Source organism: Sphingosinicellaceae bacterium (assembly GCA_019285715.1).
Lineage (GTDB): Bacteria > Pseudomonadota > Alphaproteobacteria > Sphingomonadales > Sphingomonadaceae > Glacieibacterium.
The window spans coordinates 2,433,575-2,490,635 of the sequence record CP079108.1; the positions used below are offsets into that span (position 1 = coordinate 2,433,575).

53 protein-coding genes (1 of these 53 only partly in view) are annotated in these 57,061 nt (G+C 68.8%); 32 read left to right on the plus strand and 21 right to left on the minus strand.

The window, feature by feature from the left end:
• Positions 1-196 precede the first annotated feature (196 nt).
• Positions 197-1,009, plus strand: coding sequence for a hypothetical protein (locus KX816_11395; protein ID QXQ04903.1), 813 nt, complete (start codon positions 197-199; stop codon positions 1,007-1,009).
• A gap of 142 nt (positions 1,010-1,151) precedes the next feature.
• Here KX816_11395 and KX816_11400 read toward each other — a convergent pair whose 3' ends face one another.
• Together KX816_11400 and KX816_11405 are read right to left on the minus strand one after the other, a co-directional pair.
• Entirely contained in the window at positions 1,152-1,568 is a 417-nt protein-coding gene (locus KX816_11400; protein ID QXQ04904.1) for a dihydroneopterin aldolase, read from the minus strand.
• Positions 1,565-2,335 carry an SDR family oxidoreductase gene (locus KX816_11405; protein QXQ04905.1) on the minus strand — a complete coding sequence of 257 codons (771 nt, stop codon included), beginning with the start codon at positions 2,333-2,335 and terminating at the stop codon, positions 1,565-1,567. Before KX816_11405 ends, KX816_11400 begins: the two co-directional genes overlap by 4 nt.
• Before the next feature lie 208 nt (positions 2,336-2,543).
• On the opposite strand from KX816_11405, the gene uvrC reads away from it, so the two are divergent.
• Genes uvrC through era form a run of 7 tightly spaced genes read left to right on the plus strand, consistent with a single transcriptional unit; the run spans position 2,544 to position 8,439 of the window.
• Complete coding sequence (gene uvrC, locus KX816_11410) at positions 2,544-4,469, plus strand: excinuclease ABC subunit UvrC (protein ID QXQ04906.1); 1,926 nt, start codon at positions 2,544-2,546, stop codon at positions 4,467-4,469.
• A gap of 17 nt (positions 4,470-4,486) precedes the next feature.
• Entirely contained in the window at positions 4,487-4,960 is a 474-nt protein-coding gene (locus tag KX816_11415; GenBank protein QXQ04907.1) for a DUF29 domain-containing protein, read from the plus strand.
• Complete coding sequence (locus tag KX816_11420; GenBank protein ID QXQ04908.1) at positions 4,957-5,649, plus strand: glutathione S-transferase N-terminal domain-containing protein; 693 nt, start codon at positions 4,957-4,959, stop codon at positions 5,647-5,649. The genes KX816_11415 and KX816_11420 overlap by 4 nt, the downstream gene beginning before the upstream one ends.
• Complete coding sequence (locus KX816_11425; protein ID QXQ04909.1) at positions 5,649-6,068, plus strand: hypothetical protein; 420 nt, start codon at positions 5,649-5,651, stop codon at positions 6,066-6,068. Before KX816_11420 ends, KX816_11425 begins: the two co-directional genes overlap by 1 nt.
• 55 nt (positions 6,069-6,123) lie before the next feature.
• The gene (gene lepB / locus KX816_11430; GenBank protein ID QXQ04910.1) at positions 6,124-6,861 is read left to right on the plus strand and encodes a signal peptidase I; all 738 of its coding nucleotides are present in this window, start codon (positions 6,124-6,126) and stop codon (positions 6,859-6,861) included.
• Positions 6,862-6,865: 4 nt separating this feature from the next.
• The gene (gene rnc, locus KX816_11435; protein ID QXQ04911.1) at positions 6,866-7,531 is read left to right on the plus strand and encodes a ribonuclease III; all 666 of its coding nucleotides are present in this window, start codon (positions 6,866-6,868) and stop codon (positions 7,529-7,531) included.
• Complete coding sequence (gene era, locus KX816_11440; GenBank protein QXQ04912.1) at positions 7,528-8,439, plus strand: GTPase Era; 912 nt, start codon at positions 7,528-7,530, stop codon at positions 8,437-8,439. The genes rnc and era overlap by 4 nt, the downstream gene beginning before the upstream one ends.
• Positions 8,440-8,552: 113 nt before the next feature.
• On the opposite strand, the gene KX816_11445 is transcribed toward era, so the two are convergent.
• Positions 8,553-9,620, minus strand: coding sequence for a hypothetical protein (locus tag KX816_11445; protein QXQ04913.1), 1,068 nt, complete (start codon positions 9,618-9,620; stop codon positions 8,553-8,555).
• Positions 9,621-9,823: 203 nt separating this feature from the next.
• On the opposite strand from KX816_11445, the gene recO reads away from it, so the two are divergent.
• From recO to parC, 3 genes are all read left to right on the plus strand, one after another.
• Positions 9,824-10,600, plus strand: a complete 777-nt coding sequence (recO, locus tag KX816_11450; protein QXQ04914.1) for a DNA repair protein RecO — start codon at positions 9,824-9,826, stop codon at positions 10,598-10,600.
• A 40-nt stretch (positions 10,601-10,640) separates the two neighbouring features.
• The gene (locus KX816_11455) at positions 10,641-11,951 is read left to right on the plus strand and encodes an OmpP1/FadL family transporter (protein QXQ04915.1); all 1,311 of its coding nucleotides are present in this window, start codon (positions 10,641-10,643) and stop codon (positions 11,949-11,951) included.
• A 213-nt stretch (positions 11,952-12,164) separates the two neighbouring features.
• Positions 12,165-14,414 carry a DNA topoisomerase IV subunit A gene (gene parC, locus KX816_11460; protein QXQ04916.1) on the plus strand — a complete coding sequence of 750 codons (2,250 nt, stop codon included), beginning with the start codon at positions 12,165-12,167 and terminating at the stop codon, positions 14,412-14,414.
• Between the two features lie 146 nt (positions 14,415-14,560).
• Here parC and KX816_11465 read toward each other — a convergent pair whose 3' ends face one another.
• Positions 14,561-16,024, minus strand: a complete 1,464-nt coding sequence (locus tag KX816_11465; GenBank protein QXQ04917.1) for a Do family serine endopeptidase — start codon at positions 16,022-16,024, stop codon at positions 14,561-14,563.
• A gap of 76 nt (positions 16,025-16,100) precedes the next feature.
• On the opposite strand from KX816_11465, the gene KX816_11470 reads away from it, so the two are divergent.
• Positions 16,101-16,751, plus strand: coding sequence for a glutathione S-transferase family protein (locus tag KX816_11470; protein ID QXQ04918.1), 651 nt, complete (start codon positions 16,101-16,103; stop codon positions 16,749-16,751).
• Here KX816_11470 and KX816_11475 read toward each other — a convergent pair.
• Positions 16,735-17,028, minus strand: a complete 294-nt coding sequence (locus tag KX816_11475) for a DUF952 domain-containing protein (protein ID QXQ04919.1) — start codon at positions 17,026-17,028, stop codon at positions 16,735-16,737. The two genes, KX816_11470 and KX816_11475, sit on opposite strands and share 17 nt — an antisense overlap.
• Positions 17,029-17,108: 80 nt before the next feature.
• Here KX816_11475 and KX816_11480 point away from each other — a divergent pair, with 80 nt between their 5' ends.
• The 5 genes from KX816_11480 to KX816_11500 all read left to right on the plus strand — a co-directional run bounded on the left by KX816_11480 (position 17,109) and on the right by KX816_11500 (position 21,672).
• The gene (locus KX816_11480; protein QXQ04920.1) at positions 17,109-18,617 is read left to right on the plus strand and encodes an acyl-CoA synthetase; all 1,509 of its coding nucleotides are present in this window, start codon (positions 17,109-17,111) and stop codon (positions 18,615-18,617) included.
• Positions 18,617-18,904 carry a hypothetical protein gene (locus tag KX816_11485; GenBank protein ID QXQ04921.1) on the plus strand — a complete coding sequence of 96 codons (288 nt, stop codon included), beginning with the start codon at positions 18,617-18,619 and terminating at the stop codon, positions 18,902-18,904. Before KX816_11480 ends, KX816_11485 begins: the two co-directional genes overlap by 1 nt.
• A gap of 70 nt (positions 18,905-18,974) precedes the next feature.
• Positions 18,975-19,685 (plus strand): dienelactone hydrolase family protein, encoded by a 711-nt coding sequence (locus tag KX816_11490; protein QXQ04922.1) that lies wholly within the window; start codon positions 18,975-18,977, stop codon positions 19,683-19,685.
• A 30-nt stretch (positions 19,686-19,715) separates the two neighbouring features.
• Positions 19,716-20,669, plus strand: a complete 954-nt coding sequence (locus KX816_11495) for a S1/P1 nuclease (GenBank protein ID QXQ04923.1) — start codon at positions 19,716-19,718, stop codon at positions 20,667-20,669.
• Between the two features lie 64 nt (positions 20,670-20,733).
• Positions 20,734-21,672, plus strand: a complete 939-nt coding sequence (locus KX816_11500) for a zinc metallopeptidase (GenBank protein QXQ04924.1) — start codon at positions 20,734-20,736, stop codon at positions 21,670-21,672.
• 3 nt (positions 21,673-21,675) lie between these two features.
• Here the strand turns inward: KX816_11500 and KX816_11505 are convergent, their stop codons facing one another.
• The gene (locus KX816_11505; GenBank protein QXQ08526.1) at positions 21,676-22,008 is read right to left on the minus strand and encodes a ribose-phosphate pyrophosphokinase; all 333 of its coding nucleotides are present in this window, start codon (positions 22,006-22,008) and stop codon (positions 21,676-21,678) included.
• A gap of 62 nt (positions 22,009-22,070) precedes the next feature.
• Here KX816_11505 and pabB point away from each other — a divergent pair, with 62 nt between their 5' ends.
• Positions 22,071-23,831: an aminodeoxychorismate synthase component I gene (gene pabB, locus KX816_11510; GenBank protein ID QXQ04925.1), complete on the plus strand. Its 1,761-nt coding sequence runs from the start codon at positions 22,071-22,073 to the stop codon at positions 23,829-23,831.
• Positions 23,832-23,885: 54 nt separating this feature from the next.
• On the plus strand, positions 23,886-25,082 hold the full coding sequence (locus tag KX816_11515; GenBank protein ID QXQ04926.1) for a pyridoxal phosphate-dependent aminotransferase: 1,197 nt from the start codon (positions 23,886-23,888) through the stop codon (positions 25,080-25,082).
• Here KX816_11515 and KX816_11520 read toward each other — a convergent pair.
• From KX816_11520 to KX816_11535, 4 genes are read right to left on the minus strand one after another with little or no spacing between them, the layout of a single operon-like run.
• Positions 25,079-26,191: a lipase family protein gene (locus KX816_11520; GenBank protein QXQ04927.1), complete on the minus strand. Its 1,113-nt coding sequence runs from the start codon at positions 26,189-26,191 to the stop codon at positions 25,079-25,081. The genes KX816_11515 and KX816_11520 overlap by 4 nt on opposite strands.
• Before the next feature lie 12 nt (positions 26,192-26,203).
• Complete coding sequence (locus KX816_11525) at positions 26,204-27,619, minus strand: DUF445 domain-containing protein (protein QXQ04928.1); 1,416 nt, start codon at positions 27,617-27,619, stop codon at positions 26,204-26,206.
• Positions 27,620-27,633: 14 nt separating this feature from the next.
• Positions 27,634-30,726 carry an efflux RND transporter permease subunit gene (locus KX816_11530; protein ID QXQ04929.1) on the minus strand — a complete coding sequence of 1,031 codons (3,093 nt, stop codon included), beginning with the start codon at positions 30,724-30,726 and terminating at the stop codon, positions 27,634-27,636.
• A 3-nt stretch (positions 30,727-30,729) separates the two neighbouring features.
• Positions 30,730-31,938, minus strand: coding sequence for an efflux RND transporter periplasmic adaptor subunit (locus tag KX816_11535; GenBank protein QXQ04930.1), 1,209 nt, complete (start codon positions 31,936-31,938; stop codon positions 30,730-30,732).
• 201 nt (positions 31,939-32,139) lie between these two features.
• On the opposite strand from KX816_11535, the gene KX816_11540 reads away from it, so the two are divergent.
• Together KX816_11540 and KX816_11545 are read left to right on the plus strand one after the other, a co-directional pair.
• Positions 32,140-32,409 carry a GlsB/YeaQ/YmgE family stress response membrane protein gene (locus tag KX816_11540; GenBank protein ID QXQ08527.1) on the plus strand — a complete coding sequence of 90 codons (270 nt, stop codon included), beginning with the start codon at positions 32,140-32,142 and terminating at the stop codon, positions 32,407-32,409.
• Between the two features lie 83 nt (positions 32,410-32,492).
• The gene (locus KX816_11545) at positions 32,493-33,194 is read left to right on the plus strand and encodes an SIMPL domain-containing protein (GenBank protein ID QXQ04931.1); all 702 of its coding nucleotides are present in this window, start codon (positions 32,493-32,495) and stop codon (positions 33,192-33,194) included.
• Positions 33,195-33,218: 24 nt separating this feature from the next.
• On the opposite strand, the gene KX816_11550 is transcribed toward KX816_11545, so the two are convergent.
• Positions 33,219-33,995: an SDR family oxidoreductase gene (locus KX816_11550; GenBank protein ID QXQ04932.1), complete on the minus strand. Its 777-nt coding sequence runs from the start codon at positions 33,993-33,995 to the stop codon at positions 33,219-33,221.
• A 165-nt stretch (positions 33,996-34,160) separates the two neighbouring features.
• Here KX816_11550 and KX816_11555 point away from each other — a divergent pair, with 165 nt between their 5' ends.
• On the plus strand, positions 34,161-35,354 hold the full coding sequence (locus tag KX816_11555) for an MFS transporter (GenBank protein ID QXQ04933.1): 1,194 nt from the start codon (positions 34,161-34,163) through the stop codon (positions 35,352-35,354).
• Between the two features lie 146 nt (positions 35,355-35,500).
• Here KX816_11555 and KX816_11560 read toward each other — a convergent pair whose 3' ends face one another.
• The 6 genes from KX816_11560 to KX816_11585 form a co-directional block, all read right to left on the minus strand.
• Entirely contained in the window at positions 35,501-36,271 is a 771-nt protein-coding gene (locus tag KX816_11560) for a peptidase (protein QXQ04934.1), read from the minus strand.
• A 47-nt stretch (positions 36,272-36,318) separates the two neighbouring features.
• Entirely contained in the window at positions 36,319-37,245 is a 927-nt protein-coding gene (locus tag KX816_11565) for a transglutaminase family protein (GenBank protein ID QXQ04935.1), read from the minus strand.
• A 17-nt stretch (positions 37,246-37,262) separates the two neighbouring features.
• Complete coding sequence (locus KX816_11570; protein QXQ04936.1) at positions 37,263-38,207, minus strand: alpha-E domain-containing protein; 945 nt, start codon at positions 38,205-38,207, stop codon at positions 37,263-37,265.
• 9 nt (positions 38,208-38,216) lie between these two features.
• Positions 38,217-39,626: a circularly permuted type 2 ATP-grasp protein gene (locus KX816_11575; protein ID QXQ08528.1), complete on the minus strand. Its 1,410-nt coding sequence runs from the start codon at positions 39,624-39,626 to the stop codon at positions 38,217-38,219.
• Between the two features lie 114 nt (positions 39,627-39,740).
• Positions 39,741-40,967, minus strand: coding sequence for a hypothetical protein (locus KX816_11580; protein QXQ04937.1), 1,227 nt, complete (start codon positions 40,965-40,967; stop codon positions 39,741-39,743).
• A gap of 86 nt (positions 40,968-41,053) precedes the next feature.
• Positions 41,054-41,365, minus strand: a complete 312-nt coding sequence (locus KX816_11585; GenBank protein ID QXQ04938.1) for a hypothetical protein — start codon at positions 41,363-41,365, stop codon at positions 41,054-41,056.
• Between the two features lie 187 nt (positions 41,366-41,552).
• On the opposite strand from KX816_11585, the gene KX816_11590 reads away from it, so the two are divergent.
• From KX816_11590 to KX816_11615, 6 genes are all read left to right on the plus strand, one after another.
• Entirely contained in the window at positions 41,553-42,680 is a 1,128-nt protein-coding gene (locus KX816_11590; protein QXQ04939.1) for an efflux RND transporter periplasmic adaptor subunit, read from the plus strand.
• A complete protein-coding gene (locus tag KX816_11595; protein QXQ04940.1) occupies positions 42,677-45,787 on the plus strand; it encodes an efflux RND transporter permease subunit in 3,111 nt (1,036 codons plus the stop codon). The genes KX816_11590 and KX816_11595 overlap by 4 nt, the downstream gene beginning before the upstream one ends.
• Before the next feature lie 82 nt (positions 45,788-45,869).
• Entirely contained in the window at positions 45,870-46,076 is a 207-nt protein-coding gene (locus tag KX816_11600) for a hypothetical protein (protein QXQ04941.1), read from the plus strand.
• Positions 46,077-46,114: 38 nt separating this feature from the next.
• Positions 46,115-47,299, plus strand: a complete 1,185-nt coding sequence (locus tag KX816_11605; GenBank protein ID QXQ08529.1) for a CoA transferase — start codon at positions 46,115-46,117, stop codon at positions 47,297-47,299.
• 77 nt (positions 47,300-47,376) lie between these two features.
• Positions 47,377-48,159: a hypothetical protein gene (locus tag KX816_11610; protein ID QXQ04942.1), complete on the plus strand. Its 783-nt coding sequence runs from the start codon at positions 47,377-47,379 to the stop codon at positions 48,157-48,159.
• Positions 48,160-48,262: 103 nt separating this feature from the next.
• The gene (locus KX816_11615) at positions 48,263-49,141 is read left to right on the plus strand and encodes a C13 family peptidase (protein QXQ04943.1); all 879 of its coding nucleotides are present in this window, start codon (positions 48,263-48,265) and stop codon (positions 49,139-49,141) included.
• Positions 49,142-49,148: 7 nt separating this feature from the next.
• On the opposite strand, the gene KX816_11620 is transcribed toward KX816_11615, so the two are convergent.
• A complete protein-coding gene (locus KX816_11620; GenBank protein ID QXQ08530.1) occupies positions 49,149-49,472 on the minus strand; it encodes a nuclear transport factor 2 family protein in 324 nt (107 codons plus the stop codon).
• Between the two features lie 128 nt (positions 49,473-49,600).
• Here KX816_11620 and purL point away from each other — a divergent pair, with 128 nt between their 5' ends.
• From purL to KX816_11640, 4 genes are all read left to right on the plus strand, one after another.
• Entirely contained in the window at positions 49,601-51,754 is a 2,154-nt protein-coding gene (purL, locus tag KX816_11625; protein ID QXQ04944.1) for a phosphoribosylformylglycinamidine synthase subunit PurL, read from the plus strand.
• A 757-nt stretch (positions 51,755-52,511) separates the two neighbouring features.
• The gene (locus tag KX816_11630) at positions 52,512-52,838 is read left to right on the plus strand and encodes a DUF4112 domain-containing protein (protein ID QXQ08531.1); all 327 of its coding nucleotides are present in this window, start codon (positions 52,512-52,514) and stop codon (positions 52,836-52,838) included.
• Between the two features lie 39 nt (positions 52,839-52,877).
• Entirely contained in the window at positions 52,878-53,582 is a 705-nt protein-coding gene (locus KX816_11635; GenBank protein QXQ04945.1) for an SDR family oxidoreductase, read from the plus strand.
• Positions 53,572-54,474 (plus strand): 50S ribosomal protein L11 methyltransferase, encoded by a 903-nt coding sequence (locus KX816_11640; protein ID QXQ04946.1) that lies wholly within the window; start codon positions 53,572-53,574, stop codon positions 54,472-54,474. Before KX816_11635 ends, KX816_11640 begins: the two co-directional genes overlap by 11 nt.
• A gap of 33 nt (positions 54,475-54,507) precedes the next feature.
• Here KX816_11640 and KX816_11645 read toward each other — a convergent pair whose 3' ends face one another.
• The 3 genes from KX816_11645 to recN form a co-directional block, all read right to left on the minus strand.
• Complete coding sequence (locus tag KX816_11645; protein ID QXQ04947.1) at positions 54,508-54,654, minus strand: hypothetical protein; 147 nt, start codon at positions 54,652-54,654, stop codon at positions 54,508-54,510.
• 119 nt (positions 54,655-54,773) lie between these two features.
• Positions 54,774-56,894, minus strand: coding sequence for an NAD-dependent DNA ligase LigA (gene ligA, locus KX816_11650; GenBank protein ID QXQ04948.1), 2,121 nt, complete (start codon positions 56,892-56,894; stop codon positions 54,774-54,776).
• Positions 56,891-57,061, minus strand: the end of a protein-coding gene (gene recN / locus KX816_11655; GenBank protein QXQ08532.1) for a DNA repair protein RecN. It continues 1,497 nt past the right edge of the window; only the last 171 of its 1,668 coding nucleotides appear in the window; the start codon falls outside the window, past its right edge; its stop codon occupies positions 56,891-56,893. Before recN ends, ligA begins: the two co-directional genes overlap by 4 nt.

The window sequence follows — 57,061 nt, forward strand, 5'->3', positions numbered from 1 at the left end:
CACCGCTCGAACATTCGAGCGCCCTGAAACTACCAACGTCGGCGAGCCGCTTTCGTTGCGCCCATCGACGACGTAACCCAACTGTTAGCGGCGCGGTCGCCACCCTGCAACCCGGTTTGTCGATGGTTGCATAACGATGCACGCAAGCGGTATCGCCTGATACCGCCTCCGGGCAATCTCGAAGGGAGCTGGAAAGATGATGCTTCGCGCCTTGGCCGCTGCGGTCGCGCTGATCGCTGCCAGCCCAAGCGTTGCGGCAAACGCAACGATTCCGGTCATCGTCGGCCCGATCCTCACCTATGCCGATCTCGCCGAACTGACGCTTGCCAGTCCGGTGATCGTGCGTGCCAACGTGATGAAGACGGAGCGCCTGAGCGGGGAGAACGCCCCGGGGCTTGCGGCTGACCGGGCCCGGCTGCTGGTTCATGCGCGCGTCGCGGCGGCGATCCTCGCGCCTGATGCGGTTCCGGCCGAGCTCGACTATCTGCTCGAGACGCCCCTCGACGCCAAGGGCAAGCCGCCCAAGCTCAAGGATGCAGCGGTGCTGTTGTTCCTGCGCCCTGGCGAGCGGCCCGGGCAATTTGCCCTCACCAGCGCCCGCGCGCAGCTTGCCGATGCGCCCGACACCGTCGCCACGGTCCGCAGCGTGCTGGCGGAAGCGCGCACGGACCTGCCGCGCGTCACCGGTATCACATCCGCCTTCCGGGTTCCGGGCTCGGTCCCGGGCGAGGCAGAGAGCCAGTTCTTCGTGTCGACCGCCGATGCCCGCCCGATCTCGCTGGTCGTGCTCAGCCGGCAAGGCCAGGAGCGCACGCTGCAGCTCGCGCTCGGGGATGTCATCGACGAGGCGGCGGCGGGCGTGAAGCCGCGGACCCTGCTTTGGTACCGGCTGGCGTGTTTCCTGCCGCAGACGCTGCCGGCGAAGGTCGGCGCCGATGACCGAGCCGGACTGGACGACGACTACGCGTTCGCGCTGGCGAAAATCGGGCGGTGTGAGCGAACGAAGTGACGCCAGGTAGGCGGCTCGTCCCAAAGCGGCTGTCATCCCCGCGTAGGCGGGGACCCAAGAACACGATCTTCGGAACCAATCTCGACGGCCAGTGTCGATGGGTTCCGGCCTTCGCGGGAATGACAACTTGCGTGAATTCAGCTCAGAAAGACGCCAACTCGACCCCGACCGCAGCGCAGTCCGGGTAAATGTCCGGCTTGCGGGTCGACACCCTCAACCCCGTAACCCCCCGCCGGGCCGCGACGAGGTCGTAGATGCCGTGCGCCACCGTCTCCTGCAGGTTGAAACGCCGGCCCGAGACCAATGCGATGATCGCGGTGCGCAGGCGGTCGTAGTCCCACGCCTTGTCGATGCTGTCGCAGGTCGGGAAGCGCGCCTCGTCGAGCCAGACCTCGACGTTGATGCGTAGACGCTGGGGGGTGCCGATCTCGAAATCGTGGAAGCCGATGTCGACGGGCACATCGAGGTTCTCGAGCACGATCTTGCGGCTGCGCGGACGCAGGGTGGTGGGCACGAGGCCGTCGAGGGGCGCCTGCTCGAAAATACCGGGGGTCTTCATTCTTTCACCATGTAGGCGACGTCGCGGGGTAGCCCAAGCAGACGCTGCCCGCCGTCGATCGCGATCGTCTGCGCGTTCAAGGTCGGCGTCGCAACGATGAAGCGCAAGGCGGCGACGATCTCGGCAACCTCGACGCCCCGATGGAGCGGGTTCATCGTGTGCACCGCCTCGAAGTTCTCGCGGCTCTGGGGGCCGCTGACGAGGGTCACCGCAGGCGCGATGGCGTTGACGCGGAGCTTGGGCGCGAAAGCGCGGGCTGCGAGCTCGGTGACGCCGGCCAGCCCGATCTTCGACACGGTGTAGGTGAAATAATCCGGATTCAGCGAAGCCAGCTTGGCATCGAGCAGGTTGACCACGCACGCCGTCTCGCCCTCGGGGACCGCGGCGGCAAAGGCGCGGATCAGCAGGGTCGGGGCGCGCAGGTTGACGTCGATGTGCGTCGCCCATGCCTTGAGGGTGAAGTCGTCGAAGCGGTCGTAGTCGAAGCGCGAGGCGCAGTTGACCAGCAGTCCGAGCGGCGGCGCTCCGGCGGTCGCGGCGAGGATGACGTCAGCCGCTTCAGGATCGGCGAGATCGGCGGCGACGACCCGCGCGTTTCCGAGTTCGGCCGCCAGCGCGTCGGCATCGGCGCGCGAACGATTGCAGTGGATCACGACGAACCAACCGTCGGCGGAGAGTGCGCGGACCAGTGCGGCGCCGATGCGCTTGGCACCGCCGGTGACGATCGCGGTGCGTTGGCCAACTGGGGATCGGGGGGCGGCGGTCATAGGCGGCGGGTAGCGGGGGCGCGAGCAGTGGGCAAGCGATGCGTCGGCGCACTGCCCCTATTTTGGGCAGACCAAGTGTCACAGGACTGTAACCCCGGGCCATCCCAGGCCGTCCTACATCCGCCCACGCGCTTATCCACAATCGAGGTGGATAAGCTCGGCCGCACCGCTTGAGACGGCGACGTGCCGGGCCTAACTTGGCAAGGCAATGGCGCAACCCCCCATCAGTGACCGATTTTCAGAAGAAAGCGCGACGTTCACCGTCCGCGGGACCGATAAGCCCGACCTCGAAACGGGCGTCGCTGCCATTCGCAACGTGCTGAAAACATTGCCGCAGCGTCCGGGCGTCTATCGCATGGTCGATGCCGAGGGTGCGGTACTGTACGTGGGCAAGGCGCGCAGCCTGCGGGCGCGGGTGACCAACTACACCCAGGTCACCCGCCTGCCCCGCCGCCTGCAGCGCATGGTCTCGCAGACGCGGGACATGACGATCGTCACCACCAACAGCGAATCCGAGGCGCTGCTGCTCGAGGCGCAGCTGATCAAGCGCTTCCGCCCGGCCTACAACGTGCTGCTTCGCGACGACAAAAGCTTCCCCTTCATCTTCCTGCGCGAGGACCACGGCTTCCCGCGCATCGCCAAGCATCGCGGCGCGCGGGTCGGCAAGGGCGTGTTCTACGGGCCGTTCGCCAGCGCCGGGGCAGTCAACGTGACGCTCAACGCGCTGCAGAAGGTGTTCCTGCTGCGCTCGTGCTCCGACAGCTTCTTCGCCAATCGCTCGCGGCCGTGCCTGCTGCACCAGATCCGGCGCTGCTCGGCGCCGTGCGTCGGGCGCATCGGCGAGCCCGAGTATGCAGAGCTGGTCGAGGACGCAAAGGACTTCCTGTCGGGCCGCAGCCAGGAGACCCAGCGCAAGCTCGGGACGGCGATGGAGACCGCGGCGAAGGCGATGGACTTCGAGCTGGCGGCGGTGTTCCGCGACCGGCTGAAGGCGCTGACCTTCATCCAGGGCAGCCAGGCGATCAACGCCGGCGACGACGCGCGCGACGCCGACATCGTCGCCCTCGCCTGCCATGCGGGCGTGATGTGCATCCAGATGTTCTTCATCCGCGGCGGCCAGAACTGGGGCCACCGCAGCTTCTTTCCGGCGCACACCAGCGAGGTCCCGGAGGACGAGGTGCTCACCAGTTTCCTCGCGCAGTTCTACGAGGACGTGCCGGCGCCGCGCGAGATCCTCATCGACCGCACCCTCGACGAGATGGCGCTGGTAGCCGACGCTCTGTCGGAGCGCGCCGGCAAGCGCATCGCGCTCCGCCACGCCCAGCGCGGCCCGGCGCGGCAGCTGGTGGCGCAGGCCAAGCGCAATGCGGAGGAGGCGCTCGAGCGGCGGCTTGCAGAGGCGACGACGCAGGGCACCCTGCTCCGCGAACTGGCCGGGCTGTTCGACCTCGCCGAGACCCCAACGCGCATCGAGGTCTACGACAACAGCCACATCATGGGGACGAATGCGCTCGGGGCGATGATCGTCGCGGGACCCGAGGGGTTCCGCAAGAACCAGTACCGCAAGTTCAACATGAACGACGCCAGCATCACGCCGGGCGACGACTTCGCGATGATGAAGGCGATGCTGGCTCGGCGCTTCGCCCGGCTGGAGCGCGAGGACCCCGACAAGACCGGCGGCGAGTGGCCCGACCTGCTGCTCATCGACGGCGGCAAAGGACAATTGTCGGCGGTGATGGAGGTCATGGGCGAGCTTGGCGCGCACGGCATCTGCGTCGTCGGCGTGTCGAAGGGCCCCGACCGCAACGCCGGGCGGGAGACATTCCACCTGCCGTCGGGGCGCGAGCTCAACCTGCCGCCAAACTCGCCAGTGCTGTTCTTCCTGCAGCGCCTGCGCGACGAGGCGCACCGCTTCGCCATCGGCGCACACCGGGCCAAGCGCTCGAAGGCGATCGTCGCCAACCCGCTCGACGATGTCCCCGGCATCGGCCCGGCCCGCAAGCGCGCACTGCTGATGCACTTCGGCACGAGCCGGGCGGTCAGGGGCGCGACACTCGAGGACCTGGAGCGCGCGCCGGGCATCTCCAAGCTGATGGCGGCCAGCATCCACGGCCACTTTCATCCCCGCGGGTAGGGGCGTAGAGTTCGGGCATGGCGACCCAGTTCAGCAACGATCCGAAGCGTGGTCCTGCTTACGAGGACGATTTCGCCGCGTGGGCTTTCTACCAGGCAATGCTCGTCCGCTCGGGACAACTGCATCTCCTCGACCGTCATGGAATCGCCGAGGAGCTGGATACGTTGGGGCGCAAGGAATTCAGGACGCTCGACAGCCTGCTCGCCCAGGTCATCGAGCACATGCTCAAATGGGATCGCCAGCCAGAGCGCCGCGGCGTCAGCTGGGTCAACTCGATCGCCAAGCAGCGTTCGAAGATCGGGAAGCTGCTTGCCGACAACCCGAGCTTGAAGTCGCGTCAGATGGAGGCGGTCGGTGAGGCCTACCCGGACGCCGTGCGCGAGGCCTCGACCGCCCTGACGATCGCGCCCAGCAAGTTTCCTACCCGTTGCCCCTACAGCTGGGACGAGATCATGACCCGGTCGTTCGACTGGCCCGAGGACGCTGAATGACCCTGACGCTCTACACCGCCGCGACTCCCAACGGCTACAAGGTCTCGGTCGCGCTCGAGGAGATGGAGCTGGCGTACGATGTCCGCCGCGTCGACCTGATGAAGGGCGAGCAGAAGGAGCAGTGGTTCCTCGACATCTGTCCGAACGGCCGCATCCCGGCGCTGACCGACGACGACTTCGCCATTTTTGAGAGCGGCGCGATCCTGGTCTATCTCGCCGAGAAGACCGGGCAGTTGATGCCGACCAACGCGCACGGACGCTCGAAGGTCATGCAGTGGCTGATGTTCCAGATGGGCGGCGTCGGCCCGATGATGGGCCAGGCCAACGTCTTCTTCCGTTATTTCCCCGAGAAGATCCCCGCTGCCATTGCGCGCTACCAGGGCGAATGCCGGCGGTTGTTCACAGTTCTGGACACCCAGCTCGGCAAGACCGAGTTCCTGGCAGGTGACTATTCGATCGCCGATATCGCCAACTGGTGCTGGACCCGCACCGCGAGCTGGTCGGGCGTCGACGTCGACGGCCTGCCCAACCTGACCCGCTGGCACGCCGCGATCGCCGCGCGCCCCGGTGCGCAGCGCGGCATCGTCGTCCCGGAGGATGCCTCGCTCCGCATGAAGGAAGGCGACGCCGCGAAGAAATTCGCCGAGAACGCCCGCAATATCGTCGAGATGGGCAAGCCGGCGGCCTGATGGTCTGGGTCGCCGTCGCTGCGACCATTGTCGCCTTCCTGCTCGGAAGATTGGCGCGCAGGACGCGTCGTCGCATCGGCAACACCGCACTCCAATCGCCGGTGCACCGGCTGCGCCCGGGGATCGACGTACCACGGCAGTGGCATCCGGTGAGGCCGCAAGCAGCGGGCGACATGTGGGTTCTGGGCGCCAGTGCTGCTCTACTCGCGGAGCGGGAGCATCGGCGGAACGCTGTAGAGGATAGCGGCGCTGCTTTCAGCGACAGCGAGGAAAGCGATACCAGGGACCACGACCACAGTTGGATGCGCGACGATTTCAGCGGCGGCGGCGGCAGCTCCGGTGGCGGCGGCGCGAGCGGGGACTGGTCTTCCGACAGCAGCGGTTCCGGCTCCGACTCCTCGGATGGTGGCGGTGACTGACCTTGACTTGCAGCGCCCCCGCGCGCCAAGCCCCCCGCCACGCATGAATCCCGCAATGATCGACTCCGCCCGTGCCGCGCACGAGGCGCATGCCGCCGCCCAGTTCGCGCGGCTGCGCAGCCTGATCGGCATCGTCGTGACCGCGGTGGTTATGGCGCTGACGCTGCGCAGCTTGGTCTACGAGCCGTTCAACATCCCGTCTGAATCGATGCTGCCGACGCTGCGGGTCGGCGACTATCTGTTCGTCGCGAAATGGCCTTACGGCTACAGCCGCTTCAGCCTGCCACTCGGCCTGCCGCTGTTCGACGGTCGCATTGCGGGGGCCGATCCGGTGCGCGGCGACGTCGTCGTGTTCAAAAGCCCGGCCGACAACCGCACCGACTTCATCAAGCGCGTCGTCGGCCTGCCCGGCGACCGTGTTCGCATGACCGGGGGCCGCCTGGAGGTAAACGGACGGCTGGTGCCAAAGGTCGCCGCCGGCGGGATGCGCTTCATCGAGACGATCGGCGACCGCCGCTATGAGGTGCTCGACCAGATCAGCGGCGGCAGCCATGATGACACCCCGCTGGTGACCGTGCCTGCCGGCAGCTATTTCATGCTCGGCGACAACCGTGACGACAGCGCCGACAGCCGCCTCAGTATTTCCGACGGCGGCGTCGGCCTGGTCCCGGCGGCAAACCTGATCGGGCGCGCCTCGGTGATCTTCTTCTCGGTCGACGACAGCGCCAAGCTCGATGATCCGGTGAGCTGGTGGACGAGCATACGCTTCGCCCGCATCGGCCGCCCGTTGTGAGCTTGTGAGCGACGATCTTGCAGCCTGGGCCCGCGACCGGTTGGCCCACGACTTTGCCGACCCTGCCCTGCTCCGGCGCGCCATGACCCACCCAAGCGCCGGCACGCCCAACTACCAGCGCCTCGAGTTCCTCGGCGACCGCATCCTCGGCTGCGTCGTCGCGGCGTGGCTGTATGACGACCTCGACGAGGCCGAGGGCAAGTTGACTGCGCGCTTCCACACACTCGTCGATGCGCCGAGTTGCGCGCGGGTCGCGACCGACCTCGGCGTACCCGAGCATCTGATCCTCGACCGTGCAACCCGAGCCGCGCACGTCGCGCGCTCGACCAACGTGCTGGGCGACGTTGCGGAGGCGCTGATCGCGGCGGTCTACCTGGATGCCGGGTGGGCGACCGCCGAGGCCTTCGTCCGCCGGGCCTGGGCGCCGCTGATCGACACCAGCATCGCCGCGCCCGAAAACCCCAAGTCGCGGCTGCAGGAGTGGGCGGCAGCACGCCGGCTCGGCAGCCCGCAATACACCATTACCTGGAAGGACGGCCCCGATCATCGCCCGAACTTCCGGGTTTCGGTGGCGCTACGTGGCCACGAGCCCATCGAGGGGTCCGGAACCTCGAAGCAGGAGGCCGAGAAAGCCGCCGCCACCGCCATGCTGGAGAAGATCGCACCATGACGGACCTCACGCCCCCCACCACGCGCGCCGGTACGGTCGCCGTTGTCGGCGCCCCGAACGCGGGCAAGTCGACGCTTGTCAATGCCATCGTCGGGCAGAAGGTCGCGATCGTCTCGGCCAAGGTCCAGACCACCCGTACCCGCCTGATGGGGATCGCCACAGAGGGCGAGACGCAGCTGCTGCTGGTCGACACGCCCGGCATCTTCGCGCCGCGTCGCCGTCTCGACCGGGCGATGGTGCGGGCCGCGTGGGAGGGCGCGGCGGATGCCGACCTGATCGCCTGCATCGTCGACGCGAAGGCCGGGCTGAAGGCGGATTCGCTGGCCGTCATCAGCGCGCTCGGGCCGCGTCCCGAGCCAAAGTGGCTGATCCTCAACAAGGTCGACCTCGCCAAGAAGCCACGGCTGCTCGATCTCGCGGCGCAGGCTGGAGCGTCTTGCGAGTTCGCCGAGACCTATTTCATCAGCGCCGAGACCGGCGACGGGGTGCCCGAGCTAAAGGCCGCGATGGCGGCCGCGATGCCGCTCGGCAACTGGATGTTCCCCGCCGACCAGCTCAGCGACGCGACGACCCGCATCATGGCGGCGGAGCTGACCCGCGAGGCGATCTACCGCCACCTCCACGCCGAGCTGCCCTATTCCTCGACCGTAGAGACCGAGAAGTGGGAGGAGCGCAAGGACGGCAGCGTGCTGATCCACCAGCAGATCTTCGTCGAGCGCGACAGCCAGAAGGCGATCGTGCTCGGCCACGGCGGCGCGATGATCAAGACCATCGGTGCCGAGGCCCGCGCCGGCATCGCCGAACTGACCGGCGGCAAGGTCCACCTGTTCCTGCACGTCAAGGTCAAGGCCGACTGGGGCGACGACCGCGAAGTCTACCGGAGCTTGGGGCTCGATTTCGTCGACTGACGCCTCTGTCGCTGTCATCCCGGGCTTGACCCGAGACCCAGTTTCTTCGGGGGCTCGAGCGCGGGGCTAGCTGGGTCCCGGGTCAAGCCCGGGATGACATGTACCGCGCCGCCCTACCGCGGCCCACCGACCCGGCAGGCGACGTTCGGGCGAGAGATCTGGAAGCCGACGCAGCGGGGCAATCTGCGCGGGGCCTTAGGCTGCTTTTCGGTGCGTTCGCGCGCTATGGTCCGCGGACTGGAAGCCGTCTCCTCGGCCGGCTCGATGGCGCTCAGCAGGTTGGTCGGAGCCGCCGTCGCGGGAGGGCTTTCTGCGTCGTTCGGCCGGACCGTGGCCTCGGGGCTGGGCTCCGGACGGTTCACGCGCGAGGTGGCTTCATCGGTACCAAAAGAGCGCCCTGCCCAGCTTTCGCGCGGCCTTGCGGGCTTCGCCCGAACGATTGCGGCGGGCGCTGGCTTGGCCGCAGGAGCGACTACCCGACGCTTGGCCTCGATTACCGGCTTGGCACGGGCCGCCGGCGCTTTCCTGACAGTCGACTTCTTCGCCGCCGGTTTCGCGACCTTGGCTGGTTTCACGACCTTCGCGGGTCTAGCGACCTTGGCGACTTTCGCGTCCGACACCTTGGGCTGGGAAGCCTCGCGCAGGCGCTCGACCGGGCGATGAACGATCGGCGCGACGGGCGCGGTGACAGCGACCCGCGGAGCGACGACCGGCACAGGCGTGACTGCGCCGACGTCACGCTTGACCCAGGCACTCACGGCCCAGCCCGCCGCGAACGCGAGCAGCACGGCAAGCACCCCGAGCCCGATCAGCAGCGGCAGGCGAAGGTCACGCCGGGGCGTGGATGCACGCACCGCGTCCATCGTCGGCGGGGTCCAGTCGAGCCAGCCGGGATCGTCGGGCGTCGCCCGGTTACCGGACACAAAGCCGTCGCCCGCCGAAGCATCGTCTCTGGACAAGGGGGTGTACCCCGGGAATGGCCGATAGCCACCGAACCAGTTCGAAGCAGAACGAGAGAGGGCAGGATCGGCATCGCGGGCCGGTTCGATAGTCTCCGGCGGCGGCGGCGCAGGTGGAAGGCGCATCGGCAGAACGTCATCGTCTTCCCGGTCCGACCAGGTCCGCTGGTGAACCTGGCGGATGAACCAGGGCTGGTCGGGAAGGTCGGGCTTGGTACTCAACGGCATCCCAATCACGCGTCGTTCACAGTAATTAACGAGATTGCGGGGTAAATAGTTGCGTTTCGCGGCGGGAACTTGAGGGCTGAGGGAGCGGCATCGGTTGTCCGCGCCAATTCACCTCACCCAGGGTGTCACAGCCATGTCAGGGTAGCTCGCCCCCCACCACAGTTCCGCCCAGCCCGCTCCCGCTCTAGGGTGCGCCAGTGCAGCTGACCGCCACCGCTCTTGTCCTGACCGCGCTGCCCCACGGCGAGCACGGTGCGGTCGTGCGCTTCCTGACCCCCGAAGACGGCGTGCAGGCGGGCTATGTCCGCGGCGGCCGGTCGCGGCGGCTCCGTCCGGTGCTCCAGCCCGGCAACCTGGTTGCAGTCGAACTGCGCGCTCGGGTGGAGGAGCAATTGGCAGCGGCGACGGTGGAGCTGGTGACCTCGCGCGCCGGGCTCGTCTTCGACCGGACCAGTGCCGCCGCAACCGAGTGGCTGACCGCGCTGACCGCGGCAACGCTCGGCGAGGGCCAGGCGCAGGCGCGCCTGTATGCGGCGCTCGATGCGCTGTTCGCGGCGATGGCGGCGGGTACGACCTCGATGCAGGCGGCGGCGGGCGTGGCGCGCTACGAGCTGCTGCTGCTCGGCGAACTCGGTTTCGGCCTCGACCTCGAAACCTGCGCCGCGACGGGTACCCGTGACGATCTGGCCTATGTCTCGCCGCGTTCGTCGCAGGCAGTCAGCGCCGCCGCGGGCGCGCCCTACGCCGCGAAACTACTGCCGCTGCCGGCGCTCCTGCGCGATACCCGCGCCCCCATCGACACCGGCGATATCGTCGCCGCGCTGACCACGACAGGCTGGTTCGTCGAGCGCGAACTGCTGACCGGGTCGGCGGCGGGCCTGCGCCCGGCCCGCGCGCGCTTTGTCGAGATTGTCCGGAACGCGGGCGAGACGATGGCCCCCGCAAGGGTTGCACCGGGGCCGCCGACCTCGTAGGCGGCTGCGCATAAGGGGGGCCTGTGTATTCGGAGCCCTGATGAAGTTCACCACCCTGGCGCTTGCCGCCGTCTCGCCCCTTGCCCTGACCAGCACCCTCTCCGCCCCCGCCCAGGCCGGCGGCTTCTTCCTCCAGGAACAGTCCCCGCTCGATGTCGGCCGTGCCTTTGCCGGTTCGGCGGCGATCGGCGATAGCGCCGCAACGGTCTGGTACAACCCGGCCGGCATGACCAACCTGCCCGGCCTGAACATCGAGCTCGGGTCGCACCTGCTCGACGTCACCAGCCACCAGCGCGACACCGGTAGCACCCGCAGTGGCCCCGGCGGGGTGGGCAGCTTCCCGAGTGGCGGCAACTCCGGCGGCAACCCGTTCAGCAACCCGGTCTTCATCCCGTCCGGCTTCGCGACATACCAGGTCGGCGACACCAGACTGTGGATCGGCCTCGGCATCACCGCACCGTTCGGTCTCAAGGTGGTTTACAACGACGGCTTCTTCGGCCGCTACGACTCGCTAAAGTCCGACTTGAAGGCGTTCAACATCCAGCCGAGCGCCGCATACAAGATCACCGACAACATCTCGATCGGCGGCGGCGTCGACATCCAGACTTTCAAGGCGACGCTGACCAGCGCGCTGCCCAACCTGTCGCCGCTGCTCCCCGACGGCTCGCTGCGGATCAAGGGCGACGACGTCTCGGTCGGCTGGAATGCCGGCGTGCAGGGCAATTTCGGCCCGCTCCGCCTTGGCGCGCACTACCGCAGCCACATCAACCAGCGCCTCGACGGCAAGGTCACCATCGCCGGCCTGCTCGGGCCGCTGGCCGGCAGCAACGGCGTCCGCGACGGCGTCGCACCGATCTCGACCCCCGACATCGCCACCGTCAGCGCGGTCTACGGCATCGGCAACGCCCGCCTGCTGGGGTCGGTGAACTGGTACAACTGGTCGCGCTTCAAGCGCATCACCGTCGAGGACAACACCGGCGCCGTGTTCCTCGACAGCGAGCAGAACTACCGCGACACCTGGAGCTACAGCCTTGGCGGCGAGTACGATCTGTCGAAGAAGCTTACGGTCCGTGCCGGCGCCATGCACGACCAGACGCCGACCCGCGACGAGCTGCGCACCACCCGTGTCCCGGACGGCAACCGCATCTGGGCGACGACCGGCGCGACCTACCGCATGAACGACCACGTCGCGCTCAACTTCAGCTACGCGCACGTCTTCGTGAAGGCGGCCAACGTCGACCGCATCGACCCGGTGTTCGCGGGGACGCCAGCGGTGGTCAACGTCAACACGATGTCGCGCAACACCGGCAATGCCGACGAGATCGCCGGCAGCGTGAGTTTGCGGTTTTAGGCCTACCACCCTCCCCCCTCGGGGGGGAGGGACAGCTTGCCCCTTGGCAAGCAGGGAGAGGGGTCGGGGGACGTGTGCCCCGATCACTTGCTCACTCCACACATCCCCACCATGCTCTCCCTGGTCGCCGAAGGGCAACCGTCCCTCCCCCCTAAGGGGGGAGGGTAGGCATGTTCCCTTGCCGTTCCGCGAGCCGCCCCGTATTCCTCCCCCATGCCCGAACCCACCGACCGTATCCTCGACACGTCCTTCGCCTCTGCGCTGTCCGACCGCTACCTCGTCTATGCGCTGTCGACGATCACCGCGCGCTCGCTGCCCGACGTCCGCGACGGACTGAAGCCGGTGCACCGTCGCCTGTTGTGGGCGATGCGGCTGCTCAAGATGGAGCCCGACGGCACGGTCCGGAACGGCACCGCGTTCAAGAAATGCGCCCGCGTCGTCGGCGACGTGATGGGCAAGTACCACCCGCACGGCGACCAATCGATCTACGACGCCATGGTCCGCCTCGCGCAGGAGTTCTCGCTCCGCTACCCGCTGGTCGACGGGCAGGGCAATTTCGGGAACATCGACGGCGATAACCCCGCCGCCATGCGCTACACCGAGGCGCGCCTGACCAACGCCGCCGCCGAGCTGATGGACGGGCTCGACGAGGCCTGCGTGCCCTTCCGCGACACCTACAATGGCGAGGAGGAGGAGCCCGAGGTCTTCCCCGCCGCCTTCCCGAACCTGCTCGCGAACGGTGCCGCCGGCATCGCGGTCGGCATGGCGACCAGCATCCCACCCCACAACGTCGCCGAGATCTGCGACGCGGCGACGCTGCTGCTCGGCGACAGCGAGACCCTGCTCGACAGCCTGCTTGAAGTGTTCGCCGGTCCCGACTTCCCGACCGGCGGTGTCATGGTCGAACCGCAGGCTGCCATCCGCGAGGCCTATGCCACCGGACGCGGCAGCTTCCGGCTGCGGGCGCGGTGGTCGGTCGAGGACCTTGGGCGCGGGACGTGGACGATCGTCGTGACCGAAATCCCGTACCAGGTCGTCAAGGGCAAGCTGATCGAGGACATCGCCGCCCTCATCAACGACCGCAAGCTGCCGATCCTGGCGGACGTCCGCGATGAGTCCGACGCGCAGGTCCGCCTGATCCTCGAGCCGCGCAGCCGCAACGTCGAGCCCGCGGTGCTGATGGAAAGCCTGTTCAAGCTGACCGACCTCGAGACGCGCTTCCCGCTCAATCTCAACGTGCTCGACAAGAACCGGCGGCCCGGCGTCATGGGGCTGCGGCAGGTGCTGCAGGCGTGGCTCGACCACCAGCTCGACGTGCTGGTCAAGCGCACCGAATTCCGCCTCGGCAAGATCGACGATCGGCTGGAGATCCTCGCGGGCCTGCTCAAGGCCTACCTCAATCTCGACGAGGTGATCCGCATCATCCGCTACGAGGACGACCCCAAAGCCGGGCTGATCGCGGCGTTCGAGCTGACCGAGCGGCAGGCAGAGGCGATCCTCAACATGCGCCTGCGGTCGCTGAGGAAGCTCGAAGAACTTGAGATCAACAAGGAAAACAAGGCACTGACGGCGGAGGCGAATGCAGCGCGCAAGCTGCTCGCCTCCCCCGCCGACCAGCGCAAGCGGATCACGCTCGACATCGCGACGCTGCGCGCCCGTTATGCGCCCGAGACCGCGCTCGGCCGCCGCCGCACCGATGTCATGGACGCGCCCGCCGTCACGATCATCCCGCTGGAGGCGATGATCGACAAGGAGCCGGTCACCGTGATCGTCTCCGCCAAGGGCTGGATCCGTGCGATGAAGGGCCACGTCGACCTGGGCGCCGGCGACGCGCTCAAGTTCAAGGAGGGCGACGGCGCCGCTTACGCCTTCCATGCGCAAACGACTGACAAGGTGCTAGTCGCTGCCGCCAATGGGCGCTTCTACACGCTCGGCGCGGACCGCCTGCCGGGCGGGCGGGGCTTCGGCGAACCGCTCAAGCTGATGATCGACCTCGAGGGCGAGATCGTCAGCGTGTTCACTCATGCAGCGGGGGCCAAGTGGCTGCTCGCGGCGGACGACGGGCGCGGCTTCGTGGTCGCCGGAGAGGACCTGCTGGCGGAAACCCGCAAGGGCCGCGCCGTGATGACACCCCGGACGGGTGCTAGCCTGAAGGTGCTGCGCCGCATCAGCGCCGAGGACGATGCTCTGGCGCTGGTCGGCGAAAACCGGAAATTGCTGGTCGCACCGCTCGACAGCGTGCCCGTCATGGCGCGTGGGCAAGGCGTCGCGTTGCAGAAGTACAAGGACGGCGGGCTGTCGGACGCGCTGCCGTTTAAGCGGGCCGAGGGGCTGAGCTGGACGATGGGCGGTGCCGGCACGCGGACCCGGTCGGAGACGGACCTTGCGGCCTGGGAGGGTGCGCGAGGGGGGACTGGGCGGCTGCCGCCGCAGGGATTTCCGCGGGATAACCGGTTCGGGTGAAGTGGCGTCACAAGAACACCGTGACATGCCCGCGTAGCCGGGGGCCCATGAACACAGACCGCAGCATAGGTCCCGTAGCCGGTGCTCATGGGTCCCCGCCTACGCGTTGATGACACCTTTAAACGCGCGCCCGGTCCGCTTCCACCTCAACTCGTGCACGCCAGCTGCCCTGATACCACCCCGCACTCGGCGTGCTGCGATCCGCGCATGAACCGAACCGACGGTGGCCCGACGACCGCAGCCGCTGCCGCCTCGCCTGCTGAGCGCACCGGCTTGCCGCCGACCGCCTCGATCAGGTCACCGGGCTTGAGGAACCCGAACCGTGCCGCCAGCGATGCGCCCGCGATTTCGGTGACCACCACCCCGCGCTCCGGCAGCCCGGCCCCGACCTCCTGCGCGAACGCCGGTGACAAATTGCCGACCGTGACCCCGGTGAGCAGGTTATCCCCGCCGATCCGCGTCAGCGCGCGCGGCGGGTTTTCGGGCGGGGCGGCAAGTGTCATCGCCACCGTGCGCCGCTCGCTCCCGCGCCGGACCTCGACATCAACCTTCGTGCCGACCCCGAGAACGGCGATGCGGTAGCGAAGCTGGCCCGGATCGACGATCTCCTTGCCGTCGACCGCGAGCAGGATATCGCCGGGCTTTACCCCCGCCTGAGCCGACGGGGAGCCCGGGGTCACGGCGGTGACCAGCACCCCGCCCGGCCGATCGAGGCCGAGCTGGGTCGCGGTCTGGGTGGTCAGCGCCTCGCCCTCCGCACCGATCCAGCCGGTGACCAGCTTGCCGGTCTTGGCCGCGCCCAGGAAGACCTTGACCATGTTGGCGGGGATCGCGAAGCCGACGCCGTTCGAGCCGCCCGACGGCGACGCGATCGCGGTGTTGATGCCGAGCAGCCGGCCCTGCATGTCGAGCAGCGCGCCGCCCGAGTTCCCGGGGTTGATGGCGGCGTCGGTCTGCAGGAAATACTGGTAGTTGGAGATGCCCTGCCCGGTCCGCGCCGTTGCCGAGACGATGCCGTGGGTGACGGTCTGTCCGACCCCGAACGGATCGCCGATCGCCAGCACGACATCGCCGACCTCGGCCCGGTCGCTGTCGCCGAACGGCACCGTCGGCAAGCGCGCGCCCTTGGTGTCGACCCGCAGCAGCGCGAGATCGAGGCGAGAGTCCGCGAACACCAATTTGGCCGGATATTCGCGCCGGTCGGCGAGCGCGACGAGGATCTGGTCGGCGCCGTTGACGACGTGATTGTTGGTGACGATCAGCCCGTCGCTGCCGACGATGACGCCTGAGCCGAGCGATTGTTCGACGCGCGGCGGCTGCTGGATGCCGCCGAAGAACTGCTGGAAGAAGGGGTTGGCCATCGCCGTCGAGCGGCTGACCCGCGCCGAATAGACGTTGACCACCGCGGGCGCTGCACGCTTCACCACCGCCGAATAGCTGAGCAGGATTTGTGTCGGATTGAGCGGCATGACCCGTGTCTCGGCGGGCGCCGACTGGGCCGAAGCGCCGCCTCGCCCGGTCTCGCCGTTAACGCCGAGCGCCAGCACGACGCCGGCGACCAGGCACGCCGCCCCGACCGCCACCGACCGCGAATTGCCGCGTAAACCCATGCCGCATCTCCCAGCCTGTTCGCGCCAGCGATGTGGTACGGGAGCGCTGAAGCGTCAATGAACGCAGGGGACAGCCATGACGATCACTCTCTACCACTGCGCCGATGCGCGCTCGTTCCGGGCCTTGTGGACGCTCGAGGAGATGGGGCTGCCCTATGAATTGAAGCTGTTGCCGTTTCCGCCGCGCTCGCGGTCGCCCGGCTACCTTGAGGAAAACCCGCTCGGGACGATCCCTCTGCTCGTCGACGATACCAGCGGGGCCGAGGAGCGACTGACCGAATCGTCCGCGATCGCGCAGTATCTTTGTACCCGCTACGGCCCGTCGTCGCTGGCGGTCGCTGCGGATGAGCCGGGCTACGGTGCCTGGCTGAACTGGCTTCACCACGGCGAGGCGACACTGACCTTCCCGCAGACGATCGTGCTGCGTTACCGCGTGTTCGAGCCGGGCAAGGGGCTGCAGCAAGCGGCCGACGACTATGCCCACTGGTTCGCGCGGCGCACCATCCTCGCCGATGCCGCGCTGGATGGGCACGCGTATCTATGCGCCGACCGATTCACCGTAGCTGATATCTCCGTCGGTTACGCGCTGCTGCTCGCCGACAACATCAAGCTGATCGAGAAACTGTCGCCGCGCCTGCAGGATTATTGGCGGCGGCTGCAGCTCCGGCCCGGCTTCATTGCGGCGAAGGCAGCCCAGCGCGCGCCCGAGGTCACTCGATCCGCGTAACTTCAGTCAGTTGCAGCGGCCGGTAGAGGTGCGGGAACAGCATCCCGCCGCGCGACTCCTCCCAGCGGATTTCTGCCGCGAGTGCATCGGCATCGAGGCCGAGCAGTACGACGCCGGGCTCGTCGGCGAAATATTTGGCGCGGGTGCCCTCGAGCTGCTCAGCCGTAGACATGTGGATGAAGCCGTCGCGGAGATCATCGGGCGAGCCGGCAAAGCTGCCGTCGCGTTCGAAGGCGGCCCACTCGGGAGCGCGGAGCAATTTGAAGACAGTCGTCATTCCTGAAGTATCTAGCTAACGTATACGGAAAGCGCGACCACAGAACGCGACTGCTAACTATCCTTGGGGGAGGACCGATCATGCATCCAGCGAACCACGCCGCGACGCAGCCCGACGCCGTCGCCGTCCGCATGGCAGCGAGCGGCGCGACGCTGACCTATGTCCAGCTCGAAGCGCAGTCCAACCAGGTCGCGCAATTGCTGCGCGCGCAGGGCCTCGTGCGCGGTGATACGGTGGTGATCTGGCTCGACAATTGCCTCGAATATCTGCCGATCTGCTGGGGGGCCCAGCGCGCGGGGCTGGTGTTCGTCGCGATGTCGACCAAGCTGACCTTCGACGAGGCCGCGTACATCGTCGCAGACTCAGGCGCGCAGGCGGTGTTTGCGGGCGCGCGGTTCGCGACAATTGCGGCTGAGCTGCCGGTGACGGCCGGGCGCTACGCGGTCGGCGGGCCGATCCCGGGCTGGACGGCGTTCGAGACCGCTGCCCGGGCCCAGCCCAACACGCCGATCACGGACCAGTCGCCGGGACGGGACATGCTGTATTCGAGCGGCACCACCGGGCGCCCGAAAGGCGTACGCGGGCCGCTTCCCGAGGGCGCGCTCGACGACACCGACTCGTTGCAGGGGCTGGTGCGAGCACTCTACAGCTTCGAGCCGGGCATGATCTATCTGTCCCCCGCGCCACTCTACCACGCCGCGCCGCTGCGCTATTGCATGGCGGTCCAGCGCTTCGGCGGCACGGTCATCGTCATGGAGCGCTTCGACCCCGAGACGTACCTCGCGCTCGTCGAGAAATACCACGTCACGCACAGCCAGCTGGTCCCGACGATGTTCGTGCGGATGCTCAAGTTGCCGCCAGAAGTGCGTGCGAAATATGATATTTCGAGCCTCAAGGTCGCGATCCACGCCGCCGCGCCATGCCCGGTCGACGTCAAGCAGGCGATGCTCGACTGGTGGGGCGACACCATCTTCGAATATTACTCGGCGACCGAGAGCGCCGGCTTCACCGCAATCTCGCCGCAGGAGTGGCGGACCCACCCGGGGTCGGTCGGGAAGTCGATCCTCGGCGAAATCCGGGTGCTCGGCGACGACGACGAACCGCTCGGCCCGAACCAGACCGGGCGCATCTTCTTCGCCGGCGGACCTGCGTTCAGCTATCACAACGATCCCGAGAAGACCGCGAGCGTCACCGGCGCGCACGGCTGCACCTTCGGCGACATCGGCCACGTCGACGAGGATGGCTATCTCTACCTGACCGACCGCGCCGCCTATATGATCATCAGCGGCGGCGTGAACGTCTACCCGCAAGAGGCTGAAAACGTTCTCACGATGCATCCCGCCGTTGCCGACGTCGCAGTGTTCGGCGTGCCCGATGCCGAGATGGGCGAGGCGGTGAAGGCCGTCGTCCAGCCGAAGGACCCTGCCGCCGCCGGGCCCGAACTCGCGGCCGAGCTGATTGCCTTCGTGCGGTCGCGGTTGAGCCACATCAAATGCCCGAAAACGGTGGATTTCATGGACGAACTGCCCCGCCACGATACCGGCAAGCTGTACAAGCGCCTGCTCCGCGACCGCTACTGGGCCGCCTGATGCCCCGCCCACACCACCAGATCATCAGCTCGTCCACCAGCCTGCTCGGTATTTCGCTGGTGATCATCACCGCCCTCCACGTCAGCCATGCCGCGCGCGACACCTTCGCCGACGAGATCGCCTGCGTGTCCGCGGTCAGCCTGAGCCTCAGCACGATCACCTCGTACCTGGCGATCCGCGCCGAACCCAAGGAGAGCCGCTTTGCCGATGTCGCCGACAAGGCGTTCCTGCTCGGCATGGTATTGCTGTTCGTCGCGGTGCTGATCTACGCGATCGGGGACGCATGATCAGGGCGCGTGACGCGTTGCGGCGACTCGCTAGAATGCTTAAGCCGACGACGCCATCCGGGAGACGCGCATGACCACCGAACCCTTCGACTATCGTGACGGCGAGACGCTGTGCCGCGGCCAGATCGCGGTTCCCGGCGGCACCGACAAGCGCCCCGCCATCGCGATCTTCGCCGACCTCGGCGGCATCGGCGAGCACACCGAGCGCTACGCCAACGACCTTGCCGGCCTCGGCTATCTCGCGCTCGCCGCCGACGTTTATGGTGACGGCAAGACCCCCAAGGACTTCGCCGAAGGCATGCCCTGGGTGCAAAGCTGGAAGGCCGACCCCGTCGCCCTTGCGAAGCGCGCGGCGGCCGCACTCGACGCGCTGGCGGCGCACCCGCGCTGCGACGGCCGGCTCGGCGCGATCGGCTTCTGCTTCGGCGGCACCACGGTGCTCGAGCTCGCGCGCCACGGCCACCCTGGCTACCTGGCGGGCGTCAGCTTCCACGGCGACGCGGCGACGCCCCAGCCCGCGACCAAGCCGATCGCGACCAAGCTCCTTGTCCTCCACGGCGCCGAGGACCCGCTGATGCCCGGCCCGGTACTGCTTACGTTCCTCGCCGAGATGGCGGCGGTCGAGGCCGACTGCCAGACCGTTGCCTATACCGGCGCGGTCCACAGCTTCACCAACCGCAACGCCGACGGCAGCGTCATGCCCGGCATCAAGTACCACGAGCGCACCGCCAAGCGGTCGTGGAAGGCGATGGCCGCGCACTTCGCCGAGGTCTTCGCATAGGACCCGATTCGCGCTAGAATCGTAACCGCGATGCGCCCCGGCCGCCTCCTCTTGCCCGTCTTCGCGCTGGCCGTCGCGCTGCCCGCTCCGGTGTTGGCGTGGGGCGAGCTTGGCCACCGCATGGTCGCGACGATCGCCTTTGCCGAGGTCAGGCCGGAGACGCGGCGCGCGATCAAGAAGCTGCTGCGCCACGGTGCCGAGGTCGCCACCCCGACCTGTCCGCTGCGGACGCTCGAAGATGCCGCGGTCTGGCCCGACTGCCTCCGCGGCCTCGGCGACCGCTTCGCGTCCTCGTTCCCGTGGCACTACCAGGATATCAGCGTCTGCATGGACTTCGACGTCAAGGAAGCCTGTCCCGACGGCAATTGCGTCACCGCCCAGATTGCGAAGCAGGCCAAAATCCTCGCCACCAAAAGCCGGCCCATCGTGGAGAGGATCACCGCGCTGGCGTTCCTCGCGCATTTCGTCGGCGACGTGCACCAGCCGCTCCATGTCGGCGAGAAGGGCGACCGCGGCGGCAACCAGGTTCCCGCAGACTACGGCGCCAAGGCCGGCGGCAAGCTCAACCTCCACCACATCTGGGACACCGAACTTGCCGAGCGCGCGCTGACGGAGCCGCCCGTGGTTGGCCCCGCCTCCGTCACCGCGGCCGAGCGCGTCGAGTGGCGCAAGGGCAATGTCACCGACTGGGCTCGCGAAAGCTGGCAGGCGGCCAAGGACGTCACTTACGGCAATCTCCACGACTACCCCGACCGCTGCCTGCTGCCACCTGCGCCGGTGACGTCCGCGACCTCGCTGGCGCCGGCCGAGGCTGCCGTTGCCGACAGCCTCGGTGCTGTCGCCGCTGCCGTCGCCGGCCCGCGCGCCAAGGTCGACGAGGCCTACATCGCCGCGGCAACCCCGGTCGTCCGCACCCAGATCGAGAAAGCCGGCGTCCGCCTCGCGATGATGCTCGACGCGGCGTTGACCAAGCCCCTACGGTAACCGAACCACGCGGCGGGCGTTGCTGCGGGCAGGGATATATCGACGCTATAGTGAGGGGACCGGGATGCGACTCGACGACCAACGTGAGAGCGACAACGTCGACGATCAGCGCGGCCAGGGCGGCGGGCTCGGTTTCGGCGGCGGCGGTGGCTTCGGCGGTGGCGGCGGTATCCTCGGGTTCCTGCTGCCGATGGTGATGAGCCGCTTCGGCTGCGGCGGCGTCGCGGTGCTGGTGGTGCTGTTCCTGGTCTTCGGCGGCGGCCTGAGCAGCCTCGGCGGGCTGGTCGGCGGCGGCGGTGTCGGTGCTCCCCAGATCGGCCAGCCGGCGCAGGAAACCGCCCCCGCCACCGGAGCCACCGGCGCGGCACGCTCCGAAAGCTCGACCGACCGCTTCGTCCGCCAGGTCCTCGGCTCGACCGAGGATGTCTGGGGCAAGGTCTTCCCCGAACAGGCCGGCAAGCCCTACGTCCGCCCCCGCCTCGTGCTGTTCAGCGGCCAGACCCGCTCGGGCTGCGGCGCGGCGGAATCGGCGATGGGCCCGTTCTATTGCCCCGCCGATCACAAGGTCTACCTCGACGAAAGCTTCTTCGACGAGCTCCAGACCCGCTTCGGCGCCAAGGGCGATGCGGCCGCCGCGTACGTCGTCGCGCACGAGATCGGGCACCATCTGCAGAGCCTGCTCGGCATCTCCGACCAGGTCCAGACGGCGCAGGAGCGTGCGTCGGAAAGCCAGCGCAACGCCCTGTCGGTCAAGCTCGAGCTCCAGGCCGACTGCTTCGCCGGCGTCTGGGCCAAGAACAGCGGCCGCCTCGAGGACGGCGACATCGAGGAGGCGGTCACCGCCGCGCAGGCGATCGGCGATGACACACTGCAGCGCCAGGCGCGCGGCACCGTCGTTCCCGACAGCTTCACCCACGGGTCGAGCGCGCAGCGAGTACAGTGGCTCAAGACCGGGCTGGCAAGTGGCCGACTGGACTCCTGCGATACGTTCGGAGGTCGGTGAGCGCTAGTTCGCACCCCACCAGTCGAACGCCACTCGCTGCCGCGCCCGCACCCACGCCGCCGCTTCCGGCCCGGTGAACAGCCCGCGGTAATCGGTCTCGCCGAGCCACCAGCCCTGCCCCGGCAGCCCGTCCGACTGGCGCACCACCAGCACTGCGAGCTCGGGCCGCCCGGCCCCGCGCTCGGCCGCGTCGACGGTCTCGAGCACCTTGCACATCGCCCGCATCTTCGGGCGGCTGAACGCGTAGCCGAGCGCGCCGAGAACTTCGGAATAGGTCACGGTCTCACCCGCCCGCGCCCGCGCGTGGAGCAGCGCCGCGACATGATCCGGGTCCATCGTGGCCTGCACTCCCACCGCATCTCGCCGCCAGTCGCTAGGCATGGCATGGGCGTCGCGCAATGGCCTTCGATCCCGTCCAGCCCTTCGTCCTGCTCGACGACGCCCGCGCGGGCCGGGCGCGGCTGTTCAGCGAGGTTGGTGTAGTGGTCGAGGCGGCGAAGCTGGGCGAGGTCGGCGCAGCGCTGGTGGCGGTCCGCGCGATGGGCGGCAACCGCGCCGGGTTCCTCAGCTTCGAGGCGGGCGCCGCCCTCACTTCGTGCCCCCCTCCCGGTACGGGAGGGGGGCAGGCGGCCCTCCCCCTAGTCTGGTTTGCGCGCTTCGACCGCGTCGAGACCTTCGACGACGCCGCCACCGACGCCCTCCTCGACGCCGGTCACGCCAGCATCGGTCCCGCCCGCCCCCGCATCGAACGTGTTGCCTATGACCACATGCTCGCCCGCATCGCCGAGTTGATCGCGGCAGGCGACGTCTACCAGGTCAACGCAACCTTTGCCGCCGACGTCGCGACGCGCGGCCACCCGCTGGCGCTGTACCGCCGCCTCCGCCGCGCCCAGGCCGCGCCGCATTGCGCCCTCATCCACACCGGCCGCGACTGGCTGCTGAGCCTGTCGCCCGAGCTGCTGTTCGACCTGAGCGGCCGCGCCCTGACCACCCGCCCGATGAAGGGCACCGCCGCGCGCGGAGCGACCGCCGCAGCCGACGATGCCGCCGCTGCCGAACTCGCCGCCGACCCCAAGAACCGCGCCGAAAACCTGATGATCGTCGACCTGCTCAGGAACGACCTGTCGCGCGTCGCCGAGCCCGGCTCGGTCGCGGTCCCGCAGTTGTTCGCCGTCGAACGCTACCCGACCGTCCTGCAGATGACGTCGACCGTCACTGCACTCGCCCGCTCCGGCATCGACGCAGTCGACGTGCTCGCGGCGCTGTTCCCCTGCGGCTCGGTCACCGGCGCGCCCAAGATTCGCGCGCTCGAGGTCATTGCCGAACTCGAGGCCGCCCCACGCGGCGCCTACACCGGCAGCATCGGCGCGATCGACGCAAGCGGCGACGCGACCTTCAACGTCGCGATCCGGACTTTGACAATGCAGCCCGGCGGCGGCGCGCGCATGGGCCTCGGCGGCGGCATCGTCGCCGACAGCGAGGTCACCTCGGAGTGGGCCGAAGCGCTCGCCAAGGGTGCATTCCTGACGCGCTCCCCCGCGCGGGTCGACCTGATCGAGACGATGCGCTTCGAGCCGGGAATCGGGTTAGTGCACCGCGAGCTGCACCTCGATCGGCTGGCGGCGAGCGCGGGTTTTCTCGGGCACCGGCTCGACCTCGTGGCGACGGAGGCGGCGCTGGCAGCAGCAACGGAGCGCATGTCCCACCCAGGCCGCATCCGTCTCCTCCTCGCCCGCTCCGGCGCGGTCTCGGTGCAGGCCAGCCCCCTGCCGCCGACCCCCGCCGCGCCCGTCGCGGTAAAGCTCGTGCCCCTCCCCGTCGCCGCCTCCGACTGGCGCCTCCGCCACAAGACCAGCGACCGCGCCTTCTACGACGACGCGCGCCGCGCTGCGGGCAGCTTCGAGGTCGTCTTCGTTCGCCCCGACGGCGGCCTCACCGAGGGCAGCTTCACCAACGTCTTCGTCGAGCGGGACAGGCGGATGCTGACCCCGCCGCTCGGGGAGGGCCTGCTCCCCGGTGTGCTCCGCGCCGCACTCATCACCGAAGGACGGGCGATCGAAGCCCGCCTCACCGCCGCCGACCTCGTGGGCGGCTTCCTGATCGGCAATTCCCTCCGCGGCCTGATCCGCGCACGCCTCGGGGCACCGGCTTTTCCTTGAGCTTGTGGCCCCGCGCGCCTATCCGGTGCCCGCACATTACTCGGGGTCTCGCCAATGCTGTCCGCCGCCATCAACCGCATCCACCCCTCGCCGACGCTGGCGGTCACCGCCAAGGCGGCGCGGCTGAAGGCGGAGGGGCGCGACATCATCGGGCTGGGCGCGGGCGAGCCCGACTTCGACACGCCCGATTTCGTTAAGGAAGCGGCGATGAAGGCGATCCGCGACGGCCAGACCAAGTACACCAACGTCGACGGCACTCCGGTCCTGAAGGCCGCGATCCAGGCCAAGTTCAAGCGCGACAACAACCTGACCTACGGCCTCGACCAGATCACCGTGAACGTCGGCGGCAAGCACACCATCTTCAACGCGATGTTGGCGACGCTCGACGCCGGCGACGAGGTCGTGATCCCGGCACCCTACTGGGTTAGCTACCCCGATATCGTCGCCTTCACCGGCGCGACCCCCGTCATCGTGCCGTGCGGCATCGACATCGGCTTCAAGCTGACGCCAGCCGCGCTGGAGGCCGCGATCACGCCCCAGACGCGCTGGCTGATCCTCAACTCGCCGTCGAACCCGACCGGTGCCGCTTACTCCGCCGCCGAGCTGCGTGGCCTCGCGGACGTGCTGCTGCGCCACCCGCAGGTGCACATCCTCAGCGACGACATGTACGAGCACATCGTCTACGATGGCTTCCAGTTCGCGACGATCGCCGAGGTCGAGCCGGCGCTTTACGAGCGCACCCTCACCGTCAACGGAGCGTCGAAGGCGTACGCGATGACCGGCTGGCGGATCGGCTTTGCGGGCGGCCCGGCGTGGCTGATCAAGGCGATCGCCAAGATCCAGTCGCAGTCGACGACCAACCCGTGCTCGATCGCGCAGGCCGCGGTGACAGCTGCTCTGAACGGTGACCAGTCGTTCCTGATCGCGCGCAACGCGGCATTTTCCAAGCGCCGCGACCTCGTCGTGTCGATGCTCAACCAGACCCCGGGCCTGCGCTGCCCGCGGCCCGAGGGGGCCTTCTACGTGTACCCCGACTGCGCCGGCCTGATCGGCAAGACGACGCCCGACGGCATCGTGTTGAGCGACGATGAGGCGGTGGCGACCTACTTCATCGATGCTGAGGGCGTCGCGGTGGTGCACGGCGCGGCGTTCGGCGGCTCGCCAGCGTTCCGGATCAGCTATGCGACGAGCGAGTCCAACCTCGAGCAAGCGTGCACGCGGATCCAGCGCGCGGTCGGGCGGCTGGTCTAGAGGCGCGCGCAGTCGTTCGGGGCGGGCTTGCCTACGAACCGGTCGGCAATCCACGCCGCGGCTTGCGGTGCCGAGGCCTTGCCTGCCGTCACGTGGTTGCCCGGCATCGCCACGTAGCGCACGCTGACCTTGGCGCGGCACAGGCGGTCGACGTACTTCCGCGTCACCGCCGGCGCGACGATGACATCTTCGGCGCCCTGCGCGACGAACGCCGGGACGGTCAGGCCGGCAGGCACCGAGTTCTGCTCCATCAGCGCCGCCCAGCGCGGGTTCGCCGCGAGGTCGACGCCCTTCAGCTGGGCCGCCAGCCGCAGCATGCCGATCTTGGTGCGCAGCTTGAAGCCGTCGAGGGCGACGCAGTTCTTTGCCAGCGCGCGGATAAGCGACGCGGAGCGCGGCTTGACCACCGTCGTGACCGGCAGGTGGTAAACCTGCTCCCAGCTGGTCGCGGTGTAGGCGGTCAGGAAAGCGCGCACCGCGGCGGCGCTGCCCTCGGTCAGGTTCGCCTTGAGGTCGGTCGGCGGCGCCGCAGCGGCCACCCCGACCAGCGTCATCTCGGGGGCGTAGCGCGCCGCCTCGCTGCCCGTCCACAGGGCGGAGAATCCGCCGAGCGACTCCCCGAACACCGCGTAATGTCCCGAGGTCTTCACACCCGGCATCGCCCGTGCGGCGCGCGCGGCGTCGATCACCGAGTGCGCGGCAGCAAGGCCAACGAGGAAGGGGTGTGGCCCGGGGCTGCCGAGGCCCTGGTAGTCGGGCGCGACGACGATATCGCCGGCCGCCATAAGCGTGTCGAGACCGGCCACCTGCGCGAACACGCCCGGCTTGTCGGACAGGCCGCAACTTTCAGCGACGCCCGTCGCGCCGTGCGCCCAGACGACGATGTTGCGACCGCCGGTCGGGGCGCGGCCACGGGGGATGACGATGGCGGCGGTAACGGTTACCGGGCGGCCGTCGGCGTCCGTCGAGCGGTAGTGGATGCGAGTGGCGGACGCTCCCGATGGAGCGCCGGCAAGGGGGACGGAGCCGACGATGGAGCCGGGGGGCACGGCGTACACGGGAGTGGCGAGCCCGAGGCTTGCGACAATAGCGACGGTCCTGATGCTCATTCGTTCACTCCCCTAGATTGCGGCTCCCGCGGCGTGGATCGCCAGTCCGACCAGCCCGCCGATCACTGTTCCGTTGATGCGGATATACTGCAAGTCACGCCCGACGGCGGTCTCCAGCCGGTCGGTCACGGTCGCGGCGTCCCAGCCGCGGATGGTATCGCTGACCAGCCGGACGATCGCGGCGCCGTAGCTGCCGACGATGCTGACCAGGGTGCGGCGTGCCAGCGTGTTGATGGCGTCCGCCAGCGCCGCGTTCGATAGCACGACCTCCCCCGCCGCGAGCGCGATGCGGCCTCGCCCAGCCCCGGGCGGCGCGTCGATCATCTCGGCGAGCATTCCCTTCACCGTGTCCCACAGCGACGCGAACATCGCACCCGTCGCTGGTGCATCGAGAAGTTCGCGCTTCGCCGCCTCGACGTGGCCGGCCGCCGTGCTGGCGGGGTCCTCGAGGTCGTCGGCGAGGCCGCGCAGCCAGTTGGTGATCGCGATCCGGTCGGGGTGGTCGCGGCCGAGCGCGCGATGCACCGGCGGCTCGGGGGGCGCGCTGGTGCCCTCGTGCGCCGCCAGGCGCTCCCGGAAGCCCTGTACGACCAGCGCGGCGTCGCGGGCCTGGAGCCGGGCCGCCTCCTCGGTCATCGCGAACAGATGGTCCTGGACGCCGTCGATGAACGCCCGCGAATAGCCCCGGTCGACGAAGCCGGGCATGTACTTGGGCGCGCGCTCGGCGACGGCGGCGTGGATATAGTCCTGCCGAGCGTCGACGGTGTTCATCGCGGCGGCAAGGATCGCTTCGACCAGCGGCTCGTGGCGCCCGGCCTCGACCAGCGGCCGCAGCAGTCGCGCCAGCACCGGCGCCACCGGGCGGTCGCGCAGGCCGTCGGTGACCGTCACCGCGATCAGCTGCGCCATGACCTTGCCGTCGAGCGCGTCGGCAAACTGGAGCAGCAGCTTCGACAGCGCCGCGCGCAGCCGCCCGGCCTTGGCGTCGGCGGGCCCCGGCGGGGCGGTCAGCCAGCGTCCGAGCGCCCCCGCGAGGTCCATCCCCTCCAAGCGCCGCGCCACGACCGAGGGCGTGAGGAAGTTATCCTTGAGGAACTGCGCCAGGCTGTCGCCGATACGGTCCTTGTTCGACGGGATGATCGCCGTGTGCGGGATCGGCAGGCCGAGCGGGTGGCGGAACAGCGCCGTTACTGCGAACCAGTCGGCCAGCCCGCCGATCATCGCCGCTTCGAAAAACGCCCGGACATAGCCGAGCTGTTCCGCGTATTCCGGGTAGCGCGGCCGCACCAGCAGCACCGCGATCCAGCCGCCCGCCATCGCGACCAGCAGCAGCGTCGCGACCAGGCGCATGCGGTGGAACGGCGTCGTCGCGTCGACGATCCGGAAGGGCTTGAGGCCCGCGAACGCGGCCGGGCGGCTAGCGGCCATTCGGCTGGATCAACTCACTCCGCGGGCAGCTCGACGGTGCGAGGCGGCGGCACGCGCCCTTCGCCACCATTGGTGAACCACTTGCCAAAGCGCGGTGCCAGCCACTTCTCGATGTCGTCGGCGATGGTGAAGGCCGCCGGCACGATGATCAGCGTCAGCACCGTCGACAGCGCGATGCCACCGATCACCGCGACCCCCATTGGCTGCCGCCACGAACCGTCGCCGCCGAGAGCCAGCGCCACCGGCAACATCCCCGCGATCATCGCGACCGAAGTCATGACGATCGGCTGGGCACGCTTGCGGCCGGCGTCGAGGATCGCGTCGACGCGGTCGATGCCGAGCCGCATCTCCTCGATGGCGAAGTCGATCAGAAGGATCGAGTTCTTGGCGACGATGCCGAACAGCATCAGCAGCCCGATGAACACCGGCATCGACAGCGCGTAGCCGCAGATCATCAGTGCAATCACCGCACCGAGTGGCGCCAGGAACAGCGACGCCATGTTGACGAACGGCGGCAGCACGCGGCGGTACAGTAGCACCAGCACCGCGAACACCAGCAGAATGCCCGAGATCAACGCGTAGAGGAAATTCATCAGCAGCTCGCCCATCCACTGGGCCTCGCCGACCGCGACTTCCTCGACGCCCTGCGGCAGGTTCTTGTACTCGGGCAACTCATGGATCGACTTCTGCGCGTCCCCGCCCTGCGCACCCGGCGCAAGATCGGCGACGACGGCGATGCGCCGGCCCTGGTTGTAACGACGTATCTTCACCGCGCCCTCGCCGAAGTTGATGTCGGCGACCACCTTAAGCGGCACGCTGGCGCCGTTGGCCGTCGGCACCGGCAGGTTGCGCAGTGTATCGAGGTCGCCGCGCGCACTCTCTGGCAGCTGGACGCGGATCGGAATCTGGCGGTCCGACAGCGAGAACTTCGCCAGGTTCTGCGGCACGTCGCCGATCGTCGCGATGCGGATCGTCTGGCTCAGCGCCGCGACCGAGACGCCCATCGAGGCAGCGAGATCGAAGTGCGGGCGGATCACGATCTCGGGCCGCTGCAGGTCGGCGTCGATGTGCGCGTCACGCAGTGTCGGCAGGCGGAGCATGCCCTTGACCAGTTGCTCCCCCGACTTGTGGAGCAGCAGCGGGTCATCGCCGACGAGCATGACAGTCACATCATGGCCGCCGATGCCGCCAGTCTGCGACTGGAAGTTGACGCGCGCGTCGGGCAGCTGACGCAAGGTCGGCGCCATGTCGCGCTCGAACTCGACGGTACTCAGCTTGCGCTCGGCGCGGGGCACCAGGTTGATGTTGAGGGTGGCGAAGCGGACCTCGTCGTCGCCGCCAATGGCCTCGAACACCTGCGCCACTTCGGGGCGCTTGGTAAGCAGCGCCGCGGCCTGACCGGAGACGCGCTTGACGTCCTCGAGACGTACCCCCGGAGCCATCTCGATCTGGACACTCGACTGGCCGCTGTCGACCGGCGGCTGGAAGGCGAGCGGCAGCTTCATGCCGAGGAAGATGGTCAGCGCGAACGCCAGCACGCCGCCGAGCACGGTCCACCAGCGGTGCCGGATCGACCACTTGAGAAACGCGATGTAGCGCTGCATCGACTTGCCCGCGGCATGCTCGCGCTCGCCGTGCGCCTTGAGGAAATAGGCGGCGCACAGCGGCGTCACCATCCGCGCGACGACCAGCGACATCATCACCGAGACGACAACGGTCAGGCCGAACTGCTTGAAAAACTGGCCCGAAATGCCGGGCATCAGCGCGACCGGCAGGAACACCGCGACGATCGCCATGGTGGTTGCGACGACCGCCAGCCCGATCTCGTCGGCGGCATCCATCGAGGCCTGCCACGCCGACTTGCCCATGCGCATGTGCCGGACGATGTTCTCGATCTCGACGATCGCGTCGTCGACGAGGATACCCGCCACGAGGCTGAGTGCGAGCAGGCTGAGGCCGTTCAGGGTGAAGCCCATCGCGTCCATGAAGAAGAACGCCGGGATGCACGACAGCGGGATCGCCAGCGCCGAGATCAAGGTCGCGCGCCAGTCGCGCAGGAAGATGAAGACGACGAATACCGCCAGCACCGCGCCCTCGATCAAGGCGCGGATCGCGGCCTTGTACTGGTCGCGGGTGTATTTGACGTTGTCGTCGATGAGGTCGATCTTGACCTGCGGGTTCTCCTTGGAAATCTTCGCGAGCTCGGCGATGACCTTGTCCATCGAGCCGACCTCGGAAGCGCCCTTGGCCTTCTGGATATAAAACGCGGTGACTTCGCGCCCATCGAGCCGGGCCAGCGCGCGCTGTTCAGCGGTGCCGTCCTTGATGTCGGCGACGTCGCCAAGGCGGACGATGCGGTCACCCGAGATCGCGATCTGGGTGTCTGCCAGCGCCTGCGCGGTGCGCGCGCCCCCGAGGACACGCAGCGCCTGCTCGGCCCCAGCGACCTGCGCTCGGCCACCGGCGGCGTCGAGGTTGAGGGCTCGCAGCGCCGAATTGATCTGGACCGCTGTGACCCCGTACGACTGGAGCTTGCCGGGATCGAGGTTGATGCGGATTTCGCGGCTGACGCCGCCCAGCCGGTTTACGCCGGCGACGCCCGGGATCGTCAGCAGGCGCTTGGCGATGGTGTTGTCGACAAACCAGCTGAGCTGTTCCAGCGTCATGTCGGTGGTCTTGACCGAATAGCGGCCGAGGCCGCCGTCGAAATCCTGGCGCTCGACGACCGGCTCGAGGATGCCTTCGGGCAAGTCGGAGCGAATCTTGGAGATCGCGTCGCGGACGTCGTTGACGGCGCGGTCGGTCGGGGTGCCGACGGCGAACTCGACCGAGGTACCCGAGATGCCCTCGGTCGCCCACGAGGTTATGTGCTCGACGTTGCCGATCGACGCCACCGCGCCCTCGACGCGCTGGGTGATCTGCTTCTCCATCTCGGTCGGGGCGGCGCCGGGCTGGCTGACCGTAACCTGGACGATCGGGAAGCTTATGTCCGGATTGTTGTTGATCGCCATTCGGTTGAAGCTAACGATGCCGAGGAAACTCAGCACCAGGAACAGCACGATCGGGAAGGTCGGGTTCCGGATCGACCAGCTGGAGATGTTGCGCATCGATTAGGCTCCGGCGTCGACGGCAGCGACGGTCGCAGCCGCGGTGACGGGCTTGACCTTCTCGCCCGGGGAGAGGAACGCGCCGGCGCTGAGCACGATCCGCTCGGTGCCGTTCAGGCCCGAGGCGATGCTGAGGCCGCCCGCATTGACCGCACCGACTGTGACCGGGCGCCGCACGATCTTGCCGTCGGACGCGACCAGGAAGACGTAGCTGCCCTTCTCGTCGACCATCACCGCCGACTGCGGCAGCACCGGCTGGGTCGCCTCGCCCGCCGCGACGGTCGCGTTGGCGAAGGCACCGACCCGGAGGCCGGGCGAATAGGCGAGTGCGATGCGGGCGATGCCCTGGCGGCTGAGCGGATCGACGACCGGCTCGACCAGCCAGATGCGGCCGCTGTAGCTTTGCGCGCCGCCAACCGGGCGGACCTGCGCGGGCAAGCCGGTCTTGAGCCGCGCGAGGTCCTGCTCGGCAACCTGGGCGCGCATCTCGAGAACCCCACCCTCGGCGATGCGGAACAGCGGCAGGCTGCTGCCCGAACTCACCACCTGCCCAGCCTCGACGTTGCGGGCCAGCACAAGGCCCGCCGACGGCGCGCGGATATTGAGGCGGCCGAGGCGGGCCTGCATCTCGCCATACTGTGCCTGCGCGACCTTGACCTTGGCATTGGCAGCATCGCGCGTCGCGGTCTTGCGGTCGATGTCGGCCTTGGAGATGAAACCCTTGTCGACGAGCTTGCCGGCGCGGTCGAGTTCGGACTGCGCGATCGCGGCGTCGGCCCGGGCCGAACCGATGCCGGCGGCCATGGCGTTGGCCTGCTGGACCTGGACGTTGCGGTCGATGCGGGCCAGCGTCTGCCCGGCCTTCACGAACTGGCCGGCGTCGACGAGGACCTGGGTGACCATGCCGCCCTCGCCCTGCACGCCGACCGGCATGTCACGGCGGGCGGCGATCGAGCCGGTGACGCGCACCTGGTCGGGGACCAGCGTGCGGCCGGGAACGACTACGGTGACCTGGGGCAGCGGGGCAACTTCCTTGCCGACCGCGGCCGGCTTGGCGCGCCCGAACAGCGCCCAGGCTGCAACCGCGACACCCAGCACGAGCAGGCCGATCAGCGCATAGCGCCGCCATTTGCGCGTGGGCGGGCCGTCGGTGCCGGGCAGCTCGAAGCCAGCAACCGCCGCATCCGACCCGATCGGATTGTGCATGTTCATCAAGTCGCCCGCGCTAAAACTATCAACCGCTGTATTACACGCATAACGCACCGGCGGCAAGAGGCTTTTATAACGTCAAACCCGGTCGTTGCGAAGCTCCGCAAGGCCGCAGTCGACCGCGCTGATGCATCGCGTGACGACCTCGCGCACCCATCTGCCGGTTTGTGCGTTAACGTTCCGGTTCCACCAGACAAAAGGGGTCTGAAAATGTTGGGTTGGCTATGGGCGGCGATCATCGGCCTTATCGCCGGTGCGATCGCCAAGGCGATCATGCCGGGCAAGGATCCGGGCGGCATCTTCGTGACGATGCTGATCGGCATCGCTGGCGCGCTGCTGGCGTCCTTCATCGGTCGCTCGCTGGGCTGGTACCATGAGGGCGAAGGTGCCGGGTTCATCGGCGCGATCATCGGCGCGATCATCCTGCTGTGGCTGTGGCGCCTGATCAACCGCGGCCGCGGCACCACGATCTAACGCGTTCACGTTCCGGAAAGTTCGTTACGGCTAGTGCCGCCATCCCGCCGGGGTGGCGGCACTTTTTCTGTCTGGAGACACGCATGAGCATCCGTACCGCCGCCGCCATCATCGCCCTCGCCGCGGCATTGCCCGCCGCCGCGCAGCAGGCCGTGACCCCGGTGCCGACACTCAGCGTGTCCGCCGAGGGCAAGTCCCTGCGCGTGCCCGACGTCGCCGAGCTGTCGGGTGGCGTCGTCACCACCGCGCCGACTGCAGCGGCGGCGATGGCCGAGAACGCCCAGCGCATGTCGGCGGTCGTCGCCGCGGTCCGCAAGGCCGGCATCGCCGAGCGCGATATCCAGACCGCGGGCCTCAGCCTGCAGCCCCAGTATCGCTACGAGAACAACCAGGCCCCCATACTGACCGGCTACCAGGCGACCAACACGGTGTCGCTGCGGCTGCGCAAGCTGCCCGATGCCGGGCGCCTGCTCGACACTTTGGTCAGCGTCGGAGCCAACCAGATCAGCGGGCCGAGCTTTCGGGTCGACGACAGCGATGCGGCGCTCGACGAGGCCCGCGTCCAGGCGGTCGCCACCGCCCGCGCCCGCGGCGATCTTTACGCCAAGGCCGCCGGGGTCCGCATCAAGCGCATCCTGACGATCAGCGAGAGCGGCGACGCCGAGCCGCCGCGCCCGATGATGATGATGGCCCGCGCCTCCAAGATGGCGGCCGCCGACACGCCGGTGGTGCCGGGCGAGGTCGCGCTGACGGTCACCGTCAACGTCACCTTCGAACTCGAGTAGCCTGCGCCGCGGCGGTGGTCCTCGTCAGACCACCGTCGCCCCACCATCGATGACGAAGCTCTGACCCGTCGCGAAGCCGCCCGCCTTGGCCGCGAGCAGTACCGCCATGCCGGCGATCTCGTCGGGCACGCCGATCCGGCGCAGCGGCGCGCGGCTGGTCGAGACCTCCAGGATCTCGGGATTGTCCCACAAGGCCTTGGCGAAGTCGGTGCGGATCAGGCCGGGAGCGATGCAGTTGACCCGGACGTTGTCGGGCCCGAACTCCGAGGCGAGGTTGCGCGCCAGCTGCATGTCGGCGGCCTTGGAGATGCAGTAGGCGCCGATGATGTCGGACGCCTTCAGCCCGCCGACCGACGAGATGATGGTGATGCTGCCGGCCTTCCGCGCCCGCATCGCCGGCGCGACCATCGAGATCAGCCAGTGGTTGCTGACGATATTATTCTGCAGGATCTTGCCGAATTGGTCGTCGGTGATGCCCGCCTGCGGCCCGAAATAGGGGTTCGACGCGGCGTTGCAGACGAGCGCGTCGATCTGCCCGAACCGCTCGATGGTCGAGTCCACCAGGTGCTGGAGGCTGGCCTTGTCGGCGATGTTGGCGGGGATGGCGAAGGCGGCCTCACGCCCGACCGCGGCGTTGATCTCGGCGACGGCGGCGTCGCAGACATCGGCCTTGCGGCTGCTGACGACGACGTTGGCGCCGTGCTCGGCCATGCGGTGCGCGATGGCCTTGCCGATGCCCTTCGAGGAGCCGGTGATCACGGCGGTCTGGCCGGTCAGGTCGAACAGTTCGGGCAACGGCATCGTCTTCTCCCCAAGAGAACACTGTCATCCCGGCGAATGCCGGGACCCAGCTTTCTTCTTCCTTCGGCGGGCAGCGCGCGGAAGGCAACCGGGTCCCGGCGTTCGCCGGGATGACAACACCGAGACAAGCCGCCATGGTCGGTCCCGTCCCGCCCGGAGTCCCGCTTGTCCCCCTCACCCGCCGTTCGCTCGACCGTCCTCGCCTGCCTGTTCTTCGCGGGGTTCGGGTGCCTGGTGCCGTTCCTGCCGCTGTGGCTGGAGAAGGTCCATGGCTTCAGCGGAGCCGAGATCGGCGTCGTGCTGGCGATCGCCGGGTTCAGCCGCGCCGTCGCCGGGCCGCTGACCGCCGCGTGGGCGGACGGCCGCAGCGACCGCCGCGCACCGCTGTTCCTGTTCACCGGGGTGCTGACCATCGGCTTCGCGGTGCTGCACTTCCTCGACGGGTTCGCGGCGGTGTTCGTCCTGATCCTGATCCTCGACATCGCGTACTGGGGCCTGCTGCCGGTGGTCGAGACCGCGCTGCTGCGGCTGACCCGCACCGGCAAGCCCGCCTACGGGACCGCGCGCGGCCTCGCGTCGGCAGCGTTCGTCGTCGGCACCACCACGGTCGGCCTGATGAACGACTGGATGCGCAGCTTCTGGCCGATCTGGGGCTTCATGCTGCTGATCTCGACGCTGATGATCGCCGGTTCCGCCTGGATGCCGCGCGAGCCGGTGCTGGCCGCCGAGGAGCGCCGCGTCCCCTTCGGCGAGCGCCTGTCGGCGGGGCTCGGCATGCTCCGCAACCCGGCGTTCACGCTGTTCATCTTCGCCGCCGGGCTGATCCAGGCGAGCGCCGCCTTCCTGTACACCGCGGGCTCGCTGGTCTGGACCAACGCGCAGGGGCTCACGAGCTCGACGATCGCGCTGCTGTGGAACGTCGGTGTGCTCGCGGAGGTCGGTTTCCTGATGTTCCTCGGCGGCTGGTCGTCGCGCTTCCGCCCGGAGACACTGATCGTCGTCGGCGGCATCGGCGCGGTGGTGCGCTGGACCGCGCTCGCCGCAATGCCGCCGGTGTGGGTGCTGGTGCCGCTGCAGTTGCTCCACGCGCTGAGCTTCGCCGCCACCTTCCTCGGCGGCATGCGCTTCATCCAGACCATCCACGGGGACGACCGGGCGCCGACGGCGCAGATGATCTACATGGGGCTGGCGAATGCGCCGACCTATGCGGCGGCGGTGCTGGTGTCGGGACCGCTGTACGACCGGGTCGGGGCGGCCGGGTATCTGGCGATGAGCGTGGTGGCCGCGGTCGGACTGGTGCTGGCGGTGATGCTGCGGGCGCGGGGCGCGACGGTCGAGGGCGCGGCGAAGCCGGCTTGATACTCACCCTCCCCTCAAGGGGAGGGTCGGAGATACGGCGTAGCCGGCCGCGGGGTGGGTGCTGCGTCCGCGACGAAGAACCCACCCGCGGGCCGGCGCAAGAGCGCCGTCTCTCGCACCCTCCCCTCAAGGGGAGGGCTTAGGCCCTACAGCTCCATCAGATCCCCTTGCGCGTCCGGCCCGCCGTACGGCGGCGTCGGGATCGCCATCTGGGCGGCCTTCAGCGCCCGGCTCCAGCGGTCGTCGAGTTCGCGGTAATAGGCGTCGTCGCCGTCGATGCGATAGTTGAGCGCCGGCTCCGATTTGCCGGGCAGGATGGTCAGCAGGTCGATCGGCAGTCCGACCGCGAGGTTCGAGCGCATCGTCGAGTTGAACGAGATCAGCCCGACCTTGATCGCCTCGGGGATCGGCGTGTCATAGCTGATCTGCCGGTCGAGGATCGGCTTGCCGTACTTGTGCTCGCCGATCTGCAGGAAGGGCGTATCGGGCTGGCACTCGATGAAGTTGCCGCTGCCGTAGATCAGGAACAGGCGGGGCTTTCGCCCGCCGATGCTGCCGCCGAACAGCAGCGAGGCGCCGGTGGCGATCTTGTCGTCGGTGATGGTCGCGTCGATCACCGTCTTGGCCTCGCGCAGCGCCGCCCCGACCAGTTGCGCGGCGCGGAACATCGACGGCGCGTTGTCGAGGGTGTCGCGCTCGTCCGCGCCGGGCAGGATCATCGCGTCCTGCAGGCGAGTGACCGCGGCCTGGGTCACCGACAGGCTGCCGGCGCTGGCGACCGCGAGGCAGCGTCCGGGCTGGGTCTCGAAGATCCGCAACTTGCGGTAGGTCGAGATGTTATCGACCCCGGCGTTGGTCCGGGTGTCGGCCATCATGACGAGCCCGTCCTTGACGAGGACGCCGATGCAGTACGTCATCGCGGTAACCTCATGCGTGGACGGCGCGAGGCTGTCCCATTGTCCGGTCACTCCTGCAACCCCGGATCGAAGCTGCCCTGGTTCTGGCCCTGGCTTTGGCTCTGGCCACCCTGGCTCTGGTTCTGGCCGCCCTGCCCTTGGCTCTGGCGCTGGGAGCTGCCACCGAAGCTCGGGGCCGGTGCGCTCACGTCGACGACGTTGACCTCGACCCGCATGGTCTCCTCGGCACCGCCGCGCCGCGCGCCGCGCACCGGGGCCGCGTCGAGGTAGTCGAGCCCGACGGCGACGCGGATATGGCGCTCGCTGGTCGAGATGCCGTGGGTGGCGTCGAAGCCGACCCAGCCGAGGTCGTCGACATAGGCCTCCGCCCAGGCGTGGCCGGCGGGCTGGGTTTCCGCGTTGACGAAGTGCCCGGAGACGTAGCGCGCCGGGTAGCCGAGGTGGCGCGCCGCGGCACAGAAGATGTGGGTGAAGTCCTGGCAGACACCGCGCCCGCTGGCAAAGGCGGTCGCGGCATCGGTGCCGGTGCCGGTCGCGTCCGCATCGAATGCGGTGCGCTCGTTCAGCGCGAGCATCAGGCCGTGCAGCGTCTCCAGCGGGGTGCCGAGACGATGGCTGCGGGCAAAGGCGCAGATCGCGGCGTCGGCGGTGCTCAGCGTCGTCGAGCGCAGGTAGATCGGCGGGGCCAGCGGCTCGTTCGAGCCGCGGATGACGCCGCCGGTGTCGATGGTCTGGACGTCGCCGCTGACGTTGAGGCTGAGCCGGGTGATCGACTGCTCGGCGTAGAAGGCGTGGACGATGTTGCCGAACACGTCGGTCGAACGCCGCAGCGAGCCGTCGGCGTCGACATCGATGCGCCAGTCGAGCACCGACTGGTCCTCGTGGCCGTGCGGCTCGACGCGCAGCAGCTGGACGACGCCGCTCGCGGGCAGCGTGTAATCGTAGACGGTGGTGTAATCGACCTTGATGCGCACGTGCCCCCCCGGCCTGCCTAGAACAGATACCACGCGGCAATCGCATCGCCGAGCCGGTTGTTCTCGCTTATGAACTCGGTCAGGAACTCGTGCAGACCGTCCTTGAAGATGCCCTCGATGCGGAGGCCCTTGAGGCGCGCATGCTCGGCCGACGCCAGGCGATGCGCCGGTCCGCGGCGTCCACCTGCGGCATTGGCCAGCAGGTCGAGGTAGCGCAGCACGTCGCCGTAGCAGCTGGCGAGGCTGCGCGGGATCTGCTGGTTCAGGATAAGCAGGTCGGCGACCAGCCACGGCTTGACCGAGTCCCGATAGACCCAGCGATAGGCGGTCAGCGCCGACACGGTGCGCAGGATCGTGGTCCACTGGAAATAGTCGAGGGAGCCGCCGACCGTCTCACCGCGCGGCAGCAGCAGGTGATACTTCACGTCGAGAACGCGGGCGGTGTTGTCGGCCCGCTCGATCGCCGAGCCGAGGCGGATGAACCAATAAGCGTCGCCGCGCAGCATCGAGCGGTGGGCGGCACCGTCGAAGGACTGCATCGCCGCCTTGACCATCTCGAGCAGCGCCACCAGCGCCTCGCGGTCGACCAGCTTGGTGCCGAACTTCTGCATCTCGAGCCAGGCGCCGTTGATCGCCTCCCACGCCTCCAGCGTCAGCGCGGTCCGCACCGAGCGGGCATTGGCGCGCGCCATCTCGATGCAGCGGCGGATCGAGCTCGGGTTCTCCGGGTCGATGGCGAGGAAGGCGACGACCCTGTCCTCCTCGATCGCCAGCCCGCGCTCCTTGTACGCCGCGGTCATCCACGCCGCCGACAGCGCGCTTTCCCACGCATTGGTCGCGCCGCCATAGCTTTGGGGCAACGACGACAGGCGGAGCGTCGCCTCGATCAGGCGCGACAGGAAGTCGGCGCGCTCGATATAGCGTCCGACCCAGTAAAGATTGCCGGCAGTACGGCTCAGCATCCGGCGCGCTCAATCATCGACGACCCATGTATCCTTGGTCCCGCCACCCTGTGACGAGTTCACCACCAGCGACCCCGGGTCGAGCGCCACCCGGGTCAGCCCGCCCGGCACGATCCGCACGCCGTTGGCGCCGCTCAGCACGAACGGCCGGAGGTCGACGTGGCGCGGTGCGATGCCGGAGTCGCACAATGTCGGGCAGGTCGACAGCGCCAGCGTCGGCTGGGCGATGAACTTCTCGGGGTGGGCGCGGAGCTTGGCGGCGAAGGCGGCGATGGTCGCAGCGGGGGCGTGCGGCCCGACCAGCATGCCGTAGCCGCCCGAACCGTCGACCTCCTTGACTACCAGCTCGCTCAGGTGATCGAGGACATAGCCGAGCGCCTCCGGCTCGCGGCACCGCCACGTCGGCACGTTGTTGAGGATCGGCTCCTCGCCGGTGTAGAATTTGATGATCTCCGGCATGTAGCTGTAGATCGCCTTGTCGTCGGCGACGCCGGTGCCGGGCGCGTTGCAGATCGTCACGTTGCCCGCGGCATAGGCGTTCATCAGCCCGGGCACGCCGAGCATCGAGTCCGGGCGGAAGACCAGCGGGTCGATGAAGGCGTCGTCGAGCCGCCGGTAGATGACGTCGACGCGGCGCGGGCCCTGCGTCGTCCGCATGAAGACGACGTCGTCCTTGACCGCAAGATCGCTGCCTTCGACCAGCTCGATGCCCAGCTTGTCGGCGAGGAAGCTGTGTTCGTAGAAGGCGCTGTTGTGCTGTCCCGGTGTCAGCAGCACGACCACCGGCTGGTTGCCGCTGCCGTAGGGCGCGACCGACTGCAGCGTCTCGAGCAGCAGCTCCGGGTAGATCTCGACCGGCGCGACCTTGACCGCGTGGAACAGCTCCGGGACCAGCTTGAGCATGACCTCGCGGTTCTCGAGCATGTACGACACCCCCGACGGCGTCCGGGCATTGTCCTCGAGGACGTAGAACTCGTGCGCATCGGTGCGGACAAGATCGATGCCGGCGATGTGGCACCAGATGTCGTTCGCCGGCCGCCGCCCGATCATCGGCAGGCAGTAGCCGGGATTCTGCAGCACCATCTCGGCGGGCAGGATGCCGGCGCGGAGGATGTCGCCCGCCCCGTAGATGTCCGCGAGGAAGCTGTTGAGCGCGCCGACGCGCTGGCGCAGACCTTTGTCGAGCGTCGTCCACTCCTCGCGGCGGAGGATGCGCGGCACGATGTCGAAGGGGATCAGGCGCTCGGCGGCGTCCGGGTCGCCGTAGACCGCGAAGGTGATGCCGATGCGGCGGAAGAACAGCTCGGCCTGGGCGCGGCGGGTCTCCATGAGCGCCTGCGGGCTGGCGTCGAGCCATTCGCGAATAGCGCAATAGGCATCGCGCACCGTCTCGCCGCCCGCGGAGGCATGGCCGAACATCTCGTCGAAAGCAGCTGGCTTGGCCAAATTATCCCCGTCGGTTTCCGGCAGCTTTACCGGTCAAGGCATTGTGTGCAGTGCGACAGGGCTGCGCAAGCCGTTTGTCACGCGGCCTTAATCAGGCTTGCGCAATTCCTCGCGGCCCATGCGCGGGTTCGCGCGGGGCTGTCGTGCCGGGGATCCCGGCGGCGGCGCTGGACGGGCCTGTTGCGGAGGCAGCGGCGCAGCGGCCGGCGGCGGCGCTGGACGCGGCCGCGGGGTCGCCACAGGGGCCGGTGCACCACCTGGTGCGACAGCTGCGCCGCCGCGTCCGCCGCGCCCGCCAGTGTTGCCGGCGCCACCGTTATTGCCCGGCCCGCCGTTGTTGCCCGCGTTGGCACCGGGCCGGTTGCGGCCCTGACCTGCACCAGGCTGGGGCTGGCCCGGATCACTGCCGAACGGCACATAGCCCGGCCGGCGATCCGGGCGTGGCGTCGCCTGCCAATCGCCAGAAGGACGGTCGCGCCCGGGACGCGCATCCTGGGGGCGATCGGCCTGGTCGCGGCCGGGACGATCCAACCCCTCGGGGCGGCCTTGCGGACGCCTGTCCTGCGGGGCCACCCGACCCGGAGAAACTCCGGCTTCGGGTGGCCGACCCGGGCGAACCCTTCCCGGCGGCGGCCCGCCGTGCCAGTTCGGACGCCCCCCGTCGAGGCCGCCCTGCCGGCGCTGACCGCCGTAAGAGCGCGACGCATCACGGTCGCGATACGAGCCGCGCGTTACATTCCAGTAGCTGCGCCCGCTCCGCCACGGCAGCGCCACCGACCCGACATTGCGCCGGTACAGCGCGCCGCGCGGCACGTAGATCCAGCTTGGCGCGTACCACTGCGAATAATCCCACGCGTCGACATCATAGCCATAGCCCGACCGGGGCGGCAGCGGTGCCCAGCCGGAATAATCGTCGCCGTCGCGCCACGCGACCCACGCCGGCGCCCACTCGGTATCGGGCACCCAGACCCAGCCCCAGCGGTCGTCGAAACCCCAGCGGCCGTAGTGATAGGTCGCCCAGCCCCAGGGTTCGTCGCTCTCCCAGGTCTGGCCGTCGGGTCCGTCGACCCAGCGGCCGACAGTGTACGGACGCCAATCCGGCGAGACGCGGGGATGCCACGCGCGACCATAACGCGACGGCACCCAACTGCCGAAGCGGGCCAGCGGTGCCTCGAACTCGAAAACCGAGCCGATCTCGCGGTCGTCGCGCTGCACATAACCGGCGCGCCGGTCGTCGTAGGTCGACATCCCTTGACCGAAAGCCGGGGCACCGGCGACGAGCAGGACGGCAAGAAAAGCTGGGCGGAAAGTCAATCGATTCTCCTGTCGTCAACGCCGTAGTCGACTGTTGGCGCTGACGACAGGATGAATGATTTCCGCGATGGGTTGGGGACGCGGACTCAGGCCGCCTTCAAAGCTTCCCCGAGGTCGTTGAGCTTGGGCTGGACGGCACCCTCGGTGCGACCGGCGATCTTGGTGACTTCCTCCGACAGCTTGCCGAGCAGGTTCTTGATCCGCTCCTCGTCCGGGGTCTCGTTGCCCAGTGCTTTCTTCAGCGCCTCGAGGTCGCGGGCAATGCCCTTGGTGCCGGGAATATCGACCGACGACAGGGCCTCTTCCCAATATTCGATGAGCTTGATTCCGGCGTCGGGCTTGGTCTTCTCGATGCCCTTCTCGAAGGCGTTCGCGGTAGTGGTGAAACGAGCAGGCATGGTAACTCCGTGAAATGAAAGCCGATCGTTCGGCACTCGCTCCAACCGGCACCGCCGCGCTCGGATGCGCGGCCACGATGTCGCGGGGCCGGCGTTGCGCTACCGTAACCTTTGTCGCGCCGAGGCTTGGACGGCGGGCGAGAGCGTGGCATGACCGCCCCGAAACAGCCGGACGGCCCCAAATCGCATGATCCTGACGCGCTCCTTGCTGCCGATGCTGCTGCTTGCCCTTGGGCTTGGCGGGTGCGGTGGGGCCGACGATGCGTCGAAAGCCAAGCAGCGCCCACCGATGATGGTGGCTGCCGAGACCGCCACGACCGCCGATTACGTGCTGCGCCTCGACGCGCTCGGCACCGTCACCCCGCTGCAATCGGTCGCAGTGCGGACCCGCGTCGACGGGCAGATCACCGCCGTGCTGTTCCGCGAAGGCGACACGGTGCGCGCCGGTCAGCCGCTGTTCCGTCTCGACGACCGCGCCGTCCGTGCCCAGATCGCGCAGAGCCGCGCTGCCCTCGCCAGCGCATCCGCAACCTCGGCGCAGGCCGCCGCCGACCTCAAGCGGTCGCAGTCGCTGGTCGCCAGCGGCTTCGTCTCCAAGGCGACGATCGACATCAAGCAGGCCGCGGCCGAAACCGGCAACGCCTCGATCGAGCAGGCTCGCGCCGCGATCAGCGCGGCACAGACTTCGCTCGATTACCTCACCGTCCGCGCGCCGGTCAGCGGCCGTACCGGCGAGATCGGCTACAAGGTCGGGGCCACCGTCCGCGCTGCCGACACGGTCCCGCTGGTCACGGTCAACCAGCTGTCACCGATCACCGTGCGCTTCGCTGTGCCACCCGAACGCATCCAGACGCTGCGCAACGCGCTGTCCCAGGGCACCGTCGGCGTCCTCGCCAACGACCGCGACACCGGCGCGCGGCTCGCCAGCGGGCGGCTGGTGTTCCTCGACAACAATGTCGACCCGACCACCGGATCGCTCGCTGCCAAGGCCGAGTTCGACAACGGCCACGGCGAGCTATGGCCCGGCGGGCTGGTCGGCGTCTCGGTCCCCCTCGGCGCGTCGCGACGGCTGGTCTCGCTGACCGAGGCCGCGGTCCAGAACGGCCGCGACGGCAGCTTCGTGTGGACCGTCGGCGCCGGCGACAAGGTCGTGATGACGCCCATCGTGATCGCCGGGCGTGCGGGTGGCCGCGCATTCGTCGCCAGCGGCATCACGCCGGGTACCCGCATCGTCACCGACGCGCTGGCGAAGCTCAAGCCCGGCGACCCGGTCCGCATCAAGGGCGATCCCGCGCCTGCCGCGGCGGCTGCATGAGCCCGATCGCGCTGATCGTCAGCCGGCCGGTCGCGACCATCCTGCTGACCGTCGCGATCGTGCTGGCGGGTCTGTTCGGCTACCGCCAGCTCCCGGTTGCCGCCCTGCCCCAGATCGACCTGCCGACGATCCAGGTCTCGGCGACACTCGCCGGTGCCAATCCGGCAACCATGGCGAGCTCGGTGGCGACGCCGATCGAGCGCCAGATGTCGACCATCGCGGGCATCGACCAGATCACGTCCCTGAGCTCGACCGGCTCGACCCAGATCACCATCCAGTTCGCGCTCGACCGCAACATCGACGCCGCCGCGCTCGACGTGCAGGCGGCGATCTCGGCGGTGCAGCGCCGCCTGCCGAAGGAGATGCTCGACCCGCCCTCGTACCAGAAGATCAACCCCGCCGACCAACCGGTGCTGATCATCGCGGCGCGGGACCCGGCGCGGAAACTCAGCGACCTGCAGCGTATTCTCGACACGACGATCGTGCCGCGCCTGTCAACCCTGCCCGGCGTCAGCACGGTGCAGACCTACGGCGCCAAGAAGTTCGCGGTCCGCGTCCAGTTCGATCCGCAGAAACTCGCCGCGCGCGGCCTGACGCCCGAGGACCTGCGTCTCGCGGTCGCCGCCGCCAACACCAACAGCGCCGTCGGCCTGATCGGCAACGGACCGCGCAACTATGTCCTCGACGCGACCGGCAACATGCAGTCGGCGGCCGAATTTCAGAACATCGTCATCGCCCAGAAGAACGGCGTGCCGGTCCGCGTCGGCGATGTCGCGACCGCCATCGACAGCTACGAGAACTTGCGCACGCTGGCCAAGTTCAACGGCGAGCCAGCGATCATGGTGGCGATCACCCGCCAGCCCGGGGCCAACGTCGTCGAGCTCGTCGACCGGGTCATCAGCATGCTCCCCGACCTCCGCACGACAATGCCGCGCTCATCCACGCTCGACATCCACGTCGACCGGTCGCAGTCGATCCGTCATTCGGTGACCGACGCGCAGTACACGCTGATCGGCACCGCACTGCTGGTCATCCTGGTGATCTACCTGGTGCTCGGCGACCTGCGCGCGACGATCATCCCGGCGCTGGTCCTGCCCGTCGCCGCGATCGGCACCTTCGGCGGCATGTATGCCTTTGGCTACAGCCTCGACAACCTCAGCCTGCTGGCGCTGACGCTGGCGACCGGGTTCATCGTCGACGACGCCATCGTCGTACTGGAGAACATCGTCCGCCACATCGAGATGGGCGAGAAACCCCGCGACGCCGCGGTCACCGCAACCCGCGAGATCGCCTTCACCGTCGTCTCGATCTCGGTCAGCCTGGTCGCCGTCTTCATCCCGCTGCTGTTCATGGGCGGCGTCATCGGGCGCCTGTTCCACGAGTTCGCGGTGGTCATGACCATCGCCATCGCGGTTTCGGCTTTACTGTCCCTCACCCTGATCCCGATGGTCGCGGCGCGCGTCCTCAAGGCCGGGCACGAGGCACCGGGCCGCGTCGCGCGGGTCACCACCGCCGGCTTCGCGCGCTTGCAGAGCGCCTACGTACGCGCCCTCGACGGGACCTTGCGCCACCAGCGCGCGGTGCTGGTCCTGACCGTCGTGTCGATCGGCGTCGCGGTGTGGGGCTTCGGCGCGGTGCCCAAGGGCTTCTTCCCGACCGAGGACACCGGCACGATCTTCGTCGGCACCGAGGTCGCGCCCGACGCCTCCTATCCGACACTGCAGGCCAAGCAGGATGCGATCGCCGCAATCCTGCTCAAGGACCCCGCCGTGCTGCGCGCCGCGTCGTTCACCGGGTTCGGCGCGGGCGGACGCATGTTCGCGATGCTCAAGCCCCGCAACGAGCGTGACTCCGCCGAGGTCGTCCAGGCCCGGCTGCGCAAGAGCTTCGCGGGGCTGCCAGGTGTGTCGGCATTCCCGAACATCCCGCAGAATTTGACGCTCGGCGCGCGCCAGTCGGCCTCGAACTACCAGTACACCATCGCCTCGGTCGACGGCGCCGCGCTCTATGACTTCGCGCCGCAGTTCGAGGCGCGGCTCCGCGCCACGCCCGGCTTCGAGGACGTCACCTCCGACTTCACCATCGGCAGCCGCCAGGCGCGGGTCGTCATCGACCGCGACGCCGCCAGCCGGCTCGGCGTGCCGGTCCAGTCGATCCGCTCGACGCTGTACGCCGCGTTCGGCAACGCCCAGGTCTCGACGATCTACACCGATGTCGACAGCTACCAGGTCATCCTCGAGGTCCGCCCCGACCTGCAGATGACCCCCGACAGCATCGGCTTGCTCTATGTCCGCGGTGCCAACGGCGCGACGGTGCCGCTGTCGGCCGTCACCCGGACGGTGATCGAGGGCGCGCCGCTGTCGATCAGCCACCAGTCGCAGCTGCCCGCCGTTACGATCGCCTTCAACCTGTCGAAGGGCGTCGCGCTGTCCGATGCCAAGACCCGCATCGACAAGGTCGAGACCGACCTCGCCATGCCCGCGGGGATCGCCGGCTCGTTCCAGGGCAACGCGCAGGCGTTCGAGGCCTCGACCAAGTCGATGCCGATCCTGTTCATCGCGGCGATCGTGGTGATCTACATCGTGCTCGGCGTGCTGTATGAAAGCTTCCGCCACCCGATCACCATCCTGTCGGGACTGCCCGCGGCGGGCATCGGCGCGGTCGCCGCGCTGGCGCTGTTCGGTATGCCGCTCGACACAATCGGCATCATCGGCGTCGTCATGCTGATCGGCATCGTCAAGAAGAACGCCATCATGATGATCGACTTCGCGCTGTCGGGGCAGCGCGAGCAGGGCTGGGCCCCGGCGTTCGCGATCCGCGAGGCTTGCATCAAGCGTTTCCGACCGATCATGATGACGACCTTCGCCGCCATCGCCGCCGCCCTGCCCCTCGCGGCCGGCATCGGCGCGGGCGCGGAGCTACGGCAGCCGCTCGGCATCGCGGTCATGGGCGGGCTGCTGGTCAGCCAGGTGCTGACCCTGTTCATCACACCGGTCGTCTATCTCGGCATCGAGGGGATCGGCAGTCGCCGCCGGGCGCGCAAGCTGCCGGAGCAGCCCGCCCTGCCGCTCGACCTGCCCGAACGACAGCGCATCGCGGCGGAGTAGCACACCGGCGGGCACTACCGGCCTTGCCGCCCGTTGCGCCCGACGTTAGACCCCGCCGCCAATCCCTGCCAAAGGACCGACTATGTCCGATACCATCACACTGACGCTCACCGAAGACGAAGCCGAGATCGTGCTGTCGGCCCTCGAGGACGACCGCGAAGGCTATGTCGACGCCGCACGCGAAGCGTTCGCGGAAGGCGACAAGACCAACGGCACGACCTTCGGCGAAGCGGCCGACCGCATCCAGCTGCTCGCGGTGCGCCTCAAGGCGATGATGCCCAACCTTTGAGCGCAGACGCACCCGCCAGTCCTGAGGCCTCAGCGCCGCTGCCCCTCGCCGGCATAAAGGTCCTCGACCTCGGCTCGGTCGTGTTCGCGCCTTATGCCGGGCAGTGGCTGGCTGACCTCGGTGCGGACGTCGTCAAGGTCGAGGCCCCCGGCGGCTGTTCGACGCGCTACACCGGGCCGAGCCACGAGCCCGGCATGTCGGCGATCTTCCTGGGGGTGAACCGGTCGAAGCGTTCGATCGTCCTCGATCTCGGCGATCCCGGCGCGCGGGAAGCCTTGCTGCGCCTCGTCGACGGGGCCGACGTGCTGCTCCACTCGATCCGTCCGCAAAAGCTCGCGAAGCTCGGCCTCGACCCTGCGACCATGCTGGCCCGCAACCCGAGGCTGGTGTTCGCCGGGCTTCACGGTTTCGCCGACGGCGGACCGTATGCGGGCAAGCCGGCCTATGACGACGTCATCCAGGGCATGACCGGCATTGCCGACCTGATGGGGCGCCAGAGCGGTTCGCCCGCCTATTACCCCGCGATCAACGCCGACAAGGTCAGCGGTCTGACCGCGGCCATCGCCATCCTCGCCGCACTGGTCCGGCGCAACGCCACGGGAGCTGGCGGCTTCGTCGAGGTGCCGATGTTTGAGAGCGTCGTCGCCTTCAACCTCGTCGAGCACCTGTACGGCGAGCAGTTCGTGCCCGCCCGCGGTGCGATGGGCTACCCCCGCGCCATGGCCGCATGGCGTCGCCCGCTGCCGACCGCGGACGGCTTCATCTGCACGATGCCCTACACCGACGTGCACTGGCGGGCGTTCTTCACCGAGGTCGGACGCCCCGACCTCGCCGTCGACGCGCGTTTCACCGACGTCGGTGTCCGCACCACCAACATCGGCGCGCTGTACGCGCTGGCGGGCGAGTTCATCGCCACCCGCACCACCGCCGACTGGGTCGCCACACTCGGCCGCCTGCAGATCCCCGCCGCGCCGATGGCGACGCTTGAGGACCTGCTCACGGACCCGCAACTGGCCGCGACGGATTTCTTCGAGGAATTGCCCGACCCGGCGGGGACACTGCGCTACCCCGGCGTGCCGGTGCGTTTCGACGGAGTCCGCCCGCCGCTGCGCTACCCGCCCCGCCTCGGCGAACACACCCGCAGCGTGCTGGCGGAGGCGGGCTTCGCAGACGCCGACATCGACGCGCTCGTCGCCAGCCGAGCGGCGCGTGAGCAGGCGTAACGAGACGTCTTAAGTCCGGGCTGATTTTCGGCTATAGCGACCTCACCGGACACCGCGGGGCGCATTCGATGGCGAGCGTGGCAGCATCAACGATCGCTCCGGCGAGCGCGCCGATCCCGCGCGACCGGGTGGCGAGGGACCGCCGTTTCTACGTCTGGATGTCGGGCGCGATCGTCGTCGCCGCCTTCGGCGGTTTTACCCCGACGTTCTGGCGGCCGATGGCGACCGGAGCCTCGGTCGGTGCGCCGATCCTGTATATCCACGGCGCCCTGTTCACGGCCTGGGTGCTGTTCCTGTTCGTCCAGTCGGCGCTGGTCGCCAGCGGCCGGACACTCCGCCACAAGGACTGGGGCCTCGCCGGGGTCGCGCTGGCGGGGATGATGGCATTCTCGGTGCCGGTCGCGGTGCTCAACTCGATCCACCTGGCGGAACTCAACGGCTTCGGCGAGTCGGCGCGACGCTTCTCGGTCGTCCCGCTCGTCGGCCTGCTGGTCTGGGGCAGCCTGCTCATCGTCGCGTTCGCCAACGTCCGCCGGCCCGAAACCCACAAAAGGCTCATCATCGTCGCCAGCGCCGCGATGCTGCAGGCGGCGATCGCCCGCGTGTTCATCCTGCTGGCGGGTGCGGGCCAGCACCTCGGGCCGTCGCCGCCGGTATTCTTTACCATCCCCGCCGGCATAATTGCCGATCTCTTCATCGTCGCCGGGATGATCTACGACTGGCGCAGCCGGGGTCGACCGCACCGCGCCTACGTCATTGGCGGCGCGGCGGTGCTGGCGGTACAGCTGCTCGTGGTGCCGCTGTCCATGACCCCGCAGTGGCTCGGCTTCGTCGAGCAGTTCGAGCGACTCCGCGGCTAGGTGCGGCAATCTGCAGACGACAGGCGGTTATCGCCACAGCTATGAAGCGGTCGTGCGCCGCCTCCTCCTCCCAAGCCCCGGTGCGACCAAGCCCGCTCGGAGTGTGATCATCAGGTTCGGCGCAATCGTGCTGACGGTCGCCCACCTCCCATCGCCACTGGTCTCGGGCGCGGTCGCGAAGCCGGTCATCGCCGCCAGCGCACCCGTTGCCAGCGATGCCGACAAGCAGGCCGCGCGTTTCGAGGGCCTGCCGGTTACCGACGCGCTGATCGACCAGCGCCCCCGGATCGCGGCCCGCATTGCCGCCCTGCCCGCGCACGGCCCTGCCCCGGAAACCTTCGTCCTCGCGGTCGGTGGCAGCGGCTTCCAGGCGCTGTTCGACCGCGAGGCGAGGCGTGCCGCCGGCGTCCTGACCGCGCGCACCCCGGGACCGTCGCTGGTCCTCAGCAATTCACCCGACCAGGTCCGGCGCGGCATCCTCGCGTCGCCCAGGACCGTTGCTCTGACCATCGCTGCGATCGGCCGGCGCGCCGTTCGAGGCGACACGTTGATCATCTACCTGGCATCGCACGGCGGCCGCGACGCCAACATCGAGATGGACGCACCGCGCCTCGACTTCGAGGACCTGACTGCAACCGCGCTGGCCGGCGACCTGCAGCGCGCCGGCATCCAGCGCCGCATCATCATAATTTCGGCCTGCTTCGGCGCAACCTGGATCAAGCCGCTGGCCAGCCCGACCACGATTCTGCTGACCGCCGCCGATGTCGATCGCACCTCGTTCGGCTGCGATGACAGCCGCGAGTTGACCGTCTTCGGCGAGGCGATGCTGCGCGAGCTGAGCGGCCGTCAAAGCCTTGCCCAGGCCTTCGCCCGCGCCAAGCTCCGCATTGCCGCCGCGGAGCGCGCCGAACGCGAATTGCCCTCGCGCCCGCAGTCGTGGGTCGGCAACGCGATGGCCGCGATCTGGTCCGCACCGCGCTGACGCCGGCCTAGCTGCCGGCGAAGAACCGCTCCTCGACGATCTTGCCGTCCGCGACCGTGTACAGCGCGACCTCCTCCATGTGCATCGGCTTGCCGTCCGGCTTGTGGGTGACGTCCATCACCCAGCGGATCGCGAACTGGTCGCCGTTGACGTATGGTCCGTAGGTCTCGAGCTTGTCGATGCTGTGGTTGGCGTCCCACCACGCCGACTTGCCGCGCACCGCCTCGATGCCCTCCAGCCGCGCCATCGGACCTTCCATCGCCTCGATGCTGACAATGTTGTCGGCCCAGTATTTCTCGCCGATCTGGTCGCTGTGCCCGGCCTTCGACATGGTCACGCAATCGTCGGCAACTTCCCTGATGTTCACGTCCGCTCTCCCTCGATTCGCATTTAAGAACATAACACGAACAACGTTACGGGCCAATGACACGCGGCGCGACCTCGGCTAAGGCGCGCGGCATGACCGAGATCACCCCGCAGATCGTCGCCGACCACGGCCTCACCCCCGCCGAGTACGACACCATCGTCGACAGCATGGGGCGCGCGCCCAACCTGCTCGAACTCGGCATCTTCTCGGTGATGTGGTCCGAGCATTGCAGCTACAAGTCGAGCCGAATGCACCTCGCGAAGCTGCCGACGACAGCGCCGTGGGTGATCTGTGGCCCCGGCGAGAACGCCGGAGTCATCGACATCGGAGACGGCGACGCCTGCATCTTCAAGATGGAGAGCCACAACCACCCGAGCTTCATCGAGCCCTACCAGGGCGCCGCGACCGGCGTCGGCGGCATCCTGCGCGATGTCTTCACGATGGGCGCGCGGCCGGTCGCCAACATGAACGCGTTGCGCTTCGGCATGCCCGACGCGCCGAAGATGAAGCACCTGATCCGCGGTGTCGTCGCCGGCATCGGCGGCTACGGCAATTGCGTCGGCGTCCCCACGGTCGGCGGCGAGACCAACTTCCACCCCGCCTACAACGGCAACATCCTGGTCAATGCGATGACCGTCGGCGTCGCCCGCACCGACAAGATCTTCTATTCCGCCGCCGCCGGCATCGGCAACAGTGTCGTATACGTCGGCTCCAAGACCGGCCGCGACGGCATCCACGGCGCGACCATGGCGTCGGCCGAGTTCACCGAGGACAGCGAGGACAAGCGGCCGACGGTGCAGGTCGGCGACCCGTTTACCGAGAAACTGCTGATCGAGGCCTGCCTCGAACTGATGGCGTCCGACGCCATCGTCGCAATTCAGGACATGGGAGCGGCCGGCCTGACCAGCTCCAGTGTCGAGATGGCGTCGAAGGGCGGCGTCGGCCTCCGGTTGGACCTCGACAAGGTCCCCGTCCGCGAGGACGCGATGACCCCCTACGAGATGATGCTCAGTGAGAGCCAGGAGCGCATGCTGATGGTCCTCAAGCCCGGCCGCGAGGAATTCGCCGAGGCGATCTTCCGCAAGTGGGAGCTCGATTTCGCCGTCATCGGCGAGGTCGTCGCGGGCGAGACGCTGACCCTCACCTTCCACGGCGAGACCGTCGGTGCGATCCCCCTCGCCCCGCTCGCCGACAAGGCCCCCAAGCTCGACCGCCCGCACGTCCCGACGCCCAAGCGCGCGCCGCTCGCCGACGTGCCCGAGAGCACCGACATCGCCGCCGACCTGCTCAAGCTGATGGCCTGCCCCGACATCGCCTCGCGCCGCTGGATCTGGGAGCAGTACGACCACATGGTCGGCGCCGACACCGTCCAGCGCCCCGGCGGCGACGCCGCGGTTGTCCGCGTCCACGGCACGCAAAAGGGCCTCGCGATCACCACCGATTGCACGCCGCGCTATTGCTTCGCCGACCCCGTCGAGGGCGGCAAGCAGGCGATTGCCGAGGCCTACCGGAACCTCTGCGCGGTCGGCGCGACGCCGCTCGCGGTCACCGACTGCCTCAACTTCGGCAACCCGCAACGCCCCGAGATCATGGGGCAGCTGGTCGGCTGCATCGAGGGCATGGCCGAGGCCTGCCGCGCGCTCGACTTCCCCGTCGTGAGCGGCAACGTGAGCCTGTACAACGAGACCGAAGGCACCGGTATTTTGCCGACGCCTGCGATTGGAGCAGTCGGGCTGCTCGCGGACTGGTCGAAGTCGGCGACGATCGCGTTCAAGGCGGAGGGCGAGGAGGTCTGGCTTGTCGGCGCCGATGCCGAACATCTAGGCCAGTCATTGTGGCTGCGCGAGATCACCGGCCGGGAAGAAGGCCCACCCCCGCCCGTCGATCTTTCGGCGGAGCGCCGCGCGGGCGAACTGGTCCGCAGCCTGATCGCGAACGGTGCGACCGCTGTGCACGATATATCCGACGGCGGGCTCCTCGTCGCTTTGGCTGAAATGGCGCTGGCGGGTGACATCGGCCTGACGTTGTCGCACGACGAGCCGACCACCGCACAAGCGTTCGGCGAGGACCAGGCGCGCTACCTCGTCACCCTCCCCGCGGGGTTCGTGACCGGCCCAGCGCCGACGAACTTCCGCCGAATCGGTACTATCGGCGGAACGTCACTGGCGGGCGCGGGGTGGAGCGTCCCGCTCACCGCCCTCCGCACCGCACACGAGAAGTGGCTGCCCGACCTGATGGCGCGCTGAAGGGACTCGAGAAGCTCGCGCTCACCCCGATTGCTCCCTGACGGGGCGCGATCCTCCTCCCCGAAGCCGGGCAGGATTTAGACGTGCCAAAGCCCCCGCCGGTGTTCCAACACCGTGGGGGCGATAATCTTGGCCCGTCCGGCCTCCGGCTGGTTCCCGCCCGGCGCTAACTGGGTGGGGCCGCGAGGCTGAATGCGAGGCGTGTGATCGCTGCATGGGGCGGGCGTCGACGGAACGGCTGGTGTTGAAACTCGAAGGGTGCCACCCAATCCCGGCTTCACAGGCCAAGATCGGCAACGTGGTGTCCTGTCGGCGGCGGCTTCCCGTGGTGCCCATGCAGCGAACGCGTAACCGGAGTTCCAGGGTAGCGCTCCCTGTTCGCCGGTGGGCCCTCACCAAAGGATACGAGACCCAGCACCGGGACTAACCGAAAGGGTTCGTGGTGTCAAGAGGATTGGTACTTGGTCCGCATCGCCGCTGTCATTCCGGCGAAGGCCGGAACCCGGTTGCATCACGGACCCTGGACGTGGAGTGCTGGAGGCGACCGGGTTCGGGTCTTCGCCGGAATGACGAGGCGGAGGCGCGGGCCCAGTACTTGCACCCCCGCCGCCAACCACCATCTTCGCTCTCCGGCATCCCGCCCGAAAGCACCCGCACGCCAGTGGCCACCCTCCCCCTCGACCGCCTCGCCGCCCACCCGTTGGCCGGCCGCGACCCCGCCGGCACCCGCGCCCGCATCGCGTTGATCGAGCGCGTCATGGAGCGCGGCTTCACCATCCCCGGCACGAGCCGCCAGTTCGGCCTCGACGCGGTCGTCGGGCTGATCCCTGTCGCAGGGGACGTAATCACCGGACTGGTCGGCGTGTGGCTCGTCGTCGAGGCGCGCAACGTCGGTGCGTCGCGCTGGCTGCAGGCGCGTATGCTGGCCAACGTCGGCCTCGATACGGCGGTCGGCGCGATCCCGTTTATCGGCGACGTGCTCGACTTCCTGTTCAAGTCGAACACCAAGAACCTCCGCCTGCTAAGGCGTCACCTCGACCGGCACCACCCCGCCGGCGCAATCGTCGACGCCTTGCCGAGCTGACACCTTGCCGGTCGCGCTCGCTGCGGCCATGACGCGGGCATGACCAACATACTCCTGACCGGCGCATCGCGCGGCATCGGCGCGGCCACACTCGCGGTCCTGACGGCCGCCGGAGCGACCGTCGCCGGACAATCGACTCGCGGCGAGAATCGTCTCCTCGCGGCCGACTTGTCGCACCGAGGTGCAGCGGACCGGCTATGGGACGCGGCGCTCGAGCGCCTCGGCGGCCGCATCGATGTCCTCGTCAACAACGCCGGCGTGTTCGAGGCCGTCGCGGTCAATGCGCACGATGCCGAGTGGCAGGCGATGTGGGCGCGCAGCAACGCGATCAATCTCCAGGCCCCGGCCGACCTGTGCCGCCGCGCCGTGCTGCACTTCCAGGAGAACGGTCGCGGCCGCATCGTCAACGTCGCCAGCCGCGCCGGGCACCGCGGCGACTCCCCCGCGCACTGGCACTATGCCGCCGCCAAGGCCGGGCTCATCGCCATGACCAAGACGATCGCGCGAGCCTATGCGGTACAGAACATCCTCGCCTACGCGGTCGCGCCCGGCTTCGTCATGACCGGCATGGCGGAAGATTATCTCGGCAGCCGCGGCGGCGACACGCTGCTTGCCGACATCCCCCTCGGCCGCGTCGCCTCGCCCGAGGAAGTCGCCGAGACGATCCGCTGGCTGGCGCTTGATGCCCCTGCTTCGCTGACCGGCGCGACACTCGACGTCAACGGGGCCAGTTATGTCCGCTAATTCCGGCGGCTGGAGGGTCACGCTCCACTGCAACCGCGCCGAGGCCGAAGCGATACCGTTCGCCGACGAGGTCTTCGCCGATCTCGACTCCCCGCCGACGCTGCTGACCGACGAGCCCGATCCGGGGCGCCCCGACGACTGGCTGCTGCACGCCTATTTCGCCGACCAGCCTGAACCGGAATGGCTCGCGAGGCTGTCGGCGATGGCACCGGGCAGCATTGCCGCGCCGCAGGTCGAGCGCCTCCCCGATACGGACTGGGTGACGCTCAGCCAGGCCGGGCTAGAGCCGGTACGGGCGGGCCGCTACCACGTCGCGACGCGCGAGCATGCGCACCGGCTCAGGCCCGGCGAGATCGGCCTGGTCATTGACGCGGGACTGGCGTTCGGGACCGGGCAGCATGCGACGACCGCAGGCTGCCTGTCGGCGCTCGACCGGCTGGCGCGTTCGCACCGCTTCGAGAATATCGTGGATCTGGGGACCGGCACCGGCGTCCTCGCCTTCGCCGCGGCGCTGACATGGCGGCGGGCGCGGGTCACCGCCAGCGACATCGATCCGGTCGCGGCGGTCGTCGCGCGCGCCAATGCCCGGGTAAACGCTGTCTCGCTCGGCGTCGGCACCGGGCGGGTCGACGTGTTTGCAGCGAAGGGACTGAACGATCGCCGACTGCGGCAGCGCGCGCCCTATGATCTGGTCATCGCCAATATCCTGGCGCAACCGCTGGTCGAGCTCGCTGGGTCAATCGCGGGGGCATTAAAACCGGGCGGGTTCGTCGTGCTGGCCGGATTGCTCGACAGCCAGGCTGCGAAAGTCACCGGGGCCTATGCGGCGCGAGGCCTCAAACGCGTGGCGACCAGCGGCGGCGAATGGCCGACGCTGGTCCTCCGTTCTTAGGTCGACAGTCCGCTAGGACTAGGCCCGCTAGGACTAGGCGCGCCAGGCGTGGAACAGAGCGGCTTCCGCCCGGATGGGCGCAAAGCCGAGCCGGCGCGACGCGCGCTGGGTCGTGCGGACGGACTGCGTAACCGCAGTCGGCCGGACGATCGGCTCGATGGTTTCGACGTTGGCCTTCATGGCCGTTCTCCTGCAAAATCCGGAGAGGCTGTGCCGCTCCGGTGATGCGGATATAAACTATTCGCAGGTTCGCTGCAGTGCAGCGAAGTCGATTGCAGCCATGCGGTGGGCGCATAGTATCAACGTGCGGCGTCGACGATTGCCTGCCAGCCTGCCTCATCTATAACCCGCACGCCGAGCGCCGCGGCCTTTGTTGCTTTCGACCCTGCGCCCTCGCCGGCGATAACCAGGTCGGTCTTCGCCGAGACGGAACCCGCAACACGTGCGCCGAGCCCCTCGGCCTGCGCCCGCGCCTCGTCTCGGCTGAGGGTCGTCAGCGTGCCGGTGAAGACGACTGTCTTGCCCGAGACCTCGGAGCCGACCGCGCTCCGTTCGACCGGCGCGACGACGACTTCACCGAGCAGGTCGTCAAGAACATCGGTGTTGTGCGCCTCGGCGAAGAAGTCGGTGAGTGCCTCAGCGACTTCGCCCCCGATGCGGGTTACGCCGATGACCTCGGCAAGTTCGACCGCGATGCGGGCGGCGTGGCGTTCGGGGATTTCACCGAGCGCCGGCCCCTCGGCACGGCGGCTGCGCAGGCGCTCGACCGCCTCGGTCATGCGCGCTGCAAATGCTTCCCAGCTTCCGAACGAACGAGCGATTTCCCGAGCCCGGTCCTCGCCGATGTGGCGGATGCCGAGGCCAAACAGGAAACGGTCGAAAGGGGGCGAGCGCCGCGCGTCGATGCTGGCAATCAGCTTGTCGACAGAGGTCGGCTTGAAGCCCTTCCACTCGAGCAAGGTGTCACGGGCGTCCTTGAGCCGAAAGATGTCCGCGGGCGTACTGACCAGCCCGGCCTCGAAGAACAGCACAATGCGCTCAGCCCCAAGGCCCTCGATGTCGAGGGCGCGGCGCGAGACGAAGTGCCGGAGCCGCTCGACGCGCTGGGCGGGGCAGATCAGGCCGCCGGTGCAGCGCCGCCGGACCTCGCCCGCCTCGCGCTCGGCGGCGCTGCCGCACTCGGGGCAGACGGTCGGGAACCGGAAGGGTTCAAGCGCCGCATGTTCGGCCTCGGGGGTGACGTGCCCGACGATCTGCGGAATGACGTCGCCGGCGCGCTGGATGCGGACGATGTCGCCGACACGGACGTCCTTGCGCTCGATCTCGTCCTCGTTGTGGAGGGTCGCGTTGGTGACGATCACGCCGCCGACGCCGACCGGCTCGAGGCGCGCCACCGGGGTCAACGAACCGGTACGGCCAACCTGGATGTCGATCGCGAGCAGGCGGGTGGTGGCCTGTTCGGCGGCGAACTTCCACGCCACCGCCCAGCGCGGCGTCCGCGCCACCTGCCCCAGCCGCTCCTGCCAGTCGAGGCGGTCGACCTTGAACACCACGCCGTCGATATCGAACGGCAAGGCTGAACGTGCGGTCTCGATGGCGCGGTAGGCCGCGGTCGCCGCCTCGACACCCTCGATGACGGTGAGGTCGGCGACCACCGGGAAGCCCATCGCCGCGAGCGCCGCCATCGTGTCGGACTGGGTGTCCGCCAGTGGCGCGGATAACTCGCCCCAGCCGTGGGCGAAGAAGCGGAGCGGGCGGGACGCGGTGACCGCGACGTCGAGCTGGCGCAGCGAGCCCGCCGCGAAGTTGCGGGGATTAGCGTAGATACGCGAGCCGGCAGCGATCTGGGCTTGGTTGAACGCAAGGAAGTCCGCCTTGCCGAGATAGACCTCGCCGCGGACCTCGACAATATCGGGCGATCCCGCTGGTAACCGTTCCGGGATATCATCCAGCGTACGGAGGTTGGCGGTGACGTCCTCACCGGTGGTGCCGTCGCCGCGCGTCGCGCCGCTGACCAGCCGGCCGCCCTCGTAGCGCAAGCTCGCCGACAGTCCGTCGATCTTGGACTCCGCCGTGAGCCGTACCGGTTCGTCGGCGGCGAGCCGGAGGAAGCGCCGGACGCGGCCGATGAATTCGGCGACGTCGGCCTCGTCGAAGGCATTGTCGAGGCTCAGCATCGGTCGCGCGTGGACGATCTTGCCGAAATTCGCAGCGGGGGCGCTGCCGACGCGCTCGGAGGGGGAATCGGCGCGCTTCAGGTGCGGGTATTCGGCCTCCAACGCGGCATTGCGGGCGAACAGCGCGTCGAACTCGGCGTCGCTGATCGTCGGGGCGTCGTCGACGTCGTAGCGGCGGCGGTGCTCGTGAATCTCGGCCGCGAGCTGCGCGAGCTCGGCGGCTACTTCATCGTCGGGCTTCACGCCACCATCCCGAGCAGCCGTACTGCCTGCGCGCGCGCCTCGTCGGTGACCTCGGTGCCCGACAGCATGCGGGCGATCTCCTCACGGCGTTCGTCGGGGGCAAGTTCGACGACGCCGGTGCGGGTGACATGACCGTCGCTCGACTTGGCGATGCGCCACTGATGCGC

What these genes read in the sequence shown, in the direction of transcription:
- KX816_11485 (QXQ04921.1), top strand. Translation starts at nt 18,617, where the DNA reads ATGCCCCGCCCACACCACCAGATCATCAGCTCGTCCACCAGCCTGCTC.
- parC (QXQ04916.1), top strand. Translation starts at nt 12,165, where the DNA reads ATGCCCGAACCCACCGACCGTATCCTCGACACGTCCTTCGCCTCTGCG.
- pabB (QXQ04925.1), top strand. Translation starts at nt 22,071, where the DNA reads ATGGCCTTCGATCCCGTCCAGCCCTTCGTCCTGCTCGACGACGCCCGC.
- KX816_11590 (QXQ04939.1), top strand. Translation starts at nt 41,553, where the DNA reads ATGATCCTGACGCGCTCCTTGCTGCCGATGCTGCTGCTTGCCCTTGGG.
- KX816_11400 (QXQ04904.1), bottom strand. Translation starts at nt 1,568, where the DNA reads ATGAAGACCCCCGGTATTTTCGAGCAGGCGCCCCTCGACGGCCTCGTG.
- KX816_11420 (QXQ04908.1), top strand. Translation starts at nt 4,957, where the DNA reads ATGACCCTGACGCTCTACACCGCCGCGACTCCCAACGGCTACAAGGTC.
- KX816_11600 (QXQ04941.1), top strand. Translation starts at nt 45,870, where the DNA reads ATGTCCGATACCATCACACTGACGCTCACCGAAGACGAAGCCGAGATC.
- KX816_11645 (QXQ04947.1), bottom strand. Translation starts at nt 54,654, where the DNA reads ATGAAGGCCAACGTCGAAACCATCGAGCCGATCGTCCGGCCGACTGCG.
- KX816_11520 (QXQ04927.1), bottom strand. Translation starts at nt 26,191, where the DNA reads ATGAGCATCAGGACCGTCGCTATTGTCGCAAGCCTCGGGCTCGCCACT.
- uvrC (QXQ04906.1), top strand. Translation starts at nt 2,544, where the DNA reads ATGGCGCAACCCCCCATCAGTGACCGATTTTCAGAAGAAAGCGCGACG.
- KX816_11495 (QXQ04923.1), top strand. Translation starts at nt 19,716, where the DNA reads ATGCGCCCCGGCCGCCTCCTCTTGCCCGTCTTCGCGCTGGCCGTCGCG.
- KX816_11585 (QXQ04938.1), bottom strand. Translation starts at nt 41,365, where the DNA reads ATGCCTGCTCGTTTCACCACTACCGCGAACGCCTTCGAGAAGGGCATC.
- lepB (QXQ04910.1), top strand. Translation starts at nt 6,124, where the DNA reads ATGATCGACTCCGCCCGTGCCGCGCACGAGGCGCATGCCGCCGCCCAG.
- KX816_11405 (QXQ04905.1), bottom strand. Translation starts at nt 2,335, where the DNA reads ATGACCGCCGCCCCCCGATCCCCAGTTGGCCAACGCACCGCGATCGTC.
- KX816_11470 (QXQ04918.1), top strand. Translation starts at nt 16,101, where the DNA reads ATGACGATCACTCTCTACCACTGCGCCGATGCGCGCTCGTTCCGGGCC.
- KX816_11465 (QXQ04917.1), bottom strand. Translation starts at nt 16,024, where the DNA reads ATGGGTTTACGCGGCAATTCGCGGTCGGTGGCGGTCGGGGCGGCGTGC.
- KX816_11550 (QXQ04932.1), bottom strand. Translation starts at nt 33,995, where the DNA reads ATGCCGTTGCCCGAACTGTTCGACCTGACCGGCCAGACCGCCGTGATC.
- KX816_11640 (QXQ04946.1), top strand. Translation starts at nt 53,572, where the DNA reads ATGTCCGCTAATTCCGGCGGCTGGAGGGTCACGCTCCACTGCAACCGC.
- KX816_11630 (QXQ08531.1), top strand. Translation starts at nt 52,512, where the DNA reads ATGGAGCGCGGCTTCACCATCCCCGGCACGAGCCGCCAGTTCGGCCTC.
- KX816_11620 (QXQ08530.1), bottom strand. Translation starts at nt 49,472, where the DNA reads ATGTCGAAGGCCGGGCACAGCGACCAGATCGGCGAGAAATACTGGGCC.
- KX816_11395 (QXQ04903.1), top strand. Translation starts at nt 197, where the DNA reads ATGATGCTTCGCGCCTTGGCCGCTGCGGTCGCGCTGATCGCTGCCAGC.
- KX816_11455 (QXQ04915.1), top strand. Translation starts at nt 10,641, where the DNA reads ATGAAGTTCACCACCCTGGCGCTTGCCGCCGTCTCGCCCCTTGCCCTG.
- KX816_11570 (QXQ04936.1), bottom strand. Translation starts at nt 38,207, where the DNA reads ATGCTGAGCCGTACTGCCGGCAATCTTTACTGGGTCGGACGCTATATC.
- KX816_11545 (QXQ04931.1), top strand. Translation starts at nt 32,493, where the DNA reads ATGAGCATCCGTACCGCCGCCGCCATCATCGCCCTCGCCGCGGCATTG.
- KX816_11635 (QXQ04945.1), top strand. Translation starts at nt 52,878, where the DNA reads ATGACCAACATACTCCTGACCGGCGCATCGCGCGGCATCGGCGCGGCC.
- KX816_11415 (QXQ04907.1), top strand. Translation starts at nt 4,487, where the DNA reads ATGGCGACCCAGTTCAGCAACGATCCGAAGCGTGGTCCTGCTTACGAG.
- KX816_11515 (QXQ04926.1), top strand. Translation starts at nt 23,886, where the DNA reads ATGCTGTCCGCCGCCATCAACCGCATCCACCCCTCGCCGACGCTGGCG.
- KX816_11475 (QXQ04919.1), bottom strand. Translation starts at nt 17,028, where the DNA reads ATGACGACTGTCTTCAAATTGCTCCGCGCTCCCGAGTGGGCCGCCTTC.
- KX816_11595 (QXQ04940.1), top strand. Translation starts at nt 42,677, where the DNA reads ATGAGCCCGATCGCGCTGATCGTCAGCCGGCCGGTCGCGACCATCCTG.
- KX816_11560 (QXQ04934.1), bottom strand. Translation starts at nt 36,271, where the DNA reads ATGACGTACTGCATCGGCGTCCTCGTCAAGGACGGGCTCGTCATGATG.
- KX816_11525 (QXQ04928.1), bottom strand. Translation starts at nt 27,619, where the DNA reads ATGGCCGCTAGCCGCCCGGCCGCGTTCGCGGGCCTCAAGCCCTTCCGG.
- KX816_11490 (QXQ04922.1), top strand. Translation starts at nt 18,975, where the DNA reads ATGACCACCGAACCCTTCGACTATCGTGACGGCGAGACGCTGTGCCGC.
- KX816_11425 (QXQ04909.1), top strand. Translation starts at nt 5,649, where the DNA reads ATGGTCTGGGTCGCCGTCGCTGCGACCATTGTCGCCTTCCTGCTCGGA.
- KX816_11480 (QXQ04920.1), top strand. Translation starts at nt 17,109, where the DNA reads ATGCATCCAGCGAACCACGCCGCGACGCAGCCCGACGCCGTCGCCGTC.
- era (QXQ04912.1), top strand. Translation starts at nt 7,528, where the DNA reads ATGACGGACCTCACGCCCCCCACCACGCGCGCCGGTACGGTCGCCGTT.
- KX816_11500 (QXQ04924.1), top strand. Translation starts at nt 20,734, where the DNA reads ATGCGACTCGACGACCAACGTGAGAGCGACAACGTCGACGATCAGCGC.
- KX816_11535 (QXQ04930.1), bottom strand. Translation starts at nt 31,938, where the DNA reads ATGAACATGCACAATCCGATCGGGTCGGATGCGGCGGTTGCTGGCTTC.
- purL (QXQ04944.1), top strand. Translation starts at nt 49,601, where the DNA reads ATGACCGAGATCACCCCGCAGATCGTCGCCGACCACGGCCTCACCCCC.
- KX816_11530 (QXQ04929.1), bottom strand. Translation starts at nt 30,726, where the DNA reads ATGCGCAACATCTCCAGCTGGTCGATCCGGAACCCGACCTTCCCGATC.
- KX816_11575 (QXQ08528.1), bottom strand. Translation starts at nt 39,626, where the DNA reads ATGTTCGGCCATGCCTCCGCGGGCGGCGAGACGGTGCGCGATGCCTAT.
- KX816_11505 (QXQ08526.1), bottom strand. Translation starts at nt 22,008, where the DNA reads ATGGACCCGGATCATGTCGCGGCGCTGCTCCACGCGCGGGCGCGGGCG.